The following is a 57,671-nucleotide window of genomic DNA, read 5'->3' as shown; positions in this document are numbered from 1 at the left end:
AACCAAATCTGTTATTTATTCTTTGCCGGTAATAATTACCGGCATTTTTTTGCTTAAATGATTCAAAAGCTAGTAAGCTGCGGTAAATTGCTGGCGAATAAACTGTGCATTTTCGGCTTCATCCAGTATTGCAACCGCAAGATCTTCGACTGAGATTTTAGCGGGTACATTGCCATTCATCAGTAATTGATTGCCACCAAGACGAAATGTTTCGGTTCGTTCTCCCGGTTCAAGTACTGCGGCAGGTGAAACAAAGGTCCAATCAATATCGTCGATAGTTTGTAACTGTTTCTTTAATTCCCTGACTGCTTCTGCACCTGGTTTTATTTCCGCAGGAAAATTAGGTGAATCAATTAAATCGACACCGGGCGCGATTTCAAGACTGCCAGCGCCACCAACCACAATAAAGCGTTTAACGAGTGAGTTTTTTACGGCTTGTAAAATTGCTCGATTACCTGCCACCGTGTCTTGATATAAATTAGGATTTTGCCAGCCGCCATTGAAGGCACTAATGACAACATCTTGTCCTTTCAATCTTGCCGTGAGCCAAGAAACATCCGTGATGTCACCTGTTGCGGTGATGAGCCTTGCATGTTGTGGTAGTTGATTGCTATGGCGAGAGATGGCAGTCACCTGATGATGACGTAGTAAGGCTTCATTAACTAATGCTTTACCCACAAACCCTGTTGCGCCAATGATGGATATTTTCATTTTTTGCCTCTCATGATATCGATACTTTAGATTCATTTTTAAAGTATAGAGCACGGTTGCCGTTAGCGTTATGTCCTGACTCTCAATCAATTAAAAAAACTTTGCGTATTTTATACTATCTGCAACGCAAATCTGCATAAACAGATGATGTGTTGGATTCGTTGTTCTAATTCAGGTGTCATACCAGGGGGAATGATCCCTAGCGATATTTGTCTTAAAGGTTCCGCAATTGCCATGGATAAAATCAAATCACTCATAACCGTAAAGTCATGGTTATTAATGAGTTGCTTATCGGCATGAATAGCAAGCCATTGTTTGAGTAAATATCGACTACGTTCTATACCGCTTCTTTGATACTTATCGAGCAGAATATTTTTTTGGTTAAAATCTGTTTGCAGTAATCGATATAGACCCACGGCGCTGGGAGATAACACTTTTTGGGCGATTGCATTTAGATTACAGGCTAACAAATCAAAGAATTCATCAATGGAACTTGCTTCACGTTCAAACAGAGGGACGAAACTATCAGTCCAACTCAAAATAACTAGCTCTATCAGTGCTTCACGATTATCTACGAAACGATAAATTGTTTTTTTAGCGACACCTGCACGTTTTGCAATATTATCGATAGTGGTGAATTGGTATCCATTTTCAATCAGAGATTCGGCCGTTGCTTGAATAATTTTTTCTTTCAATTCACTCTCTGGAACGCTAGGTCTACCTCGGGTTTGCTTAGGTAATTCAGGTGTTGACATAAAGGGATATCCTTAAATTTTTTTCTTGACTTTGTTTTATTTTACATCAAATATAATTAAGAAACAAATTTAGTTTCCTAAATGAGGTGAGTGATGACAACGAATAAAACATGGGCAGTAGATAACATCAATGAATTATTATTATCGAAGCCATTACGTCTTGAAATGGGTATTGAGCGTGACAGTGAGGGCTTGTTAACTATTGCGGTACGTACAGACTTACATGGTTGTAAAGGTCGAATGCTTGAATGGTGGTTTACTTTTTTTGAAACAACGCAACATATTCGCTGGTGGCATCCCCATGATCATGTAGAGCACAGAGGCTGGGATGAAAAATGGCAGAAAGGGCAAAGCTTTATTGGCGCATCAATTCATGCTGTGGAGTCTTTAGGCAATATTCCACCTGTTGCGGCAAAACTTAAATTTAGAGAAGCAAAAGATTTTTTTGATGAGCAAAAATTACATGAAGCAATTGAAAACAAATCAATTTCGGGTGCTGTTTGTGCATCAATTGGATTTGGTGACAATGTGCTAATGGATAAGAATGGCTATCCACTCGATGGTAAAATGATGCATTTAACGCGTGATACTGAGTTTGGTTGTGTGCTACGAAGTCGTTTTTTATTAGGGGCATCGTTATCTTCACCAGAACATGAGTTACCTGATGAAATCGGATTAGAACTCATGCGCCATTGTTACAATGAATTTACGTATTTGTCGCGTTTTTTACCTTCACTGTATTATGGTGAGCATGCAAATGAAGAGAAAGCGCCTTTACCTTGGTAATTATTCTAATAGCCCTATTATTAGGGCTATTTTGCTTCTCTAAATAGCTTTAAAATAATACTGGTAACAATAGCAATCGCGCCACCAAGGGCTGTTTCTAATACTCTATCAAACAGTAGAACATAGGCGGGATGACGCCAATAAATAACTTGTTCAAGAATAGACAGTATTAGGCTAGTTACCACAAATGTCATAAATGTATAGCCATGATGAAAACTCATTGGCATGAGAAACGCAAAAATCACAATAGCGCTCAAACCAATATAAGGCATGAGCGGAGTATTAAACAGGAAATAAAGCAGTACAACGGAAATTAAACTTCCGGCAACTCTTTGTAAGGTGATGTGAATAATACTTTGTGATTTAGGGTGTAACACAAAAACGAAGGTCAGTAATGTCCAATAAAAATGTCCAAGATCGAACATTCTTGGAATGGCTAATGTTAGCAATAATCCGAGAGTATAAGTCATGGCTCGGGGAATAATATTTTTGCGCAGGGTAAATAAGTTTTGTTCGACTAAACTACTGCTAATAACTGAATGGCGATAAACTTTATGACTCAATATATAGTTGGTCACTAAAGTAATACCACTACCAATGACAAAACCGAGTGCTAAGCTTTTTGATATATCGGGCAATATGGTGCCGATGGTTGACATGATAATCATAAATTTCATCGTCAAGTCCATCGCAGGATCTGTACCGTATAGTTGGTAATAAATAAAAGAAAAAACAGCTAAATAGATATAAAAGCCTATACCTAAACGTAGTGTATCACCAATTAAAATGGCGACTAAAATCATGGCTAACCAAAAAGCGGTATAAGCATAATTTTTATACTCTTTGGCGGCATTAAACAGATTGAAAGAGTATAAAGTAGAAAATGCTGCCCACATGGCGGCTTGCACATCTAAAATTGCAAAAGCTGCTCCTGCACTTAGTAACATACAGCAACTGAAAATGATCCCATCATGGATGGCAGGTAATGTCCTCATAATAAGACGCTCACAATAAGATGCTCATAATTTGTTGATTAACTCATTAATTATTAAGAGAATTAAATAATAACATATTATGAAAGGATAATATGTTATTCAATTTATTGTCAGTAAAATAGGCACTTGTAGTAAACAATAAAATATTGTTATTCAGGTCGTTGTGTTTTTTTTTCTAAAAAATGCATAATAGTGATAGAGCAAGTTGTCATGATAATAAAGGAAGAATAAATGCAAATTATAAACCCTCATGATTTTGTTTGGGTCGGTAGCAATAGCGACGTCCCTATTGAATCACTTCCTGAATGGGTTAAATCTCAGTGGAACAGCCGACTTCCTCTTATTGTGTTTAGGGAAAAAGCTGACGATGGGAAATTAACTGTTTCAATTCGAGGGATACGACCTTCACAACGAGTGACAACACAAATCGATAAATCTGCAATCACGCATATTATGAATATCGAATCTTTAGTGTCTAATTCTATTGAATTACAACGTTCGATGTTTATCGCTTTGCCGCCAGTACAAGTTTTATTACTGATTTCTCAGCATAATTGGCCATGGAAATGGGGTGTTACGGGAAGTTGTGCATATACGTTGGCGACAGATATTCAAAGTATGCTTTCAGATGGCGACCTTGATGTAGTCATTAAATGCCCAACACGTCATCAAAAAGAAGATTTTGCTGATTTTGCAATTAAGGCAAATACCCCTTATTGTCCAATTGATATTTATGTTGAAACGCCAAAGGGTGGTTTTTCTTTAGCCCAATGGTTTAAAAATGATCAAGTGACTTTGCATACTCCAACAGGCAATGTTATGACCGCTGATCCTTGGGATGAAAGCCTATAAAATGCGATGTGAGTAAAGCATAATCAATGTCTGATTGAAAGATGAACTTATTGATTAAATAGTAATTTTGATGTTCGTACAGATGATTTTTTATTCATCAATGAAAACTAGTTGGAAATAGAGTTAAATAGCCGTGTTGTTGACAACGCGGCTATTTTTTAGCTGTTCATCAGTGCGTTAATGAGTAATAGGTGGTTCTTGTAAACTGGCTTGATACCATTCCTGCATAGCAGGAAGAGAGATAACACGCTGAACCCAAAGATTGGCCGTATCATTAACAGGTAGCTGATAGCTACGAATTCGAAATGCAACAGGAGCAAAAAAGGCATCGACAGCGGTAAATTTACTGCCGGCTAACCATGGCCCGCCAAAGGCATCAAGTCCATCTTGCCATAATTGCTGTATTCGATTGAGATCTGCTTGTAATTCGCGTGAAATGGTCTCTATAGGCGATTGCATACTCACATTCATCGCGCATTGCTGGCGTAAAGCGGTAAAACCGGAATGCATTTCTGCACTGGCACTTCGAGCCCATGCTCTTGCTATTTTATCTGTAGGCCAAACTTGAGGGAATTCTTCAGCTACATATTCACAAATAGCTAAGGAATCCCAGACGGTTTGTTGACCATCGACTAAACAAGGCACTAATCCTGTGGGTGAAAAACGGCTGAATTTTTCATGGCTGCTCTTACCGTTTTCGAAGAAACAGAGATTTTCTTCAAATGGAATTTGTAATGTTTTTAGTAATACCCAAGGGCGTAAGGACCATGAAGAGTAGTTTTTATTTGCTATCCAAAGTTTATACATAAGATCAGCCTATAGTGTGATAGGAAAATTAGCATACAATAAGCTAATCTAAAGTGTAATCTGTGTATCTACAAATGATTTTAAAAATTAAATCATAAAGTGATATATTTTAAAATTATAAGTTATATTCAAATTGAATTAATCAACTGATTGTAATATTAGGTTTGTAACTGTTATTTACAAAAATGGATGAATCTTTATTAAACTTTTAGTGTTTTAGCTAGACAAATTTTTATTTTAATCTATTTGTTTATTATGTTGATACTATTTGAATATCTTCAACAAAATATTTGTTTAACTTTGGGATAGGAATATCAAGAGATTAACCTTATCATGGTTACGGTTTTGTTAATTAAATAATTACCCTTAAATCTATATGGTTTTAATTATGCAATGGAAAAATAATACCACCCGTTATGGGCATATCTCTTTGCTCGTACATTGGTTGGTCGCAATCGTCGTATATGGAATGTTTGCCTTAGGTTTATGGATGGTCTCTCTGGGATATTATGACAGTTGGTATCATCAAGCACCTGAGATACACAAGAGTATAGGAATATTACTCTTTATTATTATGGCATTTCGTGTGGTATGGCGATTTATTTCACCTCCACCAAAGCCATTAGCAAGCTATAGTAAATTAACTAAAGTGAGCTCTATTATTGTTCAAATTCTGATTTACATTATTTTGTTCAGTATTTTAATTAGTGGTTATTTAATTTCAACCGCTGATGGGCAACCAATTAGTGTATTTGGTTGGTTTGAAGTACCTGCTTTATTTACTGGAGCAGCGACACAAGCGGATACAGCAGGTGAAATACATTTATATTTAGCCTGGGCAGTTGTTTTGTTATCAGTTTTACATGCATTTGCAGCTTTTAAACATCACATTTTTGATGGTGATATTACTTTAAAAAGAATATTGGGTTTTAATCCCGATAAGTAACGTGGAGAAAGTTATGTTGAAGAAAACGGTTCTTGGTCTGGCATCTGGCGCTTTATTATTAACAGCAGGTTCAGCATTTGCAGCAACTTATCAGTTTGATAAACAAGGTCAACACGCTTTTATTGAGTTTCGTATTCAGCATTTAGGTTATAGCTGGGTTTACGGTAGCTTTAAAGATTTTGATGGTCAATTTACTTATGATGAAAAAGACCCATCAAAAGATAACGTTGAAGTCACGATTAAAACCGGAAGTATCGATACAAACCACGCTGAGCGCGATAAGCACTTGCGTAGTGGTGACTTCTTAAATGCGGCCAAATTCCCAGAAGCTAAATTTGTTTCAACTCAAGTGAAAAAAGAGGGTGAAACGTATAAAATTACCGGTAATTTCACTTTAAATGGTGTGACTAAACCAATTACATTAGATGCGAAATTAATGGGTGAAGGTAAAGATCCTTGGGGTGGTTATCGTGCTGGTTTTGAAGCGCAAGGTAACATTAAGTTAAAAGACTTTAATATAAAGTCTGACCTTGGACCTAAATCACAAGAAGCTGAACTTCTAATTTCAGTAGAAGGTGTTCAAGCGAAGTAATACAATGATTTATATACAAAAAGCCTTCGGTGTTAACATCTAAGGCTTTTTGCTTTTTCGGATACCAATTACTCTTATTCCTATAGCTCACTAACACAATTGCAGGATAGAATAGCGCCTATAATTTTTATTTCAGGTTATATCATTAATGACTTGGAAATAGTGTTCGTTATTTGTTTTATTAATAAAAGGCAGCGCAATCTTGAATATAAATAGTTCACGTAAAACGGCATTGATTGTCATCATCATTTTCATTGCATTTGCATTCGGTTTTTACTGGATAAGCAAAGATAACAATGTACTTTCAACCGAAAATAATATTGCTATTCACTCAAAAGCTCTTGTTCAAGTGGAAAAAGAGTTGCCTATTATTGCGACAGTTAAAAAAATAAGCCCCGAAACTTATCAAGGTTTCGAGCATTTGATTACTCAGTATGATCCGGATAATGAAGACTTGCGTCGGCAATTATTTGATCAAGTTGTCGGAAGTGTGATGAAACTTGTTTTAGAGCGCATGCCATATGCGTCTGATGAATCGGTTATTAATTTTACATCTAAAGTAAATGACTATTTAAAAGTGTTATTAGAAGAAGATCCATCAGGTAAAACCTGCTTTTATTCTTTATTTCCTCACATGAGAGAAACCGCTGAAATTATTCCACCACAAAAAAGCCAAGCGGTTTTATTAAAACAAATACAAGCTACAAACGAGTTATTAATTTCAAGTGAGGCCGGCGTAAAACAAATATTAATGCCTAAAGCTGAATACAGCAATACATTAGCGACATTAAGGGCCGGACTAACTGAAAAATATGGTAATAAAGTATCGATATTAGGTAATTTAAAGGCAGGACAAAAATCACCTGATATGGCTTGTAATATCTCAATCAGTTTCTATGATGAAATTTTAGCAATGCCAGATAATGATAAGAAAGCCTCACTACTGAGAACATTATTTTCCTCAGTGAATAACTAATTGTTCACTGAAAATTATTAAAAATAATGAGGAAGCTTTGCTAAACAGTGAAGCTTCCAATTTTTATTGCTATCAATATGATTTTTTAAAACCCTCATGAAAAGATGAACTATCATTAATTTACTTAGTGATAGAGCCTTTAAATTATAAATAGCAGTATGCTATCCTCTCGTAAATTGGCGCTATAGACAATATTTAAATAAACTCAAACACGTTTTCATGGTGTGGTATATTCACCTTTGTAATAAATTAATTTTTCACTATCTTGGAGAAACCATGCAATTAGTCAAAAAAAGCATCGTGACATTATTAACCGTTGCGGCTATCTCTATTCCAGCCATGGTCAGTCAAGCTTGTACCCGAGTTGTTTATCTTGGGGATAATGAGCAAATAATGACCGGACGAACAATGGACTGGAAATATGATATCGGCACTAATTTATGGGTATTTCCTCGAGGTATGGATAGAAACGGTATCGCGGGTCCTAACTCTCTCAAATGGACATCAAAATATGGTAGCGTTATTGCCTCAGGTTATGATATTTCGACTACAGATGGTGTTAATGAGAAAGGATTAGTCGCTAATTTATTATGGCTAGCTGAATCAGAATATCCGCAACTAAATAGCAAACAACCTGCGCTGTCAATTTCGTTATGGGCGCAATACATGTTAGATAATTATGCGACCGTTGAAGAAGCGGTGACTGCATTAGAAAAAATACCATTATTGGTTGCTACGGATAATGTACCGGGGCAAGCACGTTTAGCAACGTTGCATTTATCACTATCTGACGCAAGTGGCGACAGTGCAATTGTCGAATATATTAATGGAAAGCAAGTTATTCATCATAGTCGAAAATATCAGGTGATGACGAATTCGCCCGCTTATGAAAAACAGTTAGCGATGCAGGAATATTGGCAAGGTATTGGTGGTACTGTAATGTTACCAGGGACAAATCGCTCAGCCGATAGATTTGCGCGTGCACAATTTTATGTAAATGCTATTCCACAAGAAACTACCGCGAATAAAGCTGTTGCGAGTGTTTTTGGTGTTATTCGCAATGTGTCAGTACCTTATGGATTAACGTCAGAAACCTCCCCTGAAATATCTTCAACACGTTGGAGAACTTTAGTTGACCATAAACGCCAACTTTACTTTTTTGAATCTGCATTAACGCCCAATATTTTTTGGACTGATTTAGCTAAAATCGATTTTTCCAAAGAAACAGGTAAAGTTAAAAAATTAGATTTAGGTGAAGAGCAGAGCCATATTTATTCAGGTGATGCGACCAATAGTTATGTAGATACGATACCATTTGAATTTTTAGGTCTGAGTGCTAAGCAATTGGGCTATTAAGCTAATCTTGATGATACCTCCTGTTGTTTCAGGAGGTTGATTTTAGTCAAATCATTGTTTATTTATCAATGAAAGCTTTGCAGATAAAAAATGAACGGTATAAGATGTATTTAAAATGCAACTTATTGGTGATGATATGAATGAGTTAGTTAGCTATAAAACCATGCCTGTTTGGAATAAAACGTCTCTTCCTTTAATGTTTCAAGAGCGCCATAACACCAAAGAAGATTCTTATGCGCAACTTGAAATCTTACAAGGTTCACTAGATTTTATTATTTTTGGTGAAGACGACAGTGAGCAGCACTTTACTTTTGATGTAAATAACCAACCTCCGATTATTGAACCTCAAGTTTGGCATCGAATTTCTGCTTGTAGTGATGATATGCAATGTCAGCTTTCATTCTTATGTCAGCCAGAACTTAAATTTTTTAAAGAGTATGGATTAACGACACCGCATTCTGAAGTACGTTATTTGTGTGAACAGAAATTATCTACACCATGTAAAACGTTGGATTTGGGTTCAGGTCGAGGCCGTAATAGTTTCTATCTTGCCTTGCAAGGTTATGATGTGACCGCGGTGGATATTAATGAACAGCATATCCAAGCAATTGAGTTTGTGAAAAAGCAGTCGGGTGTTGATAATATTAATACCGCAGTCTATGACATTAATAGCCATCAAATTCAGGGTGATTATGATTTAATTATATCGACAGTTGTCTTGATGTTTTTGCAAAGAGATAAAATTGCCAATGTGATTGCTGATATGCAAGATCATACTTTGGCTGGTGGTATCAATGTGATTGTTTGTCCTGTTGAAACTCCCGATGCACCACTAGACTTGGTGCCTTTTAAATGTTTTTTAAAGCCGGGTGAATTGCAAGAATGCTACAAGGATTGGGAAATTTTAAAATATAATGAAAATCCGGGGCATTTACATAAAACAGATGCGCAAGGTAATCGAATCAAACTTAATTTTGCTACCTTGATCGCTAAAAAGAAATAGTTTTATTTTCATATAATAACGGGTTGCTATTGGCAACCCGTTATCTATTTAAACATTGCTTTCAATAAAATAATACTGTTCCGTATTCAGCTAGTTTGTTGTCGAAGAACTTGTTGCAGTTGGCTTTTGTTGAGCGCTACGCTGAAGTGTTCTTTCAAGTAAGACGGAGTAAAGTGGTCTTCCCCCTAAGAATTGAGCGACTATTGTTGCGCCGATACAGGTAATAATCATGGGTAAAATGAGTTGGTAATTACTGGTCATTTCAAGAACTAAAACAATTCCGGTGAGAGGTGCTCGTACCGTCGCCGCAAATAGAGCCCCCATACCTGCAATAGCAAAAGTGCCGACTTCAATAGGGTATTGTGGAAAGAGCGTCAAAACGGTATAGCCATAAATCCCACCAAATAACGTCCCTAAAGCAAGTAATGGCGAGAAAATTCCGCCTGGTGCCCCAGAGCTGAAGCTGATTGTTGACGTGAGAAAACGAAGCGCAAAAAATACTAACAAAATGGTGACCGTAAAACTGTTAGCGACCATTTGATAGATGACGGAATAACCACCACCAACAATCTCAGGGGTATAGACGCCAATCGCACCACAGGCTCCACCAATCAATCCACCCATTAAAACAAAGCGCGAGATTTTATTTTGATAAAAGGCGAGGAATTTCGTCTGTAGGAATAATAAAAAGCGATTGAAGCAAATACCGACAACACCAAATAACATACCTAAAATTAAATATAGCCATAAGGTATTTAGTGGTGCAGATGAAAATTGCCCAATATTTAATAGTGCTGCATCCCCATTAATCATCCTAAATACGATAGTCGCTGTGACTGCGCCAATAAATACTGCTTTGATGGAGATTAAGCTGTATTTAAATTGTGGGCGCATTTCTTCGATGATAAATAAGATCCCTGCAAGAGGAGCGTTAAATGCAGTTGCAAGGCCAGCGGCAGCCCCAGAGGCTAATAATGTGTGACGTGATTCATTATCTTTAAGACGAAAAATATCATAAAACATCTGGCTAATATTGGCACCAAGTTGCACTGTAGGTCCTTCACGTCCAAGCACCATACCTGAGCCTAGCGTGCCTAAACCGCCGATAAATTTAACGGGGATCACTCGCCACCATCGAACAGGGCGAAGATCTTGTAATGCCCCTTCAATTTCAGGAATACCAGAGCCTCCGGATTCCGGTGAGAAACGTCTCACTAAATAATAACCTATCATGGCAAGCACAGCAGAGACGACAAACATCGTTGGTACTATTAACCATTTATGGGTAACAAATTCGCCGACTGAATGAATACGATAATGGCTAATCCATGTTGTCCCTAACATAAATAAGGAGCCGATAAGCCCAACCGTAGCACCAATAACAGCAGCTAAGATAAGGATTTTAATGGGGGTTTTATCAGATTCTTTTAATCGTTTAAGTATTCCGAAACGGATTTTTATCGTGGATTTGCTTATCGAATTGTCCTGTTTCATCTTTAATTGACTCTCTTTTTACGATTAAATAACAATAGCTTATGATTACAGTATAGCAAGAGGAATGATAAATCCCATCATAGGAAAATTATACTCTAATGAATAGACATTATATTTTATTAATAAGTGATAATAAATTCTATAAATAGAAAGAGTATTGGGCAATATCATACTTTTTGTATTGATAATAGTTCTCATTAATATAAAACATTAGCTTAGATCAATAAACTGTCAAATAGCCTTCAAATCTACTTTTTTATTCCTAGGAAAGGGGTAATCTTAATGTTGTATATAAAATGCAACTTTAAAAGGCGAATAACATGTACTGTGTGCAATGTGAACAAACAATGAAAACCCCAGTGGGTAATGGCTGTGCATACGCGCAGGGTATGTGCGGTAAAACAGCAGAAACATCTGATCTACAAGACTTATTAGTTGCTGTATTACAGAGCTTATCAGCAAGCGCAGTGACTGCACGTGAACTTGGTATTATTGATCATGATGTCGATAGCTTTGCACCACTCGCATTTTTCTCAACACTCACTAACGTAAATTTCGATTCAGAACGTATTATTGGTTATGCGCGTGAAGCCATCTATTTTCGCGATAAATTAATCAAACAATGTCAGTCCGTAAATAGTGCAGTTGTATTTAATCATCCATTGATAAACCTCCAATTAGATGGCACCGATATCCCAACACTACAAAAACAAGCAGCACAATTTTCACTGGATATTGATAAAGCGCAAATTGGTGAAGATATTCATGGTTTGCGGATGCTATGTCTATATGGCCTAAAAGGTGCGGCGGCCTATATGGAACATGCCCATGTATTAGGTCAATATGATAATGATATATATGCTCAATATCATGAGATTATGGCCTGGCTAGGCACATTACCTGCTGATATGAATGAGTTACTCGATAATTCCATGGCGATTGGTCTGATGAACTTTAAAATCATGGAAATATTAGATGCAGGGGAAACCGGAGAGTTTGGTCATCCAGCACCGACGGAAGTTAATGTTCGTCCTGTTGCGGGCAAATGTATTTTAATTTCAGGTCATGATTTAAAAGATCTGAAAATGCTATTAGAGCAAACCGAAGGCAAAGGTATTAACATTTATACCCACGGTGAAATGTTACCTGCACATGGTTATCCTGAACTTAAAAAATATTCACATTTGGTGGGTAACTACGGAAGTGGTTGGCAAAATCAACAAGTGGAATTTGCTAAATTCCCAGGCTCAGTATTAATGACTTCAAACTGTATTATTGACCCAGATGTTGGACAATATAAAGATAGAATTTGGACTCGTAGTATTGTTGGTTGGCCAGGAGCGAAACACTTAGTAGGTGATGATTTCACACCAATGATTGAGCAAGCATTGGGTATGTCGGGCTTTCCATACACAGAAATAGAACATAAAATCACCGTTGGATTTGGTCGTCAAACTTTGTTAGGTGCGGCTGATACTGTGATTGATTTAGTTTCACAGAAAAAATTACGCCATGTATTTTTAGTTGGCGGTTGCGATGGTAGCCGTGGTGAAAGAAGTTATTACACTGACTTTGCTCGTAGTGTTCCACAAGATTGTTTAATTCTTACTTTGGCATGTGGTAAATATCGTTTTAATAAATTAGATTTCGGTACTTTAGAAGGTTTGCCGCGTTTGCTTGATGTTGGGCAATGTAATGATGCATATTCTGCCATTATGTTAGCTGTAAATTTATCTGAAAAATTGGGTTGTGGAATTAATGATTTACCCCTGAGTTTGATATTATCTTGGTTCGAACAAAAAGCGATTGTTATTTTATTAACACTATTAGCGCTTGGCGTTAAAAACATTTATACCGGCCCTACTGCGCCAGGATTTTTAACCGAAAACTTATTAAATGTGTTAAATGAAAAGTTTGGCATGCGTAGTATTACGACAGTTGAACAAGATCTTGCTGAGATTTTACCTGCATAGTTATTTATATGTTGTTATTAACTAATATATCGTTATGAGAAAAGGGGAGTTTTCTCCCCTTTAAAGGAGTAAAGGGATGACAATGCCAAGTAATTTATGTCCGAATAGAATGCAAATTCATTCTATAATTAAAGAAACATCGGATGTTTGGACAATTAATTTAATTAATCATGATTTTTATACTTATTCACCAGGGCAATATGCATTGGTTAGTATAAAAAATAGTGAGGATGTCATGCGTGCCTACACCCTTTCTTCATCGCCGGGAAAAAGCCGCTTTATCTCTATTACTGTAAGACGATTAGACGATGGTGTTGGTTCAAATTGGTTAACTCGTGCGGTAAAACCTGGGGATTATCTTTGGCTTTCTGAAGCACAAGGGGAGTTTACTTGTGCGAATGTCAACAGTCATCAGTATTTGATGCTAGCTGCCGGTTGTGGCGTGACACCGATTATGTCGATGACCCGTTGGTTAATGGCCAATCGCCCTGAAACAAATGTTAAAGTTTTATTCAATGTCCGTGATGCTCAACAAGTCATTTTTGCCGAAGAGTGGCAACAGCTAACAAATATTTATCCAGATAGACTGCAACTTTGTATTATGGCAGAGAATCCAGATAACGGGGGTATTGCTGAAGGTCGTTTGAATGAAGAAAAACTAAAAGTATTAGTACCTGATATTGCTTCAAGGGTTGTGATGACCTGTGGCCCAGTTCCTTATATGAAAAATGCGCAGAAACTTGCAGAAAATCTGAGTGTACCTGCGGAGCATTTTTTTATGGAACGTTTCTCAACTGAACCAGAAGCAGTGAATAACGAAGATGTATTAACGCTTAAAATTCGCCACCGATTAATCGATTTTAAAGTGCCCGTTGGTACATCATTGCTAAGTGCATTAGAACAAAATAAACAGCCTGTCATTGCTGCATGTCGTGCCGGTGTTTGTGGTAGTTGTAAAACAAAAGTGTTATCGGGTAATTATACGACAACGAGTACAATGACATTAACTCAAGATGAGATAGATGCGGGTTATGTTTTAGCTTGTAGCTGCCAATTACAGAGTGATGTTGAAATCGCTTGAGTAAAGATAATAAAAATAGACTGTCTCATGGATTAGAACAATGGGACAGTAAATAATATTATTTTATGATTTTTTAATATTAAAAATAACAGTAATAAATATAATTTAATTATTACTCTAAATTAGTGTTCAGGAAATTTCCCTGAAACAAAGTAGATGGATAATTTACTCAATGTATTTATTGCTGAGATAGCAACTTCCTTATTAGGGTCTTGGCATAAGTCAATGATCCGAATAATGGCATCATTATATTCAATTGTCGCTTTAAAATCGCCTAAAGCCGATATCGCTGCAATTTTTATTTCATCATTCATTCGAAATGTTAAGTTTGTTAACATATCAACGATTACTTTATCCATAATAAAATATTCACTGTTAAATTAATTCACATTATTTTAAGTTAAATTTAAAGATATTTAATCCTAAATTAATAGGGTAAATGAAGCTTTTAATTCAAAAGTTAAATTTTTAATTGAATATTTAGAGCTAAATAATTACGTAAGTATTTATTCTTATACTATTTAACTCTAAATATGAGTGTGCATAAATGGATAATATTAATTTTATAGAGCTAAGTAATATAACCACTCGACAAATGAGTTGAGCTTATATTATATAAGGCTTAATTTATGAAAACTTATAATATATTTTTATTATTCTTAGGCTGGCTTATTATCTTTAATAACGCATTAATTTGATTAATGTTTTTTATGATTATGGTGTTTGCCTATTAAAGCAATTATGTGTTTTTAATCAATTTTCATAACAAAATTTATTCTGAGTTACATCTTGTTACATGATGAATCCTTATTACATATTAACTTAAACAAAACATAAACGGCCTAGTTCCATCAGTATAATGACTTATTTAAAAGCTAGTAATTAATCATTAAGTGGGTATAATTTGCGCCGCATCCAAAGTGCAGTAACTCGTTAGGCGAGGCTCCTATACAAACATAGGTTACTGATCTGACGACGTCGAGAGACGCCCAAGATCAGGACAGGATATATCGACCGAAGGTATATCCCCATGTAACTTCCTGTATTAATCAGGATACGTTGTATAGTGCTAAAACCGAGACGAAGAGATAGCAATCGCATTCTCTCATCTGGTTTCGCCCCTATGTGAGTACTGTTTGAGTAACCAACAGTAATAGGGACTAAAAAAATGACATTCACTACCCAGAACAAAGCGGGCACTGTAGCAATTGCACAGTCCGCAGTGAAAAACGTACGTCAAAAAAACAATCATACCCAGCAACCTAAAATTGATGATACAACTGTTAGTGCTTATATGAGCCAATCATATTTGCCAGTTTCGGTTGCTGACTCAATTGCTAGCGTGAAGATTAGTTTAATTGAACACCTCGAAGGCGAACAAATTCCCACTTATTTATTTGTTGTCGATAGCGATAATTATTTAAATGGTATTCTTTCAGTTAAATCATTATTAGCGGCTTCAGAAGATTTATTAGTAGCCGATATTATGCGACACAATTATTTCTCCGTCTCGCCTGAGCAATCTCGTCATGCCGTTTATGATCTGATTAATCATAGTGGTCTAGATATGATACCAGTAGTTCAATTCGGTAAATTGATGGGTGTTTTGCGACCGCAAGATATTGCTGAACTGATTGAAGATGAGAATACGCTTGATGCTCAATTGCAGGGTGCGACAACGCCACTTGATGAACCTTATTTAACCACTAGCCCAGTTACTTTATGGCGTAAACGTGTAGTTTGGTTATTAATGCTATTTGTCGCCGAAGCTTATACAGGTACTGTTTTAAAAGCATTTGAAGAACAATTGGAAGCGGCGATTTCACTCGCATTTTTTATTCCATTGTTAATTGGAACCGGTGGTAACAGTGGTACGCAAATTACCTCAACTTTAGTGAGAGCAATGGCACTCGGTGAAGTGAGTTTACGTAATTTGGGTACGGTGCTGAGAAAGGAAGTTTCGACATCTTTTTTAGTTGCAATCACAATTGGTGGCGCAGCATTGATTCGAGCTTGGATACTAGGCGTCGGCTATGAAGTTACTATTGTTGTCAGCTTAACTATTGTTGCTATTACAGTGTGGAGTTCGATTGTTGCTTCAATTATCCCAATGGTATTGCAAAAATTGAAAGTTGATCCTGCGGTGGTTTCTGCACCATTTATTGCAACATTCATTGATGGTACGGGTCTTATTATTTACTTTGAAATTGCAAAACTTGTGATGACAGAGTTTGCTTAAAGAATTTGCTTAAAGACACGCCCATAATTTAGTGCGGCAGAAGACTAATTTTCTGCCGCAACCTCATTTTTTCTTCGCAAAATTTCCCCGCACTTTTTACACAAATACTGATTCTCGCCTCGTACCACTTTATTATGTCTTCTAATAGTTAATTCATGATTTGAAGGACATGCGCAATGGTAGGTAAATGTTTTACTTTTTACTGTACTGACGGAAAAATTATGGGTACGGCTTGGGCTTACTTCAAGCACACTTTGCATCATCCATTTCCATTCATTGCCATGAGGTAAAATACCCTTGCGTCCATAAACACGATAAACCAGTAAATGGGCCAGTTCATGAGGAACAACCTCATCAATAAAGTTATCAGGGTTTTCTATCAATAATATTGGGTTGATACGAATTTCCCATTCTTTGAGATAAGCACTGCCTGCGGTGGTTCCTCGTTGCTTATAGTTAACGATAGGCTCTGGAAATTTTTGTTCCAATTTTTGCTCTGCGAGGGCAATTTTGGCTCGCAATGTCTGCATGACACGCTGTTGTAAAAAGATAGGGACTCGAATTGTTTTTATCCTATAAATTGTTTTTGTTTTATAAATAGTACGCGATGGTAATTATATCTAGCTAGCAATAATTGACATTTAATATATTAAAAAATATATTGTAATTATATATAACATAGCCAATGTTTGTGGGTAATATGAATAATAACACATCAGAAGCACAACTTAGTGCAATGAAACTGGCGGCGATTCAAACCGCGGCGCGTTTAAAAATACTCGGAAACCCTGATCGGTTAATCATATTATGTCAGTTAACTCAGGGGGAAGCATGTGTTAGTGAGCTCGAGGAGACCTTGGGTATTCTACAGCCGACTTTATCACAACAGTTAACGGTATTGCGTAATGAAGCGTTTGTTGTCACACGTCGTGAAGGAAAACGTATTTATTATGCTATTGCGGATGAAAAATTGTTCATATTATTGAACACATTATATCAACTTTATTGCCCTGTTCAGGAGAAATAAAATGACTATCGATTGGGCTCATTTTACACCTTTGTCGGCTGCACTCGGTGGGGTATTGATTGGTTTAGCTGTCGCATTATTATTGGTTTTTAACGGTCGGATAGCAGGTATTAGCGGTATTTTAGCCGGTATATTGAAACCAATTAAAGGGGATATCGGATGGAAAGTCGCATTTATTTTAGGGATCATGATAGCGCCGTCATTATTCATTTATTTCGCTTATAGTCCAGAGGTTGTGATAACGACAAGTATGCCAATTTTAATTCTTGCTGGCTTATTTGTTGGATTTGGTACTCGTTTAGGTGGCGGCTGCACTAGTGGTCATGGTATCTGTGGTATGGCTAGATTCTCCCGTCGTTCAATAGTCGCAGTACTGATTTTTATGGTTGTGGCTTTTATTACGGTTGCTATCTCTAATAGTTATGGACTAGGGGGATAATAATTATGCCAATTCTTATCGCATTAATTTCAGGTTTATTATTTGGATTAGGACTCATTATTGCAGGAATGGGGAATCCCGCTAAAATCCTCGCTTTCTTAGATATAACCGGTAATTGGGATCCATCTTTGCTGGTGACTATGGCCGTTGCTATGGCAATTAGCGGCATTGCTTTTGCGTTAGTTAAAAAGCGTAAAAGCAGTGTATTAAATTGCCCAATTCAAATTCCAACCAATCAAAAAATAGACGTAAGTTTAGTGACCGGAAGTATTTTTTTTGGTGTGGGTTGGGGACTTGCCGGTATTTGTCCGGGACCTGCATTATTATTGACTGGAATGGGGATTATTCAGGGTGTTATTTTTACCCTAGCGATGATTGCGGGTATGGCTATTTTTCAATTTAGTCAAAAAAATTAGCTAGATAAATAACGATAATAAAAACATTAAAATAGTTTAGCTGATAGTTTGATATGAGATAGATAAACAAAAACCCATCCTAGGATGGGTTTTTAGTTGAGCGATAGAATGTTAAATATAGCTCAATAAAATAGTCAATTAAGCGTACTTAAGCAGCGATTTATAAACCCGCGGCTGCACGTAAGATTTCTGCTTTATCTGTCTTTTCCCAAGGGAACAGGGAACGACCAAAGTGACCGTATGAAGCGGTTTGTTGATAGATTGGGTGCAACAAGTCAAGCATTTGAATTAGGCCGTAGGGACGTAAATCAAAGAACTCACGCACTAGCGTAATGAGTTGCTCTTCCGAAACTTTACCAGTACCAAAAGTTTCTACCATAATGGATGTGGGTTCAGCAACACCGATAGCGTAGGACACTTGGATTTCACAGCGATCTGCAAGACCTGCGGCAACAATATTTTTTGCTACGTAGCGTGCTGCATAGGCTGCTGAGCGGTCAACTTTAGAGGGATCTTTACCTGAAAACGCGCCGCCACCATGACGAGCCATACCGCCGTATGTATCAACGATAATTTTACGTCCGGTTAAGCCGCAGTCTCCCATAGGTCCACCAATAACAAAACGGCCTGTTGGGTTAATAAAGTATTTAGTTGCTGATGAAAGCCATTCTGCGGGTAGCACAGGTTTGATGATTTCTTCCATCACGGCTTCATGCAAATCTTTTTGATGAATATCTTCAGAGTGCTGAGTTGATAAAACAACCGCATCAATACCGACAATTTTATGGTTATCGTATTTAAATGTGACCTGACTTTTTGCATCTGGGCGTAACCACGGAAGTGTCCCATTTTTACGCACTTCAGCTTGGCGTTGCACTAAACGGTGAGCAAACGTAATCGGTGCTGGCATTAATACGTCAGTTTCATTTGTAGCATAACCAAACATGATACCTTGGTCACCTGCGCCTTGCTCTAATGGGTTTTCACGGTCAACACCTTGGTTAATATCTGGTGACTGTTTACCAATAGCGCTCAATACAGCACAAGAATTAGCATCAAAGCCCATGTCTGAGCTGGTATAACCGATTTCACGAACGGTTTTACGTGTAATTTCTTCAATATCAACCCAAGCACTGGTGGTGATTTCTCCTCCAACCATTACCATACCTGTTTTGACATAGGTTTCGCAGGCAACGCGTGCTTTCGGGTCTTGTTCAAGAATAGCATCGAGGACTGCATCAGAAATTTGATCAGCAATTTTATCCGGATGCCCTTCTGATACAGACTCAGAGGTAAATAGGTGTGTGGCCATTAGATTGATACCTTAAAAATTCGCAGAATTATAATTGGATGTTTTAACATCTAGACGTCTATTTATCTATTTTAGTATCATACCGTAAAAAATTCTAGCTGTTTTTATATTAAAAACGAAGTGGGGCATAAAATGGCAATTCGCAAAATATTATCTCGATTCATGCAATTTGGTTTTGCATTTTTGGTCTAATAGATGTATAAACTGCGACCGTAACGGATGGTTCTTGTTTCCCGTTATATACCAGCAGAACAAACAAGTTATCTGCTATCTATCAGGAATGTTTATAATCTTTTGAATTTCAATGAAAAACATGCTGAAAACACAGCTAACTTGAAGTTTTAAAGCATAAACAGTTATATTGGGGGTTAATGGGCTATGATCCATAATCTACTGAATAACAGTGTCCAACCGTCATATGCGGATCGCCGCGTGACATTGGCTTTTACTTTCCTGTCTTTTTTTACTTCATCACGAAGTTACCGTCACACCTATCTTATGTCCTTAAATCTTAGTCAGTAATTAGCTAAGCTTAAGGGCATATATTGTCACCGTTTAGAAGTTCTAAGCACTTTTAATTTAAATCTGAGTATAGCAATTTCCCTAGCATAACCGCCTAGCGGTATCATGTCTTTGACTGATATTTGACTGGAAAGAGAACGCGTCACTCACCCCTCCATACTAGGAGTTTATAATGAATGATAATATCGCTCGCAAAATGCGCCAGACGTACAACATCGCGTATTGGGGCGGAGGTTACTATCAGGTGAATGAACGCGGAAATGTCTGTGTTTGCCCTAACCCTGAAAGTCCTGACACCGTTGTTGATTTGGCTGAACTTGTTTATCAAGTGAAAGAAGAGCAACAGAGTCTGCGTTTACCTGCACTATTTTGCTTTCCGCAAATTCTACAACATCGTTTACGTTCGATAAACGCAGCCTTTAGGCGTGCCCGTGAGTCGTATGGCTATAAAGGCGATTACTTTCTGGTCTATCCCATTAAGGTTAATCAACAGCGTCGTGTGATTGAATCTCTTGTCAATTCAGGAGAGCCTTTAGGGCTAGAAGCTGGCTCTAAAGCTGAACTCATGGCAGTGCTCGCGAATGCGGGACGTACTTGTACTGTGATTGTCTGTAACGGCTATAAAGACCGTGAATATATTCGATTGGCACTTATTGGTGAGAAACTGGGTCATAAAGTTTACCTCGTCATCGAAAAAATGTCCGAAATCGAAATGGTGCTTAAAGAAGCTGAAAGCTTGAATGTAACGCCTCGTTTAGGTGTTCGTGCACGTCTCGCATCTCAAGGTTCAGGAAAGTGGCAGGCGAGTGGTGGGGAAAAATCAAAATTTGGTTTAGCCGCGACGCAAGTTTTGCAGTTAGTCGAAATTTTACGTAATGCGAATCGCTTAGATAGCTTGCAATTATTACATTTCCATCTCGGATCTCAGATGGCGAATATTCGTGATATTGCGACAGGTGTGCGAGAGTCGGCGCGTTTCTATGTTGAGTTACATCGTATTGGCGTCAATATTCAATGTTTTGATGTAGGTGGCGGTCTGGGTGTTGACTATGAAGGCACTCGTTCCCAATCTGATTGTTCAGTTAACTATGGGCTAAATGAATACGCTAATAACGTTATTTGGGCAATTGGTGACGCCTGTGAAGAATTTAATCTACCTCACCCAACCGTTATCACTGAATCGGGTCGTGCTCTTACTGCGCATCACACGGTCTTAGTGTCTAATGTTATCGGGGTAGAGCGTAATGAATTTACGAAAACCTCTGCGCCAAGTGAAGATGCGCCACGCTCACTGATTTCTTTGTGGGAAACGTGGGAATCAATGCAGCATCAAGGTAATAGTCGTTCACTACGCGAATGGTTGCATGATAGTCAATTTGACTTGCAAGAAGCGCATACCCAATATGCTCACGGAGTATTAGATTTAACTCAACGTGCTTGGGCAGAAGAGCTATACCTCAATATTTGTCGTCGTATCCAGCAAGACTTAGATCCAAGCAACCGAGCACATCGCCCGATTATAGATGAGCTACAAGAGCGTATGGCAGACAAATTCTATGTGAATTTCTCTTTGTTCCAATCGCTACCGGATTCGTGGGGTATTGATCAAGTTTTCCCAGTATTACCAATTGAAGGCTTAGATAAACCTTTAGACCGACGAGCTGTCGTACTTGATATTACCTGCGATTCAGATGGCATCATCGACCACTATGTTGATGGCGATGGCATTGAAACCACAATGCCAATGCCAGCTTATGACCCAGAAAAACCACCGATGATAGGTTTCTTTATGATAGGCGCCTATCAAGAAATATTGGGTAATATGCATAATTTATTTGGTGACACCGCAGCGATAGATGTATGGGTAGACAGCCAAGGCAATGCGCGTTACTTACAAAGTGAAGAAGGTGACTCTGTCGCAGACATGCTGCAATACGTCAAATTAGTGCCGGAAGTGCTATTAGAAAGCTTCATTGAGCAAGTAAAAGGCAAAGGTCTGAGCGAGCAGTTACAAAAAGACTTTGTAGAAGAATTTGAAAATGGGTTGTATGGTTATACCTATCTCGAAGACGAGTAAATGCTCGTTATATTTCGCATTATAGCGTTGTTGGCTTCACTCGGTTACCCGAATCACATACTTTATGTATGCTCATCGGGTGCCCTCAATTGCCGCCTAGCTACAGTTCGAACTATTTAGAGCTAAGGTTATGCAAAAAAACATAGTTTGTTTATTATTTGTACTGAATGAAATTGATTAGGTAAAACTACTCGAACCAAATATTAAAAGGGCTTACTAACGGGTAGGTCCACTTTGAGGAACAGAAATGATTAATAGTACATTAGATAATCAGTTCGATAATTCATTGGTTTCTAACGCTTTTGGTTTTATGCGTTTCCCTCTGAATTTTCAGCCATACAGCTCAGATGCTGATTGGGTCATTACTGGTGTGCCATTTGATATGGCAACTTCAGGACGAGCGGGGAGCCGTCATGGTCCTGCTGCTATCCGTCAAGTTTCCACCAATCTTGCTTGGGAAGAGAAACGTTGGCCGTGGGATTTTTCTGTAACAGATTATTTGAAAGTGGCAGACTGCGGTGATGTAGTATTTGCATTTGGTGATGCACAAGATATGTGTAATAAACTGCAAGCACATATCGAAAAATTACTGGAATCGGGTAAACAATGCTTAACATTTGGTGGTGACCACTTTGTTACTTTGCCTTTGTTACGTGCTCATGCTAAACACTTTGGTAAAATGGCATTAGTCCACTTTGATGCACATACCGATACTTACGGCAACGGTAGCAAATTTGACCACGGAACTATGTTCTTTCATGCACCGAATGAAGGTCTGATCGATCCAAAGCATTCTGTTCAAATTGGTATTCGTACAGAACATGATACTGATAATGGTTTCACTGTACTGGATGCTGCTCAGGTTAACGATCGTGGCGTTGAAGACATGATTGCACAAATCAAGCAAATCGTCGGTGACATGCCTGTTTATCTGACATTTGATATAGATTGCCTTGATCCTGCATTTGCACCGGGAACTGGAACGCCAGTTATTGGTGGGTTGACTACCGACAGAGCACTAAAATTGTTGCGTGGCATACAATCATTGAATATCGTTGGAATGGATTTAGTGGAAGTTGCACCAGCTTATGACCAATCTGAAATTACAGCGTTGGCAGCTGCAACTATCGCATTAGAAATGTTATACATTCAAGCAGCTAAAAAAATAGCAAAATAATATTATTTATAACGTAAAGGCCGTCTTAATCCGATGGCCTTTGTTTTAAATATCTTCTGATGTCCTGCCTATTAGTACAATTAATCTACCAAATAAAATAAATCGCACTTTTTGCTTGTTTATATCACCTTAATTATTAACGTTAAATTCTTCTCATTCCGCTCAGATACTGTTTTTCTATCGTGATTAAACAGAGATTAAAATTAATTTAGTTTAATGTTTCATTTTAATTAATAATTATGGTTTAAAATTATTATTTTGTAACTTGTTGTCATTATTGTTAACTTATTATTAAGTATTAATCAGCCGTTTTGGCTATCGCTCAGGTGGAGAGAGAGATGAGATTAAAGAATAAAGTGATTTTAGTGACTGGTGCTGCACAGGGTATTGGCCGCGGTATTGCCTTACGTTTGGCTAAAGAGGGTGCGGATATTGCGTTAGTCGATCTGAATAAAGACAAACTCAGTGATGTAGCTAAAGAAATTGAAGCACTAGACCGTAAAGTGACAACATTTACCGCCGACATCAGTCAACGAGATGAGGTTTTTGCTGCGGTTGCTCATGCAGAGGCACAACTAGGTGGTTTTGATGTGATGATCAACAACGCAGGGATTGCGCAAGTAAAACCTATCGCAGATGTTCGCCAAGAAGATATGGATTTGATTTTTAGAATTAATGTCGATGGCACCCTGTGGGGGATCCAAGCGGCTAGTGAAAAATTCATACAGCGAAAGCAAAAAGGTAAAATCATTAACGCATCCTCGATTGCGGGTCATGATGGTTTTGCGATGCTTGGCGTTTACTCAGCAACTAAATTTGCTGTCCGTGCATTAACCCAAGCTGCTGCAAAAGAGTACGCAAGCGCAGGTATTACTGTCAACTCCTATTGCCCAGGTATTGTTGGGACAGATATGTGGGTTGAGATTGATGAACGTTTCTCTGAGATCACCGGAACACCAAAAGGTGAAACATATAAAAAATATGTTGAAGGGATTGCATTAGGACGTGCGCAGACACCAGAAGATGTTGCGGGTCTGGTTACATTCTTAGCTAGTGATGATTCAGACTATATTACAGGGCAATCAATCTTAACGGATGGCGGTATAGTTTACCGTTAATTAAGACGAATATTTATTTTGGTTAATGTTAATAGCCGTATCAAATAGATAAGATACGGCTATATTATTGCAGGCTATCTTTAATAATATGTATGTGTGATATCTGATATCGATATACTAAATTTATTGTTAATCATTATCGCGAAATTAACGATTGCAAAATAGCGTTGGCTTGTGTCCAAAGTAATGAACCGCCTTCATCGGCGAATAAATGGTATTCACAATTAGGGAAGCGTTTTGCCAGTGTTTGACCAAAATCAGGTGAATGAACCGAGCTGACATCTAATTTGCCATACCATAGAGAAACTGGGCAGTGAATATCTTCAGGATCAAATTGCCAAGGTTGAAGTGTGATCAATAAATCTTGTATATAACCTTGATTACCTTGGTTAAATGCATGTTCCATACATTGGCTGTATGCAGGAAGAAAGCTATCTTCGCTATAAATATTTTGGTCAACTTCAGCACTACAATTAAGAATAAAAGCTAATAACCATTGAGATGTGACATTTCTAAGTAGCCAATCAGATAAAGCTTCAGGGGTATTAATTGCTTGCTCTTGCATATTAATGATATCAGATCTAAGTAACGCCTTAGTGGCCGGATATTCAAATTGGTCTTGACCCGAAACAAGCGAAAGGGAAACCGGTGCAGCATAATGGGCCAATGCCATTGCAAAGACTGCCCCTTGTGAAAAACCGATTACTGAAAAGTCTTGAATGTGCTGAGCGGCTAATAAGAGTTGAATTTCATCAGCAAAACTTTTCAGTGATTTTTGTGGATCTTGTGTTGAATAGCCTAATCCTGCTCGTTCTGGAACAATAAGACGAAGATTAAGAGCTTCAAGCAAATCAATGCCGAACCCTAGGGAGCCACTCATACCTGCACCTGTGCAGAAGATAACAGGGAAACCTTTTTTAGGGCCAGACTCATACCAAGACAAATTACGTCCATCTGGAAGACTCATCGATAGTTGTCGTGTATTCGTGAGTTTATTTTTATACATTGTACATTCCTAAAAATGGGATAACACACTTTCATCACGATGAGTTTTATTTTCTAAATGTCGCGAAAAATGTAAGTCTTATCATTTATCCAAATGATAAGTTGATAGTAGCGATTTTAAATTAATAAAGAAGTAAAATGCAAAATCTAATCTTCATAATAGTAATATTTTATAGATAAAGGTGGTGCTATGGCATTCTCAGAATCTGAAAAGCAAATTTTATTAGCCGTAAAAGGGGTAGGTCCCATGGTTATTAGCCGTCTTGAGCAAATGGGATTTAGTTCATTGCAACAGCTGAGTGAGGCTTCGTATGATGAGATTTTAATCTCAGGCGCAGCATTAACAGGCTCAAGTTGTTGGAAAAATAGCCCTCAAGCTAAAAAAGCGGTAGAAGGTGCTATTGCAGCAGCTAAGCTTTCCGCTAATTAGTTTTATTTTTTGACACTTAATCTCTAGTTTTCCATTTTTTACTGCGCAAAATGTTAAGCACTTGGACTGCCATCGAGAAGAACATAGCAAAATAAATGTAGCCCTTAGAAACATGAACTTGTACGCTTTCTAATATCAACGTAAAACCAACTAAAATTAAAAATGATAATGCCAATATTTTAATAGAAGGGTAGCGATCGACAAAATCCCCAATTGATTTGGCGGCAAACATCATAATTAAAACCGAAATGATCACTGCGGCCATCATGATGAATAGATGGTCAGACAACCCAACGGCAGTGATGACGGAGTCTAAACTAAAAATAATATCGAGCAGCGCAATTTGGAAAATAGCCGCCCAAAATGAGCTTATTGGTTTTTGTATAAAGTTATCTTCTTCTCCTTCGATGGTGTCAAAAATTTCCTGACTAGCCTTCCAGATAAGAAAGATGCCTCCGGCACATAAAATTAAATCACGAGCAGAAACCATGTGTTCTGCGATGGTAAATAATGGTGTTGTTAAACGTGCCAGCCAAGCAATAGAGGCAAGTAAAGCAAGGCGCATTGCCATTGCTGCAATCAGTCCTATGCGTCTAGCACTGTGCTGTTGATGGGCGGGGAGTTTACTGACGACAATACTTAAAAAAATAATATTATCGATACCTAATACAATTTCGAGAATAGTTAAGGTTGCTAATGCCATCCAAGCATGAGGATCAAGAAGCCACTCAAACATCTTTGTACCTTTAAAATTAAGTATTTTTAAACAGTGATAGCGATATATTATCGTCTGTTTTGGTACAGGCGGTAATTAGATTCGTTAATTTAAATTAAAATGCCTTGCTAATAATGGTGCTGTAAAATCTTTTTTCAAATAAAAACCGCGGGGTAGGGTCAAAATCGGTTGGCCAAATTCACCAATTGCCTCCGTTAATGCTTTGTTATTCGCCGCTTTTGGGCGAATTTGTAGTACCTGACCATGACGCGCTGTAATTGCTTCAACTTTACCTAGCACAATTAAATCCATCAGTTCTTCCCAGTCTTGTCGCAGTAATTGTTCCTCAAGTGGTGATGGGCTCCAAATTAATGGGTTAGCTACCCGTCGTAGTGCTAAGGGAATTTGCCGTTCTCCTTCGATGGGAAACCAAAGAACGCGAGATAGTTTACGCCTTACATGACTATTTTCCCATGTTAAACCGCTATTTCCTGTTAAAGGAGCGACAGAAACAAACGTCGTTTCAAGTGGAATGCCTTGGCTGTCAATGGGAATTGTTTTTAGTTCAATGCCAATATTGGCAAAGTCTTGTTCTGCTTTACTGCCCGCCGTCGCTCCTAAAAAATATTCAATGAGCATACCAACCCAGCCTTTATCGCGCTTTAAATTAGGTGGGATAGGAAGCCCTGCCATTTGAGCTAATTCTCCTAATGTATATCCAGCAAGCGCTCGCGCTCTATCCATTAGGATAGATTCATTTTCAGGCGGTAGTGGTGACGTAAATTGCATAATATTTTTAAGTGTTATGTTTTAGGGATAGTTATTTTTTGTGAATTATTTTTGTATGAAAATTAATCAAAAATAATTAACGATGTGGATAGAGTATAACACTTTTTCATTATTATTTTTAATGGCATGATTTATATGAATATAATCTTTATTTTGTTAATGAAAATTTTATTATTTTTCGGGTTATTCAACTTCATCCCGAGATAATCACAGGGTCATGCACTAGGTTATCCACAGGATTTCTGGATAACTGTCAAAAGCAGTGATTACTGTGTGCATTTACAGGCTTGACGGATGCGGTTATTTGAACTTTGTCACATAATTTGATTAAGTTAAACCCATTAGTTGTGGATAAATCAGACATTGTTTGATCTTTGTTCAGTTCAAGTCTTGGAGAAAATTCAGGATAAAACTAACAGTGGATAAAAAAGATTTTTTTGTCATATCTTATTGAATTTTAATTATTAATTTTATTATTTATATCTGTACTAAAAATAGAGGATTGGGATATACCCTGATTACTATCTGGTTGTTAACATAGATATCCACAGAAAAAGTGAATAACATCCTTGTTACGCTCTTTTATTGTTTATAACTATTGCTATTTCTGTTAATTATCCTCAGAGGGCTTAAACCATGCTGATTTAAAGTCAAACCAGCCAAAAGTATTCATTCTCACGCCGCGCATTGTGCGTTGACCTTGAAGTTCTAGCCAGTGATGAAAAATAGGGTGAAAAACGTGCGTATCAATTAAGCTTTTACACCATGATTCAATATCTAATTTTTTGTTACGCCATTGGTCTAGTTCATTTTCTAATGTTTCCCCAAGGCACTTACGTAATAAGGGCATTTCATACAAAGTCGCAAAAATGGAAAACTCAAGTGGTTTGAAAAAATTAGCAGTTGTCAGCCAGATATCACTATCAGCATTACCATTGAACCAATCATTATAATCGATGATGTTAATTTTGAGTTCGACGCCTTGACTGTACAAAACTCGCTTCATTATCTGGCTGATCGCAATAAATTCATGATGATGGCTATAAAACGTAACGGTAAGCTCGGTTAAATCGGTAGGTTTAGGAAGGGCCGTGAGCATTTTACTGTGATGCCAATGCAGTAGTAATCCATAAGCCGGAGCCCAGTGACGTTGATAATAAGGCTCACAGTGCGCCAATAAATTTACTGGAGTTAAAAAACTACATAACCATTGGCGGATATCCTCTCGCGGAAATAATTTAGAACGTTTATCCATGAGTAAAAAATAACAACCTTCTTCCATGCGACTTTCTAACGAATTATTATTGTTTTTATCACTATCCATTTTTAATGTGGAACAAACCATTTGTTCTGCAAGTTCAGGCACAACCCAAATAGTGACTTCATCGAGTAAGGCGCGGTAGCCAAAATAGCGGTCGAAGGCGGTGATCGACAACTTTTGAGGGAGATTTTTTTCGACTTGATAAGGCCCTGTACCAATAGGATATTGACTGAAGTTCTCTATACTTTCCCATTCTTTTGGCAAAATAGCAGCGTGGGGGCTACCTAATAGCCAAAGAAATTGTTTATCAGGCCGACTCAGTTTTATATCAATGACATAAGGTTGTGGGGAAGTCACTGATTCAATATGTGAAAACAACGGCCAACCGTTTTTCAAACGTAGCAATGAGTGAATAACATCATCGACAAGCATTTCACGACCATGATGAAAGTAGATAGCAGGACGTAAATAAAAACGCCATTCACTGTCATTATGATTTTGCCAATGATGCGCTAAGCCATCTTCAACTTCCCCTTTTTCCTCATTTATATGAATTAAACCATTAAAAATTTGGCTGATTAAATGAATTTCAGAGCGTCTAATCGGTATTCCAGGCAGTAAAATAGGGAAATCACGATAATAAATAATGCGCAGCAGGTTTTTACCTTGTCGATAACTACGCTCTAGCTCAGATAAAACCAGTTGCCGAATAGTCTCTTTATCGCCGACTAATGCAACTAATTTATCAATACTTTCATCTTTTAATAAACGTTCTGCTTGGGCTTGTTGTAGTTCTAATCCATTGACATGAAAAAGTAATGCTGAGCGTTTACCTCGTCCCGATTCCGCTTGCCAACTCAGCCAGCCTTGCCGCTGCATATTATTAAGCAAGGTACGAACATGGCGCCTAGAGCAAAATAAAGTGTCCGCAATATGCTGCAATGTAGTCTCACTATTTTGCCCCTGAAAATTTTGCCAAAGGCGAATAAATTGTGTCTGTAAACGTGGGCTAGACATAAAAGAGGAACTCCGACAAGTATTACATCAATATTAATTTCCTAGAATCGGGTGATAATAGGTTCCAGTAAGTAGCTCGATTGGTCTACAACTTGTAGGCAACTCCCCCTTTATGAGTAATGGTATATATTACCAAGCCGGCGATAGCCGGTTTTTTTTATCCTCGTCATATATCCTCGTCATATTTTGTTCCACAGCCGTGTTGGCTTCACTCGGCTACTCAGGTCACATACTAGTGTATGCTCCCTGAGATATCCTCGTTTGCCGCCTTGCTGTGAAACAAACTATTTAGAGGATAGATTTAGTATTAATTTGTTTTTGTTTTTTTAAGACAAAGACAATTATACACTAAGAAATTAATAGGGAAGTGATTGTTGGGTGGGTTAGATTGAAACCGTGATTAATTCCGCATTTTTGAAGCAAAAGCGCAATAAAATACGTAATAGCTAGGTATTATAGGGAAGTAAAAAGCGTCCATTGAGTATGAACGCTTATATTTAGGATGTATTAATTCATAAAAGCAGGGATCTTCTGCTCATATTCTTTAATCTGTTCGACATGTTGCAGAGTCAAACCAATGCTATCTAAACCATTCATCATGCAGTGGCGGCGGAAGCTATCAATTTCAAAATGATAGGTTTTATCACCGGCGGTGACAGTTTGTGCTTCCAAATCAACGGTAAACTGGCAACCTTCATGGTGGTTGACATAATTGAACATTTCATCAACTTGTTGCTCGTTTAATTTAATCGGCAATAATTGATTATTAAATGAGTTACCATAGAAAATATCAGCAAAACTGGGTGCGATAACGACTTGAATCCCAAAATCGGTTAAAGCCCAAGGCGCATGTTCGCGAGAGGAGCCACAACCAAAGTTTTCACGGGCTAATAAAATACTCGCGCCTTTGAAAACTGGTTTATTCAGTACAAAATCAGGGTTAGGTTTTTGACCTGCTTCATCAAGAAAACGCCAGTCATTAAACAGGTGTTGACCAAAACCGGTACGGGTAACTTTTTGTAAAAATTGCTTTGGAATAATCGCATCAGTATCAACGTTAGCTGCGTCTAAAGGAACCACAATGCCGACATGGGTAATTAACTTTTCCATTATTTATCTCCTTTAAACCTGAATATCACGAACGTCAGCAAAATGGCCATTAATAGCTGCCGCGGCTGCCATTGCAGGGCTGACTAAGTGTGTTCGACCAGCACGGCCTTGTCGACCTTCAAAGTTACGATTACTCGTTGATGCGCAGCGTTCACCCGGATTTAAACGGTCATTATTCATCGCTAAGCACATTGAGCAGCCCGGTAAGCGCCATTCAAAACCTGCATCGATAAATATTTTGTCCAAACCTTCCTGTTCTGCTTGGGCTTTAACAGGGCCTGATCCCGGAACAACTATCGCCTGAACCCCTGATGCGACTTTTTGCCCTTTGGCAATGACCGCAGCGGCACGTAAATCTTCAATACGTGAGTTAGTACATGAACCGATGAAAACTTTATCAATTTTCACGTCAGATAATTTAATACCTGATTCTAATCCCATATAAGCTAATGCTTTTTCTGCTGAAGCACGTTCTACTGGATCGGCAAACGATTCAGGAGCCGGAATCAATTGGTCAATGGCAATCACTTGTCCTGGATTCGTACCCCAAGTAACTTGCGGGGCAATACTATTCGCTTGGATAGTAATGGTTTTATCAAATTGGGCATCATCATCGGTTTTTAACGTTTTCCAGTATGTGATTGCGTCATCCCATAGCTGATCTTTTGGTGCAAATTGACGACCTTTCATATAATTGAAAGTTGTTTCGTCGGGCGCAATAATACCCGCTTTTGCACCTAATTCGATGGCCATGTTACAGACAGTCATACGGCCTTCCATGCTTAAATTTGTAATCGCTTCACCACAAAATTCAACAATATAGCCCGTACCACCTGCACTACCTGTTGTCCCAATGATCGCCAGAACAATATCTTTCGCGGTAATGCCAACCGCGGTTTTACCGACAACTTCAATTTTCATTGTTTTAGCACGCGCTTGTTTCAGCGTTTGCGTTGCCATTACGTGCTCGACTTCAGAAGTGCCGATACCAAATGCTAATGAGCCGAATGCACCGTGCGTTGCTGTGTGGGAATCACCACAGACAATTGTCATACCCGGCAAAGTGATACCTTGTTCCGGTCCCATAACATGCACAATACCTTGAAATTCATGATTTAAATCATATAAGGTAACACCGAATTCTTGGCAGTTTTTCATCAACTCTTGCATTTGAATACGTGCCATATCACCACATGCATTAATATCTTTAGTTTGCGTCGATACGTTATGATCCATGGTGGCAAAAGTCTTGCCCGGTTGATGTAATGGACGATTTTTAGTTCTTAACCCATCAAATGCCTGAGGGGATGTAACTTCATGAACCAAATGACGGTCGATATAAATCAGTGGAATTTCATTATCAACTTCACGAATAACGTGGGCATCATATAATTTCTGATATAAAGTTTTGGCCATGTTACACCTCTTCTGCAATATAGCGGGCAATGATATCACCCATTTCACTGGTACTGATTGAAACACCATCTCCCGCTAAATCACCGGTGCGATAGCCATTCTCTAAAGCTTTATTTACCGCTCTTTCAATTGCATCAGCAGCATCTGTTTGATTTAAACTAAATCTTAATAACATGGATGCAGATAAAATTTGTGCAATAGGGTTAGCGATGTTTTTGCCTGCAATATCCGGTGCTGAGCCACCTGCGGGTTCATACAAACCGAAACCGTCAGCATTTAAACTTGCAGAAGGTAACATTCCCATAGAACCTGTGATCATGGCGCACTCATCTGAAATAATGTCACCAAATAAGTTTGAACATAAAACCACGTCAAACTGAGAAGGTGCTTTAATCATTTGCATTGCTGCGTTGTCGATATACATATGATTAACTTCAACATCTGGATATTCTTTTGCGATTGTATTAACAACTTCGCGCCATAAAACCGAGCTCTGTAATACGTTTGCTTTATCAATTGAGGTAACTTTATTGCTGCGTTTGCGAGCTGATTCAAAGGCAATACGTGCAATACGTTCAATTTCATAGCGATGATAAATTTCAGTATCAAATGCATATTCATCGTCACCTTCGCCTTTACGACCTTTCGGTTGTCCGAAATAGATCCCGCCAGTTAATTCACGAACACAAAGGATATCAAAACCTTGTGCAGCAATGTCGGCGCGCAATGGACAAAATGCTTCCAACGCTTTATATAGACGAGCAGGGCGCAGGTTACTAAATAATTTAAAATGCTTACGTAAAGGCAATAATGCGCCACGTTCTGGCTGGCTATCAGGGGGTAAATGTTCCCATTTAGGGCCACCTACTGAACCAAACAATACTGCATCGGCGTTTTCGCAACCTGTTACTGTTTCTTCTGGTAAAGGTTTGCCATGGCGGTCGATAGCGGCTCCGCCAACATCATATTCTTTCGTTTCAATAGATATAGCAAAACGCTTGCTAATAGCATCTAGTACTTTGCTCGCTTGTGCCATAACTTCAGGACCAATTCCATCTCCCGGTAATACGGCGATTTGATAGCTCTTAGACATTGTTAAACAGCTTCCTTTGTAATTGATTGTGATTCTTGTTGGTTTATTTTTTGTTTTTGTTTTTCGACTTGTTCTGAGCGCCAGATACTATTTAATACATGTACCATCGCTTTTGCTGAAGATTCAACGATATCTGTTGCTAAACCCATCCCATGGAAACGACGGTTAAAGCATTCTACAACGATATCTACTTGACCTAATGCATTCTCACCGTGGCCTTTGGCAGACAATTGATAAGAAACTAATTTCATTGGGTAATTGGTTATTTTGCTGATGGCTTGATAAATCGCATCTACAGGACCATTACCGGTAGCCGCTTCGGAGATCTCTTTTTCGCCACAGTGCATTTTAACTGTAGCCGTGGCAACAATACTTGAGCCTGATTGCGTGCTGAAGTAATCCATAACAAAATGGTCAGTTTCATCTTGCTGTTTAGCGAAGAATGCCAAGGCTTCTAAGTCATAGTCAAAAACTTGGCCTTTCTTATCTGCTAAGCTTAAGAATGCAGTATACAATTCATCCAATTTAAAATCTTTGCCTTCGCTGTAGCCCATTTCTTCCATACGATGTTTAACTGCTGCGCGACCTGAGCGTGAAGTTAAATTCAATTGAGCTTCTTTTAAGCCAATGGATTCAGGGGTCATTATTTCGTAAGTTTCACGATTTTTTAACACGCCATCTTGGTGGATACCCGATGAGTGAGTAAAGGCGTTACTGCCGACAACTGCTTTATTAGCAGGGATTGGGGTATTACATAATTGGCTAACTAATTGGCTGGTACGGTAAATTTCTTTGTGATTGATATTGGTATGTACGCCTAACATTTGTTCGCGCAATTTAATTGCCATAATCACTTCTTCTAATGCCGTATTACCTGCTCGTTCACCTAAGCCGTTAATTGTTCCCTCAACCTGGCGTGCGCCTGCTTGGACTGCGCTAATTGAGTTAGCGACTGACATACCTAAGTCATCATGGCAGTGTACTGAAATAACGGCTTTATCAATATTGGGCACGCGATTAAACAAATCTTTGATAATGCCACCAAATTGATAAGGTGTTGTATAACCAACAGTATCTGGAATATTTACAGTGGTTGCACCTGCTTTAATTGCCGCTTCAACGATGCGGCATAAATGGTCTGGATCAGTACGTCCGGCATCTTCACAAGAAAACTCAACATCATCTGTAAAGCGGCGTGCATGTTTAATAGAGCCTACTGCCATCTCAACAATATCATCAAAAGTTTTGCGTAATTTCTTTTCAACGTGTAAAGCAGATGTCGCTAATACCATATGTAAACGGAAGGCTTCTGCAACTTTTAAAGATTCAGCAGCAACATCGATATCATTGATAACACAACGAGACAGTGCGCAAATACGGCTATTTTTGATTTCACTAGCTATGGTTTGTACAGATTCAAAATCGCCAGGAGAGGAAACAGGGAAACCTGCTTCAATAACATCAACACCGAGGCGCTCCAAAGCAAATGCAATTTGTAATTTTTCTTTAACTGATAAACTTGCCTGTAATGCCTGCTCGCCGTCGCGTAATGTGGTATCGAAGATGATGACTTGGTTGCTCATATTGTGTCCCTCATAGACTGAATATTATTTTTATTGAATCTGGTATGTATCGAGTTTGGTATTTATTTTCCCTTCTAATCCGCAGGCATAAAAAAACCCGCGTTTTGCGCGGGTTTTAATGTTTGTGGACAGTGTCTGTTATTTTCTGTCCATAAGCATACCGCGCATATTGGATGCGAGTAGTAGTAGGCTTAGTAGGCGGATAGAAAATGTCATTTTAACTGTCTCTCACTTAACGTTTAATTAATCTGTATTTATAGATACGTGATCTTAATATTAATGTCAATCTTAGATTTTTATCATAATTTTACAGAACATGAATGACACCCTTAGCTTAGCGATTGTGACTGATTTTCATAATTTTAATGCTGTTTTCATCTATATTTAACGGTAAAAATAAGGGTAAAATTCTTTTAGTGAAGTAGTGCACGTTATGTATTTATTTAATCTATTGATTTTGTTGTATTTTATTTGATTTTGTTCTTTAGGGAGTTGATGAAAGGTCTCTATAGATTAATTTAGGTAATGGCTTCAATTAAGTTAATTATCTAATAAATGAATAATTAAAAATTAATCCGATAATGAGTATGTTTAGCAAGCTAGAAAGATATTTATTATGATTTATTTCTTAAATTGTTTTATTATTTTACAGTGAGTTGTTATGGCTTAAATACGTTATTATAACTCATTACACTGATGAATGTTTTCGTTTTACGATGGTATCTATACTGTGAATCTAATTAATGGATAAAATAATATAAACGTCGTTTTAATAAATGCAGGGAAAGCGAAATAGCTTATCATCGATAAGCTATCTCAAGAATAATATTTAATGAATTTATCAATTCGTCAATGCTGTATTGATGAATTATTTTTTATTAATCAAAAATGATAAATATATTTAGTGGAGTATGAAATGACTGATTTTGAAACGATTTCAACAGCAAAAAAAGAAAGTAGCGATATTCATCTGCGTAATGTTGACTTAAATTTATTAACGGTTTTTGATGTTGTCATGCAAATGCAAAATGTGACAAGAGCAGCACAAGTGTTGGGAATGTCACAACCCGCCGTAAGTAATGCGGTATCACGTTTGAAATCCATGTTTAATGACGAACTATTTGTACGTTATGGCCGAGGAATTCAGCCAACTTCCCGCGCTAAACAACTTTTTGGGCCCGTTAGGCAAGCACTTCAATTAGTTCATAATGAATTACCGGGGGCCGGTTTTGACCCAAAACAAAGTGAAAGAGCATTTAATTTATCAATTTGTTCACCATTAGATATTCGTTTGGCGGCTATTATTGTTGATAAATTTAAAATAGTATCGCCGAATATTAATGTTTTTATTCATTCATTCTTAGATAACAATATTGCTCATCAATTAAAATACCAAGAGATAGATTTTTTTCTTGGCTATAATCAATTCGAAAAATCCGAGTATCAACATAATGTTTTATTTAATGATGAGTTGGTACTTGTGGTGGCAGATAATCATCCTCGAATTGGAAATACTATAACGCAAGATGAATTAATTAATGAAAGGCATGCAATCATGTCAATGGATAATATGGGATCTTTTAGTAAACCTTATTATTATAATACGGAACTATCACATACAGTCAGTTATCAAGGCACTGATTTAAGTAGTGTCTTAAATATTGTCGCTCAAACTGATTTAATGGCAATCGCACCTAAATGGCTTGTTGACCATCATGCAAACCAACTTCAGCTGCGATCAATTGATTTACCTTGGCAAGATAATACGCGCCCATGTTACTTGACGTGGCATGAGTCAACGGCGCGTGACAAAGGTCATCAGTGGATGAAAACACAGTTTTGTCTGATGATTTCCGCACTTTCTGAACAACAATAACGCTGCTTAGATTTGCAATAAGTTACTCATCATGGTGACGATCATGGTGAGTTTTGTAACTGACATAACATTTGCACAAAATTTACATATTATTTCTTTCCTAGGTTCTCTTAAATGGATACACTCCGGATATTCAGCTAACACATGTAAGCTGAAATAATTAGCTGGTTAAGTTATTTGTGAGTGCACCGAATGGCTTAAGTCAATAATGACCTATAGGAAATATACTTTGATTACTGAAAATCTATATCCATACCACTTGGTTAATCGCTTACGTAGCAGAATTGATGCGAAAGAGTCAGCGATCAGGATAGCTTTCAGTCAATGGGATAAAGGAACTCAGAGCGAACTGACTTGGGAAAAAGTGGGCGTACAGACATCCGCTATTGCCCGTCATCTTCTCGCTTTGAATATCGCGACTCAAGAAAATATAGGACTTTTTGCTCAAAACAGCATGAATTGGTCTTTAGTGGATTTGGCTGCTTTACAAATTAGAGCCGTTACCGTTCCGCTATATGCAACGAGTGGGGTTGAACAGTCTGCGTACATTATTAATGATGCAAACATTAAAGTTCTGTTTGTTGGCGCGCAAGAACAATATAGCGTTGCTTGCCAGTTACAGCCTTTATGCCCACAGTTGACGACTATTGTTGTATTAAATGATGATGTTGAACTTATAGATAGTGCGATTACCTCAATGCATTTATCAACATTTATGTCCTTGGCTGAAAATCAATATCAAGCTGAATTTGATGAACGCATCGCAGCGCATAATCTTAGCGATTTATTTACCATCATCTATACATCAGGCACAACAGGTGAACCTAAAGGTGTCATGCTTGATTATTACAACATGGCCGCACAGCTTTACCTTCATGATCATCGACTAAAATTAACGCCTGATGATATTTCCTTAAGCTTTCTTCCGTTGTCCCATGTTTTTGAACGGGCATGGAGTTTCTATGTCATGCATACTGGGGCATTGAACGTTTTTCTAACTGATACCAATTTAGTTAAAGAAGCTTTACTTGATGTTAAACCGACAGTGATGTGTGCGGTTCCTCGTTTTTATGAAAAAGTGTTCAGCGCAGTACAAAATAAAGTCTCAAAAGCCTCATTATTGCGCAGAACATTATTTCAATGGGCAATATCTGTAGGGAAGAACAAAATTAAAGCCCTTTCTAAGGGGCATTCTTCATCATTACTTAACCGTGCTTTTTACCCCATTGCTGATAAGTTAGTTTTGAGTAAAATTCGCCAAGGCCTCGGTGGGCGGATTCGTTTCATGCCAGCGGCTGGAGCTCGCCTTGATGATGATGTGATAGCTTTTTTCCTTGCGGCTGGCGTGAACATAAAGTACGGCTACGGCATGACTGAAACCTGTGCGACAGTTTCTTGCTGGGAAGAGGGGCAATATCCATTAGGTTCTATTGGAACACCGCTTTCGGCAATTTCTGTCCGTATTGGTAAAGACGATGAAATTCAAGTGAAAGGGCCTGTTGTAATGAAAGGCTATTATAATCGTCCACAGGAAACGCTTGATACTTTTACTGCTGACGGTTGGCTGAAAACAGGGGATGCCGGTAAAATTGATGCAAATGGTAATTTATATATTACTGATAGGCTCAAGGATCTGATGAAAACCTCTAACGGTAAATATATTGCGCCACAGGTTATTGAAGGCGTATTAGGTCAAGATAAATTTATTGAACACATAGCGGTTATTGCGGATGCACGTAAATTTGTTTCTGCATTGATTGTGCCGTGTTATGAAAGTCTCGAAGAGTATGCAAACTCAATTAACTTGAAATATCGCGATCGTCTTGAGTTACTAAAAGATTCGAATATTGTCGCATTATTTGAAAGTCGTTTAAAAGAATTACAAAAAAATGTTGAAAATTTTCATCAAGTGAAACGTTTTACGTTGCTTCCAGTTAACTTCTCTATGGAAAAAGGTGAACTGACACCAACGCTGAAATTGCGCCGGAAAATCATTTCTGAGCGTTATCAAATTGAAATTGAGTCAATGTATCGAGAGTAATTGCATTATAAAAGCCGGATATCACCACTTATCCGGCTTTTATTTGTGCTATTTTTGGCCTTTTAATAGTGATTTACCCTTCCTTTTACTTGATGTTTAGTCAATAAATCCATTTATTATTAATGATAAAGACAATGTGAAAAATTAACACACTTTGTACAGAAATGATGTTTGCGTCGTTTCAGCCAGAGCGATATGTTAATAGCCTTAATTACTGCGTTTAAATGATAAAAATTAAAGAGGAAATTCATACCTCTGTTAACTTGCAAAACTAGTCTGGAGACAAACTCATGGAGATGTTGTCGGGAGCTGAAATGGTCATCAAGTCTTTGATTGACCAAGGAGTAAAGCACGTGTTTGGTTATCCAGGCGGTGCGGTATTAGATATCTATGATGCACTTCATACTGTTGGTGGCGTAGAACATATTTTAGTGCGCCATGAGCAAGCTGCTGTACATATGGCAGATGGCTATGCTCGTTCAACGGGAGATGTTGGTGTAGTACTGGTCACATCGGGCCCTGGTGCAACAAACGCAATTACCGGTATTGCTACAGCCTACATGGACTCAATTCCATTGGTTATCTTATCTGGGCAGGTTGCAAGTTCTTTAATTGGCAATGATGCATTCCAAGAATGCGATATGGTGGGAATATCTCGACCGATTGTTAAACACAGTTTTTTAATTAAAAGTGCTGAAGAAATCCCTGAAACTATTAAAAAGGCATTTTATATTGCGGCGAGTGGTCGCCCAGGACCTGTGGTTATCGATTTCCCAAAGGATACGGTTAATCCTGCGTTTAAATTTCCTTATCGTTACCCTGAATCTATTTCTTTGCGTTCTTATAATCCGACCTTACAGGGACATAAAGGACAGATCAAAAAAGCGTTATCTAAATTAGTCGCGGCAAAAAAACCGGTATTTTATATTGGTGGCGGTGCGATTAATGCAAGTTGTACTGCTGAAATCATTGAACTAGCGGAAAAATTACAATTACCTGTTGTTTCAACTTTAATGGGACTTGGCGCTTTTCCTGAAACCCATAAGCAGTCCGTCGGTATGTTAGGTATGCATGGTACTTTTGAAGCAAATAAGGTCATGCATAATTCGGATGTGATTTTCGCGGTAGGCGTGCGCTTTGATGATCGCACCACTAACAACCTAGAGAAATACTGCCCAAATGCAACTGTTATTCAAATTGATGTCGACCCAACGTCAATTTCGAAAACAGTTAATGCGGATATTCCGATTGTTGGTGATGCTAAATTAGCATTAAAACAAATGATTGGTCAGTTGGATCAATCGTCGTCTTCACAAGATCTGCAAGCGTTGGCAGATTGGTGGAAAGATATTGAAGATTGGCGTCGCCAAAAGTGTTTGAGCTATGAAACAAATCCAACCAAAGTTAAGCCTCAGCAAGCGATAGAAACTATTTATCGTTTAACGAAGGGGGAGGCCTATGTCACCTCCGATGTTGGTCAACATCAAATGTTTGCCGCACTTTACTATCCTTTTGATAAACCGCGTCGTTGGATTAATTCAGGGGGGTTAGGTACGATGGGGTTTGGACTACCCGCTGCGCTTGGGGTTAAATTAGCACACCCAGAATCAACGGTCATTTGCGTGACGGGCGATGGCAGTATCCAAATGAATATTCAAGAGCTCTCAACCGCATTGCAATATGGTTTGCCAGTGGTAGTGCTTAACTTGAACAACGGTTTTCTTGGCATGGTAAAACAATGGCAAGATATGATTTATCAAGGCCGTCACTCTCAATCTTATATGCAATCTTTGCCTAACTTTATTAAACTTGCCGAGGCTTATGGCCATGTAGGGATTTCAATTCAATCTCCTGATGAGCTTGAAGAAAAACTAAAACAAGCTTTGGTTGAAGTGAACGAAAATCAACGTTTGGTATTTGTTGATGTCAATATTGATGAAACAGAACATGTTTATCCAATGCAAATCCGCGGTGGTGCAATGGATGAAATGTGGTTGAGCAAAACACAGAGGACCTGATCATGCGTCGTATTTTATCCGTACTATTAGAAAATGAATCAGGTGCATTGTCTCGTGTTATTGGCCTGTTTTCTCAACGAGGTTACAATATTGAAAGCCTGACGGTAGCACCGACAGATGATCCAACATTGTCACGAATGACCATCCAAACCAAAGGTGATGCTAAGGTTCTTGAGCAAATTGAAAAGCAATTGCATAAATTGGTCGATGTACTGCGCGTCAGCGAACTAACAGCCTCTGCGCACATTGAGCGTGAGATTATGTTAGTGAAGTTACAAGCTTCAGGTTATGGTCGTGATGAGATAAAACGCTGTGCTGATATTTTTCGTGGACAAATCGTTGATGTGACGCCCACGCTTTATACCGTTCAGCTAGCGGGTACAAGCGATAAACTGGATGCTTTCCTTGAAGCTGTTCGTGGCGTTGCTGAAATTGTTGAAGTTGTCCGCTCAGGGATCGTCGGTGTTTCTCGTGGTGATAAAATTATGCGATGAAAAATTTATCATCCAAAGGTAGAATACAGTTGTGTAAAGCCCCGAATGACTCGGGGCTATCCCCAATATGGTAAAGAGGTTAACGTGAAACTGGATGAAATAGCCCGTTTAGCAGGTGTTTCCCGCACAACGGCTAGTTATGTGATCAATGGCAAAGCCAAGCAGTATCGAGTCAGCGATAAAACTGTTGAAAAAGTGATGGCGGTCGTCAGAGAACACAATTACCATCCAAATGCAGTAGCTGCTGGGTTGCGCGCGGGCCGAACTCGTTCTATTGGGTTAGTTATTCCCGATCTTGAAAATACAAGCTATACCCGCATAGCGAATTACCTTGAAAGACAAGCGCGTCAGCGTGGCTATCAGCTTTTGATTGCTTGTTCAGAAGACCAACCTGATAACGAAATTCGCTGCGTTGAACATCTTCTTCAGCGTCAAGTTGACGCGATTATTGTTTCCACTGCATTGCCTCCTGAACATCCGTTTTATCAGCGCTGGGCCAATCGTTCATTACCTATCATTGCACTTGATAGAGCACTTGAAAAAGAACACTTTATTAGTGTTGTGGGTGATGACCAAGAAGATGGATTTATGATTTCAACTGAGTTGCGTAAATTTCCAGCTGAATCTGTATTGTATCTTGGTGCGTTACCTGAGTTGTCAGTCAGTTATTTACGTGAACAAGGTTTTCGTAATGGATGGAAAGGTGATCCGCGGGAAGTCGATTACATTTATGCTAATAGTTATGAGCGTAATTCAGCTGCTGATGTGTTCGCAAATTGGCTGGATAAAGGCAATGAAATGCCGGATGCATTATTTACGACCTCATTTTCTTTATTACAAGGTGTACTCGATGTTGCCTTGAAGCGCAATGGGCGCTTGCCTGAACATATGGTAATAGCAACCTTTGGCGATAATGAGCTACTTGATTTCTTAGGTTGTCCTGTCCTTTCTCTGGCACAACGTCATCGTGATATTGCTGAGCGCATTTTAGAATTGGTTTTAGCAAGTCTTGATGAGAAACAAAAACCAGAACCGGGTATTACTCGCATTCGTCGAGATTTATGCCGCCGCGGAAGTTTAGGTCGAAAACAATAAAAAAATCGACGTAACTTTGTGCATTCAAAAAAAACACGTTGAATAATTAGTGATGTTGATCACGATTATTAGTAATATATCGGCCCCTACTGAGTAGGGGTCTTTTTTTTTCATGCTAAAAATAGGTAAATATTTAACTTTAGGATTTATCTTAATATGTTTATCTGTAATTTTTTAAACGAAACTAAATGAATAAATAAATTTAATTTAAGTTTATTTGACTTACGTGAAAAATAAAATAGATAACTAATAATCCATATAATACTGTCTATTAAAACAGTTAGTTAATCAATTGAAATTTATTGAGTTTATTTTTCTGTGTGGTGTTTTTGATTATTATAGTTAATTAAGTGTAGTTAGTTGATACGTTAAATGTTCAGGACCCCGATGAAATAAGCGAATTAAAAATGAGACTTATATGACATTTAGGCTGGTTTGTGTGTTTTTTGAGCGTTTAAATATATTTGGAGTAATTTTAATGGCACTTAATAAATAAGTTAATTATATCAACTTGTTATTTCTTATTTTACGTTCTAATTGAATATTACCCGATTTTATCTTTTCAAAATTGTTCTGTAAATAAAGCTAAAGCTGAGAGCGTCTGGCTTGACAACGTTTTCATACACTTCGTAAACTTTATAAGTGGTGAATTGTGGGGTAAAGTGGGTAGCTAGGAAATTAAGGGGTAAAATCGGGTATGTTTCGTGGGGCTACACTGGTTAATCTCGACAGTAAAGGGCGACTAACCGTGCCGACTCGTTATCGAGGAATGCTGAGCGAGGAATCGAAAGGGCAAATGGTATGCACCATTGACCTTCACCAGCCATGCCTATTGCTATACACCTTACCTGAGTGGGAAATCATTGAAGAAAAACTATCAAAGCTCTCAACAATGAATCCAGCAGAACGACGAGTACAGCGCCTCTTACTTGGTCACGCCAGTGAATGTCAGATAGATAACGCCGGACGTCTTTTGCTAGCTAACACACTGCGTCAACATGCAGGGCTAACAAAAGAGGTCATGCTGGTAGGCCAAATCAATAAGTTTGAACTTTGGGATGAACAAATGTGGTATCAGCAGGTGGAAAATGACATTGCCGCTGAGCGTCTTACGGAAGAGCCACTATCAGCCCGTTTACAGGATTTATCACTTTAATAATGACACAGCCACAATTTAAACATGTAACAGTTCTGCTCGATGAAGCAGTTAACGGTCTGAATATTAAACCAAATGGTATCTATATAGATGGCACATTTGGACGCGGCGGTCACTCTCGCCTTATTTTAAGCCAATTAAATGAGCATGGAAAACTTATCGCAATAGACCGCGATCCTGAAGCGATTAAAGCTGCTCAGGCTATTGATGACCCTCGTTTTATGATTAAGCATGGCCCATTTTCTGATATCGCTAACTATGTTGAAGAAGAAGGCTTGGTTGGCAAAATTGATGGAGTTTTACTGGATTTAGGCGTGTCTTCACCGCAATTAGATGATCCAGAAAGAGGATTTTCATTCATGCGTGATGGTCCATTAGATATGCGTATGGACCCGACGAAAGGTCAATCAGCCCAGCAATGGCTGATGACAGCAGAAGCCGATGATATTGCTTGGGTGTTAAAAACGTTTGGTGAAGAGCGATTTGCAAGACGTATTGCTCGTGCAATTGTCGAACGTAATCATGATGCTGAAGCTGAGCCATTAACGCGCACGCGCCACCTTGCGGAACTTATTGCGAAAGTGAGCCCAGTGAAAGATAGACATAAGCATCCTGCAACTCGAAGTTTCCAAGCTATTCGAATTTACATTAATAGCGAATTGGAAGAGATAGAAAAAGCACTTAATGGGGCGATGTCAGTCTTAGCACCTGAGGGGCGTTTGTCGGTGATCAGTTTTCACTCTTTGGAAGATAGATTAGTGAAAAGATTTATTCGTCAAAACAGTAAAGGGCCCAGTGTGCCAGCGGGTATTCCATTGACTGAAGCGCAAATTAAACTACTTGGCGCGGCAAAATTGCGTGACCTTGGCAAAATGAAGCCATCAGAGCGTGAAATTGAAGAAAATCCACGCGCTCGTAGCTCTGTTCTACGCTTTGCCGCAAGAGCAGTAGAATAATGACTCCTGAAAGACACAGTCTGGCAAAAGTGATTGGGCGTGATTTATTTCGTTACGGCATTATTCCATTACTTTTGCTTACCGCAATCACAATAAGCGCGGTATTTGTGGTGACGACAGCCCATGAAACGCGCTTATTGACGGCGGCAAAAGACAAGTTATACGAAGAAAAAGATTCGTTAGATATAGAGTGGCGAAACTTGATTTTGGAAGAGAATGCGCTAGCGAATCATAGCCGTGTAGAGCGTTTATCAGTTGAAAAATTACAGATGGTTCATGTTGAACCATCTCAAGAAAATATTATTGTTTCGAAACAATAATAAAAGGGTCCTAATGAAAGCACCTAAAACAGCTAAAAACAAGAAACAAGAAGAAACCACCAGCTTTGTTCGCTGGCGCTTTGTTTTGCTGTGCGGATGCATTGTCTTAGCTTTAGTCGGTCTACTGACCCGAGTAGCTTACTTACAAATTATCGCCCCTGAAAAATTAGTTAAAGAAGGGGATATGCGCTCCTTACGCGTACAAGAAGTGGCAACCGCTCGTGGCATGATAAGCGATAGGGAAGGTCGTCAATTAGCGGTGAGCGTACCGGTTAATGCAATTTGGGCTGATCCAAAAGAAATTTTTGAAAAAGGCGGCATTAGCCACGATGAACACTGGAAAGCGCTTGCTGAAGCACTTGATATTCCATTAGAACAAATTACCACCAAAATATCCGCGAACCCAAGAGGTCGCTTTATTTATATCGCTCGTCAGGTTAATCCAACGATCGGTGACTACGTTCGCAAGCTAAAAATACCGGGTATTTATTTACGTAAAGAATCGCGTCGTTATTACCCATCAGGTCCCGTGACTGCCCACTTACTCGGTGTGACTAATATTGATGGGGAAGGTATTGAAGGGGTTGAAAAAAGCTTTGATCGTTGGTTAAAAGGATTGCCGGGTGAGCGTATTGTGCGTAAAGACCGCAACGGACGAGTGATTGAAACAGTTTCTTCCGTCGATAGCCAAGCGGCGCATAATCTTACATTGAGCATTGATGAAAGAATTCAATCAATTGTATACCGAGAGCTCACTCGCGGTGTTCAGGAAAATAAAGCTGAGTCAGGCGTGGCCATCTTAGTTGATGTGCATACGGGAGAGATTTTAGCGATAGCCAATAGCCCGTCATATAATCCAAATAATCTTGCTGGCACGCCGATGGAGTTCATGCGTAACCGCGCAATTACCGATATTTTTGAACCTGGTTCGACAGTAAAACCGATGGTGGTGATGAGTGCGTTACACAATAAGATAGTGACAGAGAATACCGTATTAAATACCTATCCATATCGTATCAGCGGTCATGAAATTAAAGACGTTGCACGTTATGCAGAGCTATCTATTACCGGTATTTTACAGAAATCGAGTAACGTTGGTGTTTCTAAACTGGCGTTAGCGATGCCTGCTACAGAGTTGGTGGATGTGTATGGCCGCTTTGGGTTTGGCAAACCGACCAATCTGGGGTTAGTCGGGGAAAGTAGTGGTATCTTTCCAAGTAAAAAAACACGGTGGTCTGATTTAGAAAGGGCCACCTTTTCTTTCGGGTACGGGCAAATGGTAACACCATTACAATTAGCGCGTGCCTATGCAACGATTGGCAGTTTCGGTATCTATCGTCCACTGTCAATTACTAAAGTTGACCCGCCTGTTGCTGGAACGCGTGTTTTTCCTGAACCGATAATGCGAACCGTTGTTCATATGATGGAAAGTGTTGCTCTACCGGGAGGCGGGGGAACACGTGCAGCAATTAAAGGCTATCGGATTGCAATTAAAACAGGGACCGCGAAAAAAGTCGGACCTGAAGGCCGTTATATTGATAAATATATCGCATATGCCGCAGGTGTTGCCCCTGCAAGCAATCCTCGCTATGCACTTGTGGTACTTATCAATGAGCCAAGTGCAGGGAAATATTATGGTGGTGCGGTATCTGCACCGGTATTTGGAGCCATTATGGGCGGTGTTTTAAGGCTCACGAATATTGAACCAGATGCATTACCGTCAGGTGACAAAAACGAAATAGTGAACAGTCAAAAAGAGGTTAAAAGTGGCAGATCGTAATCTTTGTGAGCTTCTCTCACCTTTTGGTGTGAGCACGGAAAATATCTCACTGCGTGAGATGACGCTAGACAGTCGAAAGGCTGCCGCGGGTGATCTGTTTATTGCAATAAAGGGCCATGAGTCAGATGGCAGACATTATATCCCTCAAGCGATTGCTCAGGGTGTTTCTGCTGTCATCGCTGAAGCGCAGGGTGAAGCGTCAGAAGGTGAAATACGTTTCAGCCACGGTGTACCCGTTATTTATTTGAATGATTTGAATAATCGTTTATCGGCTTTAGCTGGCGAATTTTATCATCATCCTTCTGCACAAATGAAATTAATCGGTGTGACGGGAACTAATGGCAAAACAACCACAACGCAGCTGATTGCTCAATGGGCGAAAGGTCTAAGCGAAGTCAGCGCGGTGATGGGAACTGTGGGTAATGGGCTATTAGGACAAGTGTCGCCAAGTGAGAATACCACGGGTTCAGCGGTCGATATTCAACTTGAGTTAACTCAACTACTGAACAAAAAAGCGACCTTGACGGCAATGGAAGTTTCTTCCCATGGTTTAGTGCAAGGTCGTGTTGCTGCACTGTCATTTGATGCTGCCGTATTTACCAATCTAAGCCGTGATCACCTTGATTACCATGGTGACATGGAGAACTATGAAGCCGCTAAGTGGCTTTTATTTTCAACGCACAATGCAAAAACTCAAATTATAAATGCAGATGATGCCGTTGGATTGAAATGGTTACAACGTTTACCACAAGCTTGTGCAGTTTCAATGGAAAATCGCCTTCCAAGCCATTGGCAAGGGCCTTGGTTACAAGCAACTGATGTTGAATACCACGATAAAGGCGCGACTATTCACTTTGATTCTTCATGGGGAAATGGTTCATTTGAAAGCCCTTTAATGGGAGCATTCAATGTCAGTAATTTACTTTTAGCAATGGCGACATTGTTAATGATGGATTATCCATTGGAACAATTACTTGCAGCGACATCGTCCCTTGAGCCTGTTTGTGGGCGCATGGAAGTGTTTAATGCGCAAGGCAAGCCTACCGTTGTGGTTGATTATGCTCATACACCAGATGCATTGGAAAAAGCCCTTGCAGCCGCACGTTTACATTGTACAGGCCAATTATGGTGTGTATTTGGTTGCGGTGGTGATAGAGATAAAGGCAAACGTCCATTGATGGGCGCAGCCGCAGAAGAGTGGGCTGATAAAGTTATCATCACGGATGACAACCCTCGCAGTGAAGATCCATTAGACATTATTAATGACATCATGGCGGGTATTCTGGACTCAAGTCGCGTATTAGCGATACCGGGTCGCCCTGAAGCGGTTACAAGCACAATCTTACAAGCGGCACCTGATGACGTGATCCTCATCGCGGGTAAAGGTCATGAAGACTATCAAATTATTGGTCATCGTAAGTTAGATTATTCAGATCGCTTAACGGTGGCAAGGTTATTGGGGGTAATCGCATGATCCCAATTACATTAACCCAGCTAGCGCAAGTGACTCAGGGGCGTATTGAAAAAGCGGCTAATAATGAATTGCAGCTTCATAATGTCAGTACGGATAGCCGTAATATTGGGCAAGATTGCTTATTTATTGCGTTAAAAGGCGAACGTTTTGATGCACATGATTTCGCTGAACAAGTTGTCCTTGCTGGCGCAAAAGCATTATTAGTTGAAAGGCTTTTAGCGGTAGATTGCCCTCAAGTGGTTGTTGAAGATACGCGAATTGCCATGGGGCAGTTAGCCGCTTGGGTTCGCCAAGCAAGTAAAGCAAAAATTGTTGGTTTAACCGGTTCTTCTGGTAAAACATCGGTCAAAGAAATGACCGCGTCAATTTTGTCTGAACGCGGAAATACCCTGTATACCTCGGGAAATCTGAACAATGATATAGGTGTGCCATTAACGCTATTTAGATTAACTGATGAGTTCGATTATGCAGTGATTGAAATGGGCGCTAATCATCCAAATGAAATTGCGTACACGACAAATATCGTTAAACCAGAAACTGCATTGGTCAATAATTTATTCGGAGCACATCTGGCAGGCTTTGGTTCTCCAGAAGGTGTAGCGAGAGCTAAAGGCGAGATATATAAAGGATTGCCAGATGAAGGTACGGCGATTGTTAACCTTGATAGCTACAGTGAATTATGGCAATTCCAACCACGTCAGACGGTTTGGTATTACTCACTGACAGCGCAAGCTAAAGCGGATTTCTACCCATCTAATATTCAAATCAAACAACTCACGACAGATTTTACTCTGCATACCCCTGTTGGGCGGGTTGAAATTACCTTGCCACTCCCGGGTGTACATAATATTGCCAATGTTTTAGCGGCAAGTGCACTGGCTATTTCTGTGGGTGCCACACTGACTGATATCCAAAGTGGTATCGCGCAGACGCAAGCAGTGCCCGGACGCTTGTATCCAGTACGGTTAAGTGAAAATAAAGTGGTCTTAGATGACACTTACAATGCTAACGATGGCTCAATGATTGCAGCGGTTAATGTATTGGCTAAAATGCCGGGCTATCGTGTATTGGTCGTTGGTGATATGGGAGAGTTAGGTGATTACGCTCATGCATGCCATCAGCGTGTTGGCTTAGCGGCTAAACAAGCTGGATTAGATAAAGTGCTGAGTGTGGGTGAACTCAGTGAAATTATCAGTCAATTTAGTGAGTGTGGTGAGCACTTCGCTCTTAAAGACGCGTTATTAACTCGACTCATTCCTCTAGTGCAGGGAAATGATGTTGTTTCTATTTTAGTGAAAGGTTCACGCAGCTCCGCGATGGAAGATGTTGTGAATGCATTGAAGGAGTGCTTCAAATGTTAGTCTGGCTTGCCGAGATATTGGTACATAAGTTTTCTGTCCTGAACGTCTTTTCTTATTTGACGTTCAGAGCCATTGTCGGTTTGCTGACAGCACTCGCTATCGCATTATGGATGGGGCCACACCTGATTGCTTACTTGCAAAAAATGCAAATCGGTCAAGTTGTGCGCAGTGAAGGTCCTGAGTCTCACTTCAGTAAACGCGGAACCCCGACTATGGGGGGCTTGCTCATCCTATTTTCTATCACAGTTTCCACCTTACTTTGGGCGCGTTTAGATAACCCTTATGTTTGGTGCGTTCTTTTTGTCCTAATTGGATATGGCGTAGTCGGGTTTATCGATGATTATCGTAAAGTCGTCAGAAAAGATACTCGTGGATTAATCGCTCGTTGGAAATATTTTTGGCAGTCAGTTATCGCTTTAGTCATCGCGTTCACTATGTATGCTATCGGTAAAGATACTCCTGCTACCCAGCTAGTCGTGCCTTTCTTCAAAGATGTCATGCCGCAGTTAGGCATGCTTTATATTTTACTGGCTTATTTCGTGATCGTTGGAACCAGTAATGCGGTTAACCTCACTGATGGCTTAGATGGCCTTGCTATCATGCCAACCGTATTTGTCGCTGCTGGTTTTGCATTGGTGGCTTGGGCAACAGGTAACGTCAACTTTGCTAGTTATTTGCATATCCCATTCATACCACATGCGGGTGAGCTAGTTATTGTCTGTACCGCTATTGTGGGGGCGGGGCTTGGGTTTTTATGGTTCAACACTTATCCAGCGCAAGTTTTTATGGGCGATGTGGGCTCGTTAGCATTAGGTGGCGCACTTGGAACGATTGCCGTATTACTGCGCCAAGAATTCTTATTAGTTATCATGGGCGGTGTATTTGTTGTCGAAACATTGTCGGTGATTTTGCAAGTTGGCTCATTCAAATTACGTGGGCAAAGAATATTTCGTATGGCACCAATTCACCATCACTATGAATTGAAAGGCTGGCCAGAACCACGCGTCATTGTACGTTTCTGGATCATCTCTTTAATGTTGGTCCTTATTGGACTGGCAACATTGAAGGTGCGTTAACATGAGCATTTATCAGGGAAGTAAACAGCCAGATGAAAAATATCTGGGTAAAAAAGTCATCATTATAGGCTTAGGATTAACAGGCCTATCTTGTGTTCACTTTTTTCTTACTCGAGGTGTCGTGCCTCGCGTTATGGATACTCGCGCTGTTCCACCTGGTGTAGATAAACTCCCTGAAAATGTTGAATGTCATTGCGGTAGCTTAAATGATGAATGGCTGCAAGAAGCTGATTTAATTGTGGCAAGCCCAGGTATTGCGTTGGCAACCAAACAATTACAGCAAGCCGCTAGTCAGGGTATTGAAATTGTTGGTGACATCGAATTGTTTTGTCGTGAGGCAGATGCGCCTATTATTGCTATTACTGGGTCAAATGGTAAAAGCACAGTGACATCTCTCGTTGGCGAAATGGCAAAAGCTGCCGGTATTTCTGTTGGTGTCGGCGGCAATATAGGTATTCCAGCCCTATCATTACTGAATTCAGGTCATGAATTATATGTTTTAGAGTTATCAAGTTTTCAACTCGAAACGACTTCAAGCTTAAAAGCGATTGCAGCAACGGTACTTAATATCAGTGAAGATCATATGGATAGATATCCATTAGGTCTGCAACAGTATCGTGAAGCTAAATTAAAAATTTATCATAATGCACTGAACTGCATTGTGAATGCACAAGACCCGCTAACATTACCGCAAAACTATTCCGTGAATGAATGTATTAGTTTTGGTCTCAATAGTGGTGATTATTTCTTTGATACCCAAAAGCGAGTTTTAGTCGCTAAAGGGGAAGCCGTGTTGGATGTAGCGCAAATGCACATGACAGGGCAACATAATTATCTGAATGCATTGGCCGCGCTTGCGCTCGCGGATACTGCGGGTATAGCGCGTAGCGCAAGTATTCAAGTGCTCAAAACATATGCAGGTTTAGTTCATCGTTTTCAATTAGTCTTATTTAATAAAGGCGTTCGTTGGATAAACGACTCTAAAGCAACAAATGTAGGTAGCACCGAAGCGGCACTAAACGGTTTGCATGTTGATGGCACTATTTATTTATTGCTAGGCGGTGATGGGAAGTCTGCTGATTTCTCATCATTGAAAAATTATATATCTGCGGATAATTACCGCCTTTATTGTTTTGGCCGAGATGGTAAAGCATTAGCGCAATTAGCACCTGAAAAATCAGTATTAACTGACACTATGGAACAAAGCTTGCGTCAATTAGCCCCAAGTTTGAAGAATGGCGATATGGTGTTGTTGTCGCCGGCTTGTGCAAGTTTGGATCAGTTCAAAAGCTTTGAGCAGCGTGGCGATATATTTGCTCAGTTAGCCAAGGAGTTAGGTTAATGATGATACCCGGTGCAGCGCGCTTAAAAGGTTGGGTCATTGGCGAAAAGCTTGGTGTGATTTCAGGTACGACACTCTACGATCGTACTTTGGTATGGTTAGCATTTGGTTTGGCGACAGTTGGTTTCATTATGGTAACCTCGGCATCGATGCCTGTTGGCCAGCGACTGACTAATGATCCTTTTTACTTTGCTAAACGCGACATCATGTACCTTGTGGTAGCCTTCATACTGGCTTTAGGTGTGATGCGAATTTCGATGGCGATGTGGGAAAAGTATAATTACATTTTATTGATGCTCTCATTAGCAATGTTAGGTGTGGTATTAGTTGCGGGAAGTTCAGTTAATGGTGCCTCGCGTTGGATTGATATTGGTATTGTTAAGATCCAGCCTGCTGAAATTTCAAAGTTTGCGCTCTTTTGTTATGTTTCTAGTTACTTAGTCCGTAAATCAGAAGAAGTACGCACACGTTTCCTTGGGTTTGTAAAACCCATGTGTATTTTGATAGCAATGGCATTTTTATTGTTGTTACAACCTGATTTAGGTACCGCAATTGTATTAGTCGTTACGACGTTAGGACTACTTTTTTTAGCCGGTGCTCGGTTAGCTCCTTTTATTATTGGTATTACTGCTTGTGTTGTCGGCGTGCTCGCATTGATTTGGTTTGAGCCGTATCGTTTGCGTCGTGTGACATCATTTTTGAATCCATGGGATGATCCCTTTGGGAGTGGTTATCAATTAACCCAATCATTAATGGCATTTGGTCGAGGGGAATTATTCGGTCAAGGCTTAGGTAATTCAGTTCAAAAACTAGAATATTTACCCGAAGCGCACACGGACTTTATTTTTTCAATACTCGCTGAAGAGCTTGGTTATATAGGTGTTGTACTTGTTCTGATTATGGTTTTCATGTTGGCATTTAGAGCAATGATGATCGGTCGACGTGCATTACTTTCTAATCAATTATTTGGCGGATACCTTGCTTGTGCCATTGGTATCTGGTTTACCTTCCAAGCGTTGGTTAATGTTGGTGCTGCTGCGGGCATGCTGCCAACTAAAGGATTAACTTTACCTTTAATCAGTTACGGTGGTTCAAGTTTATTAGTCATGTCGGCTGCGATAGCAGTATTACTGCGGATCGATTATGAAACACGTTTAGAAAAAGCTCAGGCCTTTGTAAGGAGTACCAAATGAGTCAGGCAAAAAAATTACTCGTCATGGCTGGCGGAACAGGTGGACATGTTTTTCCTGGCCTAGCGGTAGCACATTATTTGCAGGCTCAAGGCTGGGAAATTCGTTGGTTGGGCACAGCAGATCGTATGGAAGCAACCTTAGTACCTAAGCATGGAATTGAAATTGAGTTTATTCAGATATCAGGTTTAAGAGGCAAAGGTATTGCAGCTATGATTGGTGCTCCTTGGCGTATTTATAAAGCTATTCGCCAAGCTAAAGCCATCATTGAGCGCTATCAGCCAGATGCAGTATTGGGTATGGGCGGGTATGTTTCAGGTCCCGGTGGCATTGCGGCATGGCAGTGTGGCGTACCGGTTGTATTGCATGAACAAAATGGTATTGCAGGCTTAACCAATAAATGGTTATCAAGAATTGCAAAAAGGGTATTACAGGCATTTCCGGGCGCATTTCCAAATGCGCCTATAGTGGGTAATCCGGTACGTGATGATGTATTAGCTTTACCTGCCCCGCAAGCGCGATTTGTTGGTAGGGAAGGGGCTATGCGAATTTTGGTTGTCGGCGGTAGCCAAGGTGCGCGTATTTTAAATCAAGTTATGCCCAAAGTTGTCGAAAAAACGAACAAACAGTTAAATATATGGCATCAAGCTGGAAAAGGAAGTAAGGAATCGACTGAAGCGTTGTATAATGAACATCTGCAAGTTTCAGGCAATTCTGAACATAAAGTTACTGAATTTATTGACGATATGGCGCAAGCTTATGCATGGGCGGATCTTGTTATCTGTCGTTCAGGTGCCCTAACGGTTAGCGAAGTTGCAGCAGCAGGTTTACCTGCGATTTTTGTCCCTTTTCAGCATAAAGACCGTCAGCAATATTGGAATGCTTTGCCATTAGAAAAGGCTGGTGCTGCAAAAATTATCGAGCAGCCACAATTTACGGCAGAAGCTGTTGCTAGCTTACTAGAACAGTGGGATAGAGCAGAATTATTATCGATGGCAGAAAAAGCGTATAGCTGCGCCATTACAGATGCGACGGAGCGTGTAGCAGCTGTGATTTGCGAAGTGGCTAATGCTAAATAAAATGCAGCCATCATGAGTTAAAACCGATACAGAATTTATATAAGAAGCGAAGACATATAGTGAATACACAACAATTAGCGAAATTAAGAACATCAGTGCCAGAAATGAGAAGAGTCAGGCACATCCATTTTGTTGGCATCGGTGGTGCTGGCATGGGTGGTATCGCTGAAGTGTTGGCTAATGAAGGTTATGAAATTAGTGGATCAGATTTGGCACCAAACGCAGTCACTCAGCAATTAACGGATTTAGGCGCAACAATTTATTTTAATCATCGCCCTGAAAATGTTGAAAATGCGAGTGTTGTGGTTGTTTCAACCGCTATTTCTGCAGAAAACCCAGAAATTAAAGCGGCAAATGAATTGCGTATACCTGTTATACGTCGTGCTGAAATGTTAGCTGAACTAATGCGTTACCGCCATGGTATTGCGGTTGCAGGAACTCACGGTAAAACGACAACAACAGCTATGATTTCGGGCATTTATGCGCAAGCAGGGTTAGACCCAACTTTTGTTAACGGTGGACTTGTTAAATCAGCAGGCACACATGCACGTTTAGGTAGTAGCCGCTATTTAATTGCTGAAGCTGATGAAAGTGATGCATCGTTTTTGCATTTACAACCGTTAGTGGCGGTTATTACAAATATTGAAGCCGATCATATGGATACCTATCAGGGTAATTTTGATAACCTGACAGATACCTTCATTAATTTTCTGCATAACTTGCCATTTTATGGCCGCGCAGTGATGTGTATTGATGATCCCGTGATCCGTTCGTTATTGCCACGAGTCGGTCGTTATATCACCACTTATGGTTTTAGCGAAGATGCAGATGTAAGAATTACGCAATATGAGCAAAAAGGAAATCAAGGATTCTTTACGATAGCGCGTGAAGGTATGCCTGAATTGACCGTGGTACTTAATGCGCCGGGTCGCCACAATGCCCTTAATGCAACAGCAGCGGTCGCCGTTGCAACAGAAGAAGGGATTGATGACCTTCATATTTTGACTGCATTAGTTGAGTTCCAAGGAACGGGGCGTCGTTTTGATTTCCTAGGTAATTACGCTCTTCGACATGTGAATGGTAAAGAAGGTGAGGTGATGCTAGTTGATGATTATGGTCATCACCCAACAGAAGTGGACGCAACAATAAAAGCGGCGAGAGCCGGATGGCCTGATAAACGTATTGTGATGATATTTCAACCACATCGCTATACGCGTACTCGTGATTTATATGATGATTTTGCGCATGTACTGAGTCAGGTCGATGTATTGTTAATGTTAGAAGTTTATGCGGCTGGTGAGAAGCATGTGCCGGGAGCAGATAGCCGTTCATTATGTCGAACAATTCGTGGTCGTGGGCTGGTAGATCCAATATTTATCGCTGATTCAGAACAAGTTAGCCAAATTTTGGCTAAAGCACTTAACGATAACGATTTAATTTTAGTTCAAGGCGCAGGAAATATTGGTAAAATAGCGAAAAACCTCGCAGATACGAAATTACAACCACCGATGGTTGAGGAGTAAGCATGACAGAGAAAGTTGCGGTTCTATTAGGAGGAACGTCCGCTGAACGTGAAGTTTCACTTCAGTCAGGAAGTGCTGTATTGGCTGGTCTTCGCCAAGCAGGCATTGATGCGTATCCTATTGATACCAAAGACTTCCCTGTGGTGACGTTAAAAGAAGCAGGATTTGATAAAGTTTTCATTGCCCTACATGGCCGTGGTGGTGAAGACGGTACAATCCAAGGCATGCTTGAGTTTTTAGAACTTCCTTATACCGGTAGTGGTGTGATGGCATCGGCTTTGAGTATGGATAAACTGCGGACTAAACAGTTGTGGCAAGGTGCCGGACTGAGTGTTTCGCCTTATATTTCATTAACAAAACAGCAATATGCAGAAAAAACCAAACAGCAAATCGCAGAACAAGCGATGCATTTGGGTCTTCCACTGATTGTTAAACCAAGTTTAGAAGGTTCGAGTGTTGGCATGAGCAAGGTTGATAGCTTAGATGCTCTGCCTGCTGCCCTTGAGCTCGCGTTTCGTTTTGATGAAACATTATTGATTGAAAAATGGCTTAGTGGCCCTGAATATACGGTTGCAGTGCTAGGTGATGAAACATTACCTTCAATCCGTATCCAACCACCGGGTATTTTTTATGACTATGAAGCAAAATATCTTTCTGACGAAACGCAGTATTTTTGCCCAAGTGGCTTAAATGCACAATTGGAGTCGGCATTGTCAGAATTGGCAATAAATGCATATAAAATTGTTGGTTGCCGTGGTTGGGGTCGAGTTGACGTAATGCAAGATAGTGATGGTCAATTTTACCTGTTAGAAGTGAATACCTCGCCAGGTATGACTAGCCATAGCTTAGTGCCAATGGCCGCTAATCAAGCGGGATTGAATTTTTCGCAGTTAGTTGTGCGTATTTTGGAATTGGCTCGCTAATATGTCGCAGGCAGCGTTAAACGTTAAGCATCATAAACATAATAATGGGAATGATGAAGACCCCTATTCGGGGCCAAGTAATGGTTCATTTTTGAGTGGATTGTTCTTTTTCTTAGTGGTTGTGAGTACAATCGTTTGGAGTGGTTGGACCGTGATGACTTGGATGAAGGATGCGGATAGGCTACCAATGTCCAAGTTAGTGTTGACAGGTGAGCGCCACTACACAAAGAACGATGATGTCAGAAAGGCGATTTTATCCCTTGGGCAGCCAGGTACTTTTATGACTGTTGATGTGAATGCCATTCAAAACCAAATTAGTATGATGCCATGGATACGCCAAGTTACAGTGCGAAAACAGTGGCCAGATGAATTAAAGATCCATATTGCTGAGTATGTGCCGTTTGCCAGATGGAATGATCAAAACATGGTGGATGGGGAAGGGCGAGTGTTTAGCCTTCCCGTAACAGAAAATGGTAAAGGCGATTACGTCTTACTGTATGGACCTCAAGGAAGCCAGAAAGAAGTACTTAAAGAATATGTCATTTTAAAAGATATTCTGGCGAAGCACGACTTGAAGTTAAAATCGATTTCAATGACAGCGCGAAATGCATGGCAGATAATCTTAGATAATGACGTAAGAATTGAGCTAGGTAAAAAAGAAGTATTAGAGCGGTTAAATAGATTCCTTGAACTTTATCCGCTTTTACAGCAAACAACGGATAAACGAGTTGATTATGTTGATCTTCGTTATACCAGTGGTGCTGCGGTGGGGTGGGCGCCTTTATTGGTCGATGCCCCTCCGGGGTTTCAATAATAAATATTGCTAAGAACTCAAATTAGGCAGAAGCAAATGATAAAAGCAACGGACAGAAAATTAGTGGTAGGCCTTGAGAT

General features: G+C 39.4%; 52 protein-coding genes and 1 riboswitch (1 of these 53 only partly in view). Of the genes, 36 read left to right on the top strand and 16 right to left on the bottom strand.

The annotated features are described in order from the left end of the window. Positions 1–69 precede the first annotated feature (69 nt). Together AAZR93_RS07395 and AAZR93_RS07390 are read right to left on the bottom strand one after the other, a co-directional pair. Positions 70–711 (bottom strand): NAD(P)-dependent oxidoreductase, encoded by a 642-nt coding sequence (locus tag AAZR93_RS07395; RefSeq protein ID WP_434719388.1) that lies wholly within the window; start codon positions 709–711, stop codon positions 70–72. 110 nt (positions 712–821) lie between these two features. Next, positions 822–1,466: a TetR/AcrR family transcriptional regulator gene (locus AAZR93_RS07390; protein WP_434719387.1), complete on the bottom strand. Its 645-nt coding sequence runs from the start codon at positions 1,464–1,466 to the stop codon at positions 822–824. A gap of 93 nt (positions 1,467–1,559) precedes the next feature. On the opposite strand from AAZR93_RS07390, the gene AAZR93_RS07385 reads away from it, so the two are divergent. Next, positions 1,560–2,252: a DAPG hydrolase family protein gene (locus AAZR93_RS07385; RefSeq protein WP_294103146.1), complete on the top strand. Its 693-nt coding sequence runs from the start codon at positions 1,560–1,562 to the stop codon at positions 2,250–2,252. 26 nt (positions 2,253–2,278) lie between these two features. Here the strand turns inward: AAZR93_RS07385 and AAZR93_RS07380 are convergent, their stop codons facing one another. Then, positions 2,279–3,247: an FUSC family protein gene (locus AAZR93_RS07380; RefSeq protein ID WP_294103148.1), complete on the bottom strand. Its 969-nt coding sequence runs from the start codon at positions 3,245–3,247 to the stop codon at positions 2,279–2,281. Positions 3,248–3,478: 231 nt separating this feature from the next. Between AAZR93_RS07380 and AAZR93_RS07375 the strand changes: the two genes are divergently transcribed. Next, positions 3,479–4,099, top strand: a complete 621-nt coding sequence (locus AAZR93_RS07375) for a malonate decarboxylase holo-ACP synthase (RefSeq protein ID WP_434719386.1) — start codon at positions 3,479–3,481, stop codon at positions 4,097–4,099. A gap of 177 nt (positions 4,100–4,276) precedes the next feature. On the opposite strand, the gene AAZR93_RS07370 is transcribed toward AAZR93_RS07375, so the two are convergent. Continuing rightward, positions 4,277–4,906: a glutathione S-transferase family protein gene (locus AAZR93_RS07370; RefSeq protein ID WP_434719385.1), complete on the bottom strand. Its 630-nt coding sequence runs from the start codon at positions 4,904–4,906 to the stop codon at positions 4,277–4,279. Positions 4,907–5,294: 388 nt separating this feature from the next. On the opposite strand from AAZR93_RS07370, the gene AAZR93_RS07365 reads away from it, so the two are divergent. The 5 genes from AAZR93_RS07365 to tehB all read left to right on the top strand — a co-directional run bounded on the left by AAZR93_RS07365 (position 5,295) and on the right by tehB (position 9,779). Beyond that, complete coding sequence (locus tag AAZR93_RS07365) at positions 5,295–5,852, top strand: cytochrome b (protein WP_434719384.1); 558 nt, start codon at positions 5,295–5,297, stop codon at positions 5,850–5,852. 13 nt (positions 5,853–5,865) lie between these two features. Beyond that, a complete protein-coding gene (locus AAZR93_RS07360; RefSeq protein ID WP_294103156.1) occupies positions 5,866–6,444 on the top strand; it encodes a YceI family protein in 579 nt (192 codons plus the stop codon). A 202-nt stretch (positions 6,445–6,646) separates the two neighbouring features. Next, on the top strand, positions 6,647–7,420 hold the full coding sequence (locus tag AAZR93_RS07355) for a topoisomerase IV (protein ID WP_434719383.1): 774 nt from the start codon (positions 6,647–6,649) through the stop codon (positions 7,418–7,420). A gap of 276 nt (positions 7,421–7,696) precedes the next feature. After that, positions 7,697–8,776, top strand: a complete 1,080-nt coding sequence (locus AAZR93_RS07350) for a linear amide C-N hydrolase (protein ID WP_294103162.1) — start codon at positions 7,697–7,699, stop codon at positions 8,774–8,776. A gap of 115 nt (positions 8,777–8,891) precedes the next feature. Then, on the top strand, positions 8,892–9,779 hold the full coding sequence (tehB, locus tag AAZR93_RS07345) for an SAM-dependent methyltransferase TehB (protein ID WP_434719382.1): 888 nt from the start codon (positions 8,892–8,894) through the stop codon (positions 9,777–9,779). Between the two features lie 90 nt (positions 9,780–9,869). On the opposite strand, the gene clcA is transcribed toward tehB, so the two are convergent. Further along, the gene (gene clcA, locus AAZR93_RS07340; RefSeq protein ID WP_294103169.1) at positions 9,870–11,273 is read right to left on the bottom strand and encodes a H(+)/Cl(-) exchange transporter ClcA; all 1,404 of its coding nucleotides are present in this window, start codon (positions 11,271–11,273) and stop codon (positions 9,870–9,872) included. 320 nt (positions 11,274–11,593) lie between these two features. On the opposite strand from clcA, the gene hcp reads away from it, so the two are divergent. Together hcp and hcr are read left to right on the top strand one after the other, a co-directional pair. Further along, on the top strand, positions 11,594–13,246 hold the full coding sequence (gene hcp / locus AAZR93_RS07335; protein WP_434719381.1) for a hydroxylamine reductase: 1,653 nt from the start codon (positions 11,594–11,596) through the stop codon (positions 13,244–13,246). A gap of 76 nt (positions 13,247–13,322) precedes the next feature. After that, a complete protein-coding gene (gene hcr / locus AAZR93_RS07330; protein WP_336428878.1) occupies positions 13,323–14,327 on the top strand; it encodes an NADH oxidoreductase in 1,005 nt (334 codons plus the stop codon). Between the two features lie 122 nt (positions 14,328–14,449). On the opposite strand, the gene AAZR93_RS07325 is transcribed toward hcr, so the two are convergent. Beyond that, positions 14,450–14,686, bottom strand: a complete 237-nt coding sequence (locus AAZR93_RS07325; RefSeq protein ID WP_434719380.1) for a HEAT repeat domain-containing protein — start codon at positions 14,684–14,686, stop codon at positions 14,450–14,452. 563 nt (positions 14,687–15,249) lie between these two features. After that, a riboswitch (M-box (ykoK) riboswitch) is annotated at positions 15,250–15,422 on the top strand. A 73-nt stretch (positions 15,423–15,495) separates the two neighbouring features. Between AAZR93_RS07325 and AAZR93_RS07320 the strand changes: the two genes are divergently transcribed. Continuing rightward, positions 15,496–16,566, top strand: coding sequence for a magnesium transporter (locus tag AAZR93_RS07320; protein WP_294103179.1), 1,071 nt, complete (start codon positions 15,496–15,498; stop codon positions 16,564–16,566). Positions 16,567–16,610: 44 nt separating this feature from the next. Here the strand turns inward: AAZR93_RS07320 and AAZR93_RS07315 are convergent, their stop codons facing one another. Continuing rightward, complete coding sequence (locus AAZR93_RS07315) at positions 16,611–17,138, bottom strand: SprT family zinc-dependent metalloprotease (RefSeq protein ID WP_434719651.1); 528 nt, start codon at positions 17,136–17,138, stop codon at positions 16,611–16,613. A gap of 128 nt (positions 17,139–17,266) precedes the next feature. On the opposite strand from AAZR93_RS07315, the gene AAZR93_RS07310 reads away from it, so the two are divergent. The 3 genes from AAZR93_RS07310 to AAZR93_RS07300 are packed head-to-tail and all read left to right on the top strand — an operon-like array spanning position 17,267 to position 18,448. Beyond that, entirely contained in the window at positions 17,267–17,593 is a 327-nt protein-coding gene (locus AAZR93_RS07310; RefSeq protein WP_294103181.1) for an ArsR/SmtB family transcription factor, read from the top strand. Position 17,594: 1 nt separating this feature from the next. Beyond that, positions 17,595–18,032 (top strand): YeeE/YedE family protein, encoded by a 438-nt coding sequence (locus tag AAZR93_RS07305; protein WP_434719379.1) that lies wholly within the window; start codon positions 17,595–17,597, stop codon positions 18,030–18,032. 5 nt (positions 18,033–18,037) lie between these two features. Continuing rightward, positions 18,038–18,448 carry a DUF6691 family protein gene (locus AAZR93_RS07300; RefSeq protein WP_434719378.1) on the top strand — a complete coding sequence of 137 codons (411 nt, stop codon included), beginning with the start codon at positions 18,038–18,040 and terminating at the stop codon, positions 18,446–18,448. Positions 18,449–18,608: 160 nt separating this feature from the next. Here the strand turns inward: AAZR93_RS07300 and metK are convergent, their stop codons facing one another. Further along, positions 18,609–19,760, bottom strand: coding sequence for a methionine adenosyltransferase (gene metK / locus AAZR93_RS07295; protein WP_294103187.1), 1,152 nt, complete (start codon positions 19,758–19,760; stop codon positions 18,609–18,611). A gap of 694 nt (positions 19,761–20,454) precedes the next feature. Here metK and speA point away from each other — a divergent pair. The 3 genes from speA to AAZR93_RS07280 all read left to right on the top strand — a co-directional run bounded on the left by speA (position 20,455) and on the right by AAZR93_RS07280 (position 24,654). Further along, on the top strand, positions 20,455–22,359 hold the full coding sequence (gene speA, locus AAZR93_RS07290; RefSeq protein ID WP_294103190.1) for a biosynthetic arginine decarboxylase: 1,905 nt from the start codon (positions 20,455–20,457) through the stop codon (positions 22,357–22,359). 247 nt (positions 22,360–22,606) lie between these two features. Beyond that, positions 22,607–23,536: an agmatinase gene (speB, locus tag AAZR93_RS07285; RefSeq protein WP_294102583.1), complete on the top strand. Its 930-nt coding sequence runs from the start codon at positions 22,607–22,609 to the stop codon at positions 23,534–23,536. Positions 23,537–23,874: 338 nt separating this feature from the next. After that, complete coding sequence (locus AAZR93_RS07280; RefSeq protein ID WP_434719377.1) at positions 23,875–24,654, top strand: acetoin reductase; 780 nt, start codon at positions 23,875–23,877, stop codon at positions 24,652–24,654. A gap of 136 nt (positions 24,655–24,790) precedes the next feature. Here AAZR93_RS07280 and AAZR93_RS07275 read toward each other — a convergent pair whose 3' ends face one another. Further along, positions 24,791–25,660 (bottom strand): alpha/beta fold hydrolase, encoded by an 870-nt coding sequence (locus AAZR93_RS07275; protein ID WP_294102588.1) that lies wholly within the window; start codon positions 25,658–25,660, stop codon positions 24,791–24,793. A 189-nt stretch (positions 25,661–25,849) separates the two neighbouring features. Here AAZR93_RS07275 and AAZR93_RS07270 point away from each other — a divergent pair, with 189 nt between their 5' ends. Next, positions 25,850–26,089: a helix-hairpin-helix domain-containing protein gene (locus tag AAZR93_RS07270; RefSeq protein ID WP_294102591.1), complete on the top strand. Its 240-nt coding sequence runs from the start codon at positions 25,850–25,852 to the stop codon at positions 26,087–26,089. Positions 26,090–26,105: 16 nt separating this feature from the next. Here AAZR93_RS07270 and AAZR93_RS07265 read toward each other — a convergent pair whose 3' ends face one another. The 7 genes from AAZR93_RS07265 to leuA all read right to left on the bottom strand — a co-directional run bounded on the left by AAZR93_RS07265 (position 26,106) and on the right by leuA (position 35,073). Further along, complete coding sequence (locus tag AAZR93_RS07265) at positions 26,106–26,825, bottom strand: TerC family protein (protein ID WP_294102592.1); 720 nt, start codon at positions 26,823–26,825, stop codon at positions 26,106–26,108. 84 nt (positions 26,826–26,909) lie between these two features. Further along, positions 26,910–27,593, bottom strand: coding sequence for a DNA mismatch repair endonuclease MutH (mutH, locus tag AAZR93_RS07260; protein WP_294102595.1), 684 nt, complete (start codon positions 27,591–27,593; stop codon positions 26,910–26,912). A 610-nt stretch (positions 27,594–28,203) separates the two neighbouring features. Next, positions 28,204–29,871: an HTH-type transcriptional regulator SgrR gene (sgrR, locus tag AAZR93_RS07255; RefSeq protein ID WP_434719376.1), complete on the bottom strand. Its 1,668-nt coding sequence runs from the start codon at positions 29,869–29,871 to the stop codon at positions 28,204–28,206. A gap of 507 nt (positions 29,872–30,378) precedes the next feature. Further along, positions 30,379–30,981 carry a 3-isopropylmalate dehydratase small subunit gene (gene leuD, locus AAZR93_RS07250; RefSeq protein WP_434719375.1) on the bottom strand — a complete coding sequence of 201 codons (603 nt, stop codon included), beginning with the start codon at positions 30,979–30,981 and terminating at the stop codon, positions 30,379–30,381. Positions 30,982–30,993: 12 nt separating this feature from the next. Then, positions 30,994–32,397, bottom strand: coding sequence for a 3-isopropylmalate dehydratase large subunit (gene leuC, locus AAZR93_RS07245; protein ID WP_434719374.1), 1,404 nt, complete (start codon positions 32,395–32,397; stop codon positions 30,994–30,996). A 1-nt stretch (position 32,398) separates the two neighbouring features. Next, on the bottom strand, positions 32,399–33,490 hold the full coding sequence (leuB, locus tag AAZR93_RS07240; RefSeq protein WP_294102603.1) for a 3-isopropylmalate dehydrogenase: 1,092 nt from the start codon (positions 33,488–33,490) through the stop codon (positions 32,399–32,401). Positions 33,491–33,492: 2 nt separating this feature from the next. Further along, positions 33,493–35,073, bottom strand: a complete 1,581-nt coding sequence (leuA, locus tag AAZR93_RS07235; protein WP_434719373.1) for a 2-isopropylmalate synthase — start codon at positions 35,071–35,073, stop codon at positions 33,493–33,495. Between the two features lie 916 nt (positions 35,074–35,989). Here leuA and leuO point away from each other — a divergent pair. The 19 genes from leuO to ftsA all read left to right on the top strand — a co-directional run. Next, positions 35,990–36,949 (top strand): transcriptional regulator LeuO, encoded by a 960-nt coding sequence (gene leuO, locus AAZR93_RS07230; RefSeq protein WP_294102608.1) that lies wholly within the window; start codon positions 35,990–35,992, stop codon positions 36,947–36,949. Between the two features lie 208 nt (positions 36,950–37,157). Beyond that, positions 37,158–38,990 (top strand): AMP-dependent synthetase/ligase, encoded by a 1,833-nt coding sequence (locus AAZR93_RS07225; RefSeq protein WP_434719372.1) that lies wholly within the window; start codon positions 37,158–37,160, stop codon positions 38,988–38,990. Between the two features lie 290 nt (positions 38,991–39,280). Further along, on the top strand, positions 39,281–41,008 hold the full coding sequence (gene ilvI / locus AAZR93_RS07220; RefSeq protein ID WP_336428697.1) for an acetolactate synthase 3 large subunit: 1,728 nt from the start codon (positions 39,281–39,283) through the stop codon (positions 41,006–41,008). A gap of 2 nt (positions 41,009–41,010) precedes the next feature. Then, positions 41,011–41,502, top strand: a complete 492-nt coding sequence (ilvN, locus tag AAZR93_RS07215; RefSeq protein ID WP_336428699.1) for an acetolactate synthase small subunit — start codon at positions 41,011–41,013, stop codon at positions 41,500–41,502. An 84-nt stretch (positions 41,503–41,586) separates the two neighbouring features. After that, the gene (cra, locus tag AAZR93_RS07210; RefSeq protein ID WP_434719371.1) at positions 41,587–42,597 is read left to right on the top strand and encodes a catabolite repressor/activator; all 1,011 of its coding nucleotides are present in this window, start codon (positions 41,587–41,589) and stop codon (positions 42,595–42,597) included. A gap of 697 nt (positions 42,598–43,294) precedes the next feature. After that, a complete protein-coding gene (gene mraZ / locus AAZR93_RS07205) occupies positions 43,295–43,753 on the top strand; it encodes a division/cell wall cluster transcriptional repressor MraZ (RefSeq protein ID WP_294102614.1) in 459 nt (152 codons plus the stop codon). 2 nt (positions 43,754–43,755) lie between these two features. Next, positions 43,756–44,709 carry a 16S rRNA (cytosine(1402)-N(4))-methyltransferase RsmH gene (gene rsmH, locus AAZR93_RS07200; protein ID WP_294102616.1) on the top strand — a complete coding sequence of 318 codons (954 nt, stop codon included), beginning with the start codon at positions 43,756–43,758 and terminating at the stop codon, positions 44,707–44,709. Then, positions 44,709–45,029 (top strand): cell division protein FtsL, encoded by a 321-nt coding sequence (gene ftsL, locus AAZR93_RS07195; RefSeq protein ID WP_294102617.1) that lies wholly within the window; start codon positions 44,709–44,711, stop codon positions 45,027–45,029. The genes rsmH and ftsL overlap by 1 nt, the downstream gene beginning before the upstream one ends. A 13-nt stretch (positions 45,030–45,042) precedes the next feature. Next, complete coding sequence (ftsI, locus tag AAZR93_RS07190; protein WP_434719370.1) at positions 45,043–46,809, top strand: peptidoglycan glycosyltransferase FtsI; 1,767 nt, start codon at positions 45,043–45,045, stop codon at positions 46,807–46,809. Continuing rightward, positions 46,796–48,283: a UDP-N-acetylmuramoyl-L-alanyl-D-glutamate--2,6-diaminopimelate ligase gene (gene murE / locus AAZR93_RS07185; RefSeq protein ID WP_434719369.1), complete on the top strand. Its 1,488-nt coding sequence runs from the start codon at positions 46,796–46,798 to the stop codon at positions 48,281–48,283. The genes ftsI and murE overlap by 14 nt, the downstream gene beginning before the upstream one ends. Next, positions 48,280–49,644 (top strand): UDP-N-acetylmuramoyl-tripeptide--D-alanyl-D-alanine ligase, encoded by a 1,365-nt coding sequence (gene murF, locus AAZR93_RS07180; RefSeq protein WP_434719368.1) that lies wholly within the window; start codon positions 48,280–48,282, stop codon positions 49,642–49,644. Before murE ends, murF begins: the two co-directional genes overlap by 4 nt. After that, positions 49,638–50,720: a phospho-N-acetylmuramoyl-pentapeptide-transferase gene (gene mraY / locus AAZR93_RS07175; RefSeq protein ID WP_294102627.1), complete on the top strand. Its 1,083-nt coding sequence runs from the start codon at positions 49,638–49,640 to the stop codon at positions 50,718–50,720. The genes murF and mraY overlap by 7 nt, the downstream gene beginning before the upstream one ends. Before the next feature lies 1 nt (position 50,721). After that, a complete protein-coding gene (gene murD, locus AAZR93_RS07170; RefSeq protein WP_294350915.1) occupies positions 50,722–52,062 on the top strand; it encodes a UDP-N-acetylmuramoyl-L-alanine--D-glutamate ligase in 1,341 nt (446 codons plus the stop codon). After that, on the top strand, positions 52,062–53,255 hold the full coding sequence (gene ftsW, locus AAZR93_RS07165) for a cell division protein FtsW (RefSeq protein ID WP_434719367.1): 1,194 nt from the start codon (positions 52,062–52,064) through the stop codon (positions 53,253–53,255). Before murD ends, ftsW begins: the two co-directional genes overlap by 1 nt. Next, the gene (gene murG, locus AAZR93_RS07160; RefSeq protein ID WP_434719366.1) at positions 53,252–54,331 is read left to right on the top strand and encodes an undecaprenyldiphospho-muramoylpentapeptide beta-N-acetylglucosaminyltransferase; all 1,080 of its coding nucleotides are present in this window, start codon (positions 53,252–53,254) and stop codon (positions 54,329–54,331) included. The genes ftsW and murG overlap by 4 nt, the downstream gene beginning before the upstream one ends. 104 nt (positions 54,332–54,435) lie before the next feature. Next, positions 54,436–55,854 carry a UDP-N-acetylmuramate--L-alanine ligase gene (murC, locus tag AAZR93_RS07155; RefSeq protein WP_434719650.1) on the top strand — a complete coding sequence of 473 codons (1,419 nt, stop codon included), beginning with the start codon at positions 54,436–54,438 and terminating at the stop codon, positions 55,852–55,854. A 2-nt stretch (positions 55,855–55,856) separates the two neighbouring features. Continuing rightward, a complete protein-coding gene (locus AAZR93_RS07150) occupies positions 55,857–56,777 on the top strand; it encodes a D-alanine--D-alanine ligase (RefSeq protein WP_434719365.1) in 921 nt (306 codons plus the stop codon). A gap of 1 nt (position 56,778) precedes the next feature. Further along, a complete protein-coding gene (ftsQ, locus tag AAZR93_RS07145; protein ID WP_294102641.1) occupies positions 56,779–57,591 on the top strand; it encodes a cell division protein FtsQ in 813 nt (270 codons plus the stop codon). 36 nt (positions 57,592–57,627) lie between these two features. Then, a protein-coding gene (gene ftsA / locus AAZR93_RS07140; protein WP_294102643.1) for a cell division protein FtsA crosses the window boundary here: on the top strand, positions 57,628–57,671 show its 5' portion. It continues 1,213 nt past the right edge of the window; only the first 44 of its 1,257 coding nucleotides appear in the window; it begins with the start codon at positions 57,628–57,630; its stop codon lies beyond the right edge, outside the window.

This window comes from Providencia sp. Je.9.19 (assembly GCF_051129765.1).
Classification (GTDB): domain Bacteria; phylum Pseudomonadota; class Gammaproteobacteria; order Enterobacterales; family Enterobacteriaceae; genus Providencia.
The sequence above is the reverse complement of the archived record's forward strand: the minus strand, read 5'-3'. Positions and strand labels throughout refer to the sequence as shown.

Excerpts from the sequence above, each read along its gene's own strand:
- AAZR93_RS07385 (WP_294103146.1), top strand. The coding sequence starts at position 1,560 with ATGACAACGAATAAAACATGGGCAGTAGATAACATCAATGAATTATTA.
- AAZR93_RS07320 (WP_294103179.1), top strand. The coding sequence starts at position 15,496 with ATGACATTCACTACCCAGAACAAAGCGGGCACTGTAGCAATTGCACAG.
- leuC (WP_434719374.1), bottom strand. The coding sequence starts at position 32,397 with ATGGCCAAAACTTTATATCAGAAATTATATGATGCCCACGTTATTCGT.
- leuD (WP_434719375.1), bottom strand. The coding sequence starts at position 30,981 with ATGGAAAAGTTAATTACCCATGTCGGCATTGTGGTTCCTTTAGACGCA.
- AAZR93_RS07150 (WP_434719365.1), top strand. The coding sequence starts at position 55,857 with ATGACAGAGAAAGTTGCGGTTCTATTAGGAGGAACGTCCGCTGAACGT.
- AAZR93_RS07225 (WP_434719372.1), top strand. The coding sequence starts at position 37,158 with ATGACCTATAGGAAATATACTTTGATTACTGAAAATCTATATCCATAC.
- AAZR93_RS07300 (WP_434719378.1), top strand. The coding sequence starts at position 18,038 with ATGCCAATTCTTATCGCATTAATTTCAGGTTTATTATTTGGATTAGGA.
- ftsW (WP_434719367.1), top strand. The coding sequence starts at position 52,062 with ATGATGATACCCGGTGCAGCGCGCTTAAAAGGTTGGGTCATTGGCGAA.
- ftsL (WP_294102617.1), top strand. The coding sequence starts at position 44,709 with ATGACTCCTGAAAGACACAGTCTGGCAAAAGTGATTGGGCGTGATTTA.
- AAZR93_RS07365 (WP_434719384.1), top strand. The coding sequence starts at position 5,295 with ATGCAATGGAAAAATAATACCACCCGTTATGGGCATATCTCTTTGCTC.
- ftsQ (WP_294102641.1), top strand. The coding sequence starts at position 56,779 with ATGTCGCAGGCAGCGTTAAACGTTAAGCATCATAAACATAATAATGGG.
- AAZR93_RS07390 (WP_434719387.1), bottom strand. The coding sequence starts at position 1,466 with ATGTCAACACCTGAATTACCTAAGCAAACCCGAGGTAGACCTAGCGTT.
- murC (WP_434719650.1), top strand. The coding sequence starts at position 54,436 with ATGAGAAGAGTCAGGCACATCCATTTTGTTGGCATCGGTGGTGCTGGC.
- metK (WP_294103187.1), bottom strand. The coding sequence starts at position 19,760 with ATGGCCACACACCTATTTACCTCTGAGTCTGTATCAGAAGGGCATCCG.
- clcA (WP_294103169.1), bottom strand. The coding sequence starts at position 11,273 with ATGAAACAGGACAATTCGATAAGCAAATCCACGATAAAAATCCGTTTC.
- AAZR93_RS07265 (WP_294102592.1), bottom strand. The coding sequence starts at position 26,825 with ATGTTTGAGTGGCTTCTTGATCCTCATGCTTGGATGGCATTAGCAACC.
- speB (WP_294102583.1), top strand. The coding sequence starts at position 22,607 with ATGATTAATAGTACATTAGATAATCAGTTCGATAATTCATTGGTTTCT.
- mraZ (WP_294102614.1), top strand. The coding sequence starts at position 43,295 with ATGTTTCGTGGGGCTACACTGGTTAATCTCGACAGTAAAGGGCGACTA.
- murD (WP_294350915.1), top strand. The coding sequence starts at position 50,722 with ATGAGCATTTATCAGGGAAGTAAACAGCCAGATGAAAAATATCTGGGT.
- AAZR93_RS07305 (WP_434719379.1), top strand. The coding sequence starts at position 17,595 with ATGACTATCGATTGGGCTCATTTTACACCTTTGTCGGCTGCACTCGGT.
- AAZR93_RS07280 (WP_434719377.1), top strand. The coding sequence starts at position 23,875 with ATGAGATTAAAGAATAAAGTGATTTTAGTGACTGGTGCTGCACAGGGT.
- AAZR93_RS07350 (WP_294103162.1), top strand. The coding sequence starts at position 7,697 with ATGCAATTAGTCAAAAAAAGCATCGTGACATTATTAACCGTTGCGGCT.
- AAZR93_RS07370 (WP_434719385.1), bottom strand. The coding sequence starts at position 4,906 with ATGTATAAACTTTGGATAGCAAATAAAAACTACTCTTCATGGTCCTTA.
- AAZR93_RS07270 (WP_294102591.1), top strand. The coding sequence starts at position 25,850 with ATGGCATTCTCAGAATCTGAAAAGCAAATTTTATTAGCCGTAAAAGGG.
- speA (WP_294103190.1), top strand. The coding sequence starts at position 20,455 with ATGAATGATAATATCGCTCGCAAAATGCGCCAGACGTACAACATCGCG.
- sgrR (WP_434719376.1), bottom strand. The coding sequence starts at position 29,871 with ATGTCTAGCCCACGTTTACAGACACAATTTATTCGCCTTTGGCAAAAT.
- AAZR93_RS07360 (WP_294103156.1), top strand. The coding sequence starts at position 5,866 with ATGTTGAAGAAAACGGTTCTTGGTCTGGCATCTGGCGCTTTATTATTA.
- AAZR93_RS07310 (WP_294103181.1), top strand. The coding sequence starts at position 17,267 with ATGAATAATAACACATCAGAAGCACAACTTAGTGCAATGAAACTGGCG.
- leuA (WP_434719373.1), bottom strand. The coding sequence starts at position 35,073 with ATGAGCAACCAAGTCATCATCTTCGATACCACATTACGCGACGGCGAG.
- murG (WP_434719366.1), top strand. The coding sequence starts at position 53,252 with ATGAGTCAGGCAAAAAAATTACTCGTCATGGCTGGCGGAACAGGTGGA.
- tehB (WP_434719382.1), top strand. The coding sequence starts at position 8,892 with ATGCAACTTATTGGTGATGATATGAATGAGTTAGTTAGCTATAAAACC.
- leuO (WP_294102608.1), top strand. The coding sequence starts at position 35,990 with ATGACTGATTTTGAAACGATTTCAACAGCAAAAAAAGAAAGTAGCGAT.
- mraY (WP_294102627.1), top strand. The coding sequence starts at position 49,638 with ATGTTAGTCTGGCTTGCCGAGATATTGGTACATAAGTTTTCTGTCCTG.
- ilvN (WP_336428699.1), top strand. The coding sequence starts at position 41,011 with ATGCGTCGTATTTTATCCGTACTATTAGAAAATGAATCAGGTGCATTG.
- AAZR93_RS07380 (WP_294103148.1), bottom strand. The coding sequence starts at position 3,247 with ATGAGGACATTACCTGCCATCCATGATGGGATCATTTTCAGTTGCTGT.
- AAZR93_RS07375 (WP_434719386.1), top strand. The coding sequence starts at position 3,479 with ATGCAAATTATAAACCCTCATGATTTTGTTTGGGTCGGTAGCAATAGC.
- hcr (WP_336428878.1), top strand. The coding sequence starts at position 13,323 with ATGACAATGCCAAGTAATTTATGTCCGAATAGAATGCAAATTCATTCT.
- leuB (WP_294102603.1), bottom strand. The coding sequence starts at position 33,490 with ATGTCTAAGAGCTATCAAATCGCCGTATTACCGGGAGATGGAATTGGT.
- ilvI (WP_336428697.1), top strand. The coding sequence starts at position 39,281 with ATGGAGATGTTGTCGGGAGCTGAAATGGTCATCAAGTCTTTGATTGAC.
- murF (WP_434719368.1), top strand. The coding sequence starts at position 48,280 with ATGATCCCAATTACATTAACCCAGCTAGCGCAAGTGACTCAGGGGCGT.
- AAZR93_RS07325 (WP_434719380.1), bottom strand. The coding sequence starts at position 14,686 with ATGGATAAAGTAATCGTTGATATGTTAACAAACTTAACATTTCGAATG.
- ftsI (WP_434719370.1), top strand. The coding sequence starts at position 45,043 with ATGAAAGCACCTAAAACAGCTAAAAACAAGAAACAAGAAGAAACCACC.
- AAZR93_RS07395 (WP_434719388.1), bottom strand. The coding sequence starts at position 711 with ATGAAAATATCCATCATTGGCGCAACAGGGTTTGTGGGTAAAGCATTA.
- mutH (WP_294102595.1), bottom strand. The coding sequence starts at position 27,593 with ATGCAATTTACGTCACCACTACCGCCTGAAAATGAATCTATCCTAATG.
- hcp (WP_434719381.1), top strand. The coding sequence starts at position 11,594 with ATGTACTGTGTGCAATGTGAACAAACAATGAAAACCCCAGTGGGTAAT.
- AAZR93_RS07275 (WP_294102588.1), bottom strand. The coding sequence starts at position 25,660 with ATGTATAAAAATAAACTCACGAATACACGACAACTATCGATGAGTCTT.
- rsmH (WP_294102616.1), top strand. The coding sequence starts at position 43,756 with ATGACACAGCCACAATTTAAACATGTAACAGTTCTGCTCGATGAAGCA.